This is a genomic window from Massilia solisilvae (assembly GCF_024753215.1).
Lineage (GTDB): Bacteria > Pseudomonadota > Gammaproteobacteria > Burkholderiales > Burkholderiaceae_D > Telluria > Telluria solisilvae.
Genome location: NZ_JANUGV010000005.1, coordinates 226,051 through 282,415, shown reverse-complemented (window position 1 = coordinate 282,415; position 56,365 = coordinate 226,051). Strand labels below are relative to the sequence as shown.

Here is a 56,365-nt window from a genome sequence, read left to right as displayed (position 1 = left end):
ATAAGTCGATGCAAATGCTTCGCCGATACACGCATCTGCGTGCAGAGGACCTGGTAACGAAGCTCGACGGCTTGGCGAAGGTTCGAGCTGTGGTTTTCGATGTGTACGGTACGATCGCCGCCATCAACGACAAGCGCAGCCCATTCGCTCGGTTACTGCAGATAGGCGCGGCGAAAGGGCGCGCCAGGACTAAGGGTGATTCCAGAACGCTTATGACGCATCCTTGGAGCTTGCGCGGAGCGGCGGAGTTCCTTGGCATTGAACTGACGCCGGCCGAATTGGAAGAACTGGAACACGATCTCGAAGCAGAGCTGGATTCGATCACGCTGTACCCTGACGCAGTTCCTACTATGCGGGCGTTGCAGCGCAGGGGCATCAAAATCGCCCTGTGTTCTAACCTGGCTGAACCTACGCTGAGCCAATCACGCGCCTCCTTCCAATGCAATTAGATGCCTATGCCTGGAGCTTCGCCCATCAAGCAATCAAGCCTGATCGCAGTTTCTATGACAACGTGTGCGGGATGCTGATGTGCGCCTCGAACCAAGCTCTAATGGTTGGCGATACCCCATCTGCTGACGTTGACGGGCCACGTCTCGCGGGTATGCAATCAGTGTTATTGGACCGAACACAGGTTTACAACACTGAACAAAATATTTCCTCTTTGGCGAGTCTCCTGAACATGCTTTGATCGTCTGAGGTTGCGTCCATTCGGCATTTTCGCCACAGGTGAAAAATATTTTCCAGGCTTCAATTGGCTAATATTGGGGAGTTTTAACAATAATTGGCGCTATAATTGTTTTTATAATAATAAGACCCGTAACCCGTTGATTCTGCAGCGGTTTTATATTTCCAAAACTGAGCTTTTGGTATCCCGCCTTTGCGAATTCGGGTTTTCCTAAATTAGCCCCGTTTGGACTAAATTTCCTCAAAATTGTGTAATTTCGCTTAGTTGACGCAACATTTTGGTCAATTTATCTTGGCTCCACCAAATAGGAGCCAATTATGACCACTGAAGAAATTCTGATTCAACGATACGGCGTATTACTTTCTCTCCGCGACTGCGCAGAACTCTTTTGCCGCAGTGCAGAAGGGCTGCGTGTCACGCTCGCCGGCAACAACGAGTTTGCAAACCGCATTCGCCCCGCAAAGGTCAAGATCGGGCGCCGCGTCCTGTTCAAAGCCAGCGTAATCAGCCAGATATTGGATGACGCGCAAGGCCAATGAGTATCCGCGCCATGAACTGGGCCTGGGCACAAGAACTCCCACCGACGCCAAAGTTGATCTTAATGGCGTTAGCCGATGCGGCTAACGACAGGGACGAATGTTGGCCAGGAATTCCGTTCATCGCTCGCAAATGCTGCGTGTCCGAGCGCACGGTTCAGCGGGTGCTACAAGATTTCGACGCCACCAAGCTGATGTCGATTGAACCTCAGTTCGACCGAAGGAACGGCCGGCGCACCTCCAATAAATACCGCCTCAATATCACCCCAGAGGCCTACCCCGACAATTTGTCACCCCTTCGCCAAAGCAAAGAAACAGCTGGTGGAGGTTTGTCAGGCTCGATGGTGTCAGGTCCTGTCACCTACGTAGGTGACATAGCTGTGTCACCGCCAGAACCACAACATGAATCTGAACAACAACCACTACACATTCCGAACGCCTTATCCAAGCTAGAACGACAAGGGGTTACGTCGCTCGCTCGCGCGCTACCACGCGAAGACGCGCAAGCCTTGCTCGATGAGTTAGCTGATGCTTTGGAGACCGCAACCATCAGGACGAACGCCATGCGATGGTTCCGTGGCCTCGTCACGAAATATCGCAAGGGCCAATTCGTAGCCACGGGAGGGGTTCGAGTCGCTGCCCGACGAGCACGCCAAGAAGAATCCTCGTCAGTCATTCCAGAGACTACTTCACGGCCGACAGACCCGGCCACGGCTAAGCAAGCGCTGGCCCAGATAAAAGGATTCATAGGTAGCCATCACCCAACTGCACATACGACATCCGTCAACCACACTAAAGAGTGAATCAATGAAACCGAAAGCCGTACTTCCATCTCTCGCTTTTGCCATCTCATCGATTGCCAGCGCTGGCAGCGTCGCCGGTTTTGGTGGCTCGACTGAGGTGACACAGATCCTCAACAACGTTGAGCTGGTCAACCAATCAGCCCAGATGTATCAGCAGGTCCAGAACACGCTGCAGCAGGTGATGATGGAAAAACAGCAGCTGCAGAACCTGATGGCCGCGCCGGCGCAAACCTGGGGCCAGGCCCAGCAGGAACTGGCGGCTTTAGCCGCCTTAGTGAATAAGACGGCTGCCCTGTCTTACGCGGGCGGGAACATCGACCAGATGTTCAAGCAGAAATTTCCGGGTTTCGCCAAGACAGCGGGCAATACGAACTTCGGCGGAAAGTTCCAGAGCCTGGTCCAGACGCAGCTGGACGGTCTTAATTCGGCCCTGCAGGCGGCCGGCCTGCAGTCTTCACAGTTTGCCAACGAGCGCTCCGCCATCCAGCAGATTCAGAACATGTCGGCCGGATCGCAAGGTGCTCTGGCTGCGATGCAAGCCGGAAACATGATAGCTAGTCAACAAATTGACCAGCTGCAGAAGCTGCGCCAGCTCTACATGTCGCAGATGCAGGCACAAAACTCTTACATGGCCGGCCAGGTGCAGGCACAGGCCGACCAGACCGACGCCGTACAGACGTTTATGAACCAAGGTAACGGCAAAGTCCGCAAGTGGGGTGAATCGGGCTTCGTCGGGTTCGGTACTTCTGTAAAGAATTAATTCTGTAAAGGGCACAAAATGACTAGCACGCAAAAGAAATGGATTTCCCTGGCTCTGGCTGTGGGCCTGGTCGCCCTGGTGTCGATCCTGACCGGCTGCGGCAGAAAGGAAGCCGAGCAAGTCGAGGCAAAGAACAAGGCCGCGGCTGCGAGCGCATTTATGCACCAGGGGAACGGCAAGGTGCGCAAGTGGGGTGAATCGGGCTTCGTCGGGTTCAGCAGCAAGGACTTGAAACCGGCCGGCAGCGCGAGAGCAGCGGCCGAAAGCAGCGAGGCCAGCAATGCGAAAAAGTAACTTGATCCTCGTGTTGTTCCTTGGCCTGGCGCTCTGCTCCACGGCTGCGATGGCTGCCCCTGGCACGCAGGCCGACATGGGCCAGTTCCTGTCGCAGTATCAGGCCGCGTCTGCCAAGTTCAGCGACAAAATCCTGACGGCGGCCAAATGGATCGCCGTCACGCTCGGAACCATCGACCTGACGTTGTTGTTGACGATGAAGATGCTCAACGGGGAAGGGCCGCAGGAAATGCTGGTTGCGATCATCGGCCGCGTGATGTGGTACGGCTTCCTGTCCTTCCTGATGAACATTTCGACGATGACGGCCCTCATCACTGGCTTTCAGACCTTGGGCGAACAGTCCAGCGGAATCAGTGTCTTGAGTCCGTCCGACATCTTCTGGCAAGGCGTCGATATGGTGTCCCTGCTCATGCAGAAATTTTCCGACAGCGCCAACATCGGCGGCGTGCCGGTCCCGGCCGGCGTGGCGGCGGCCGCTAACCCAATGGTGGCCTTCCTCATCGCCATCGTCATCATCCTGATCGTGGGTGCCTTCTTGGTGCTGACAGCACAGTACGCCGTGATCCTGGTCCAGATGTACTTCTACCTGGCGTGCTACCCGCTCATCATCGCGATGGGCAGCATCAAGCATGGCCGCGACATGACCACCAAGGCCATTTCTGGCGCCATCGTGATCGGCGTTCGCTTCCTGGCGATCTACTTCGTGCTGTTCGCCGCGCAACAGCTGACAAGCGCGATGGAAAGCCAGCTTCAGAACTTCTCCATCATCGACCTGACGCCCATGTGGGCGGTATTCGGCAGTTCGGCTTTGCTCGCCTTCATCGCCTTGAAAGCGCCGCAGATGGCGGCTGACCTGATCGGCGGCACGGCGTCCCTGTCAGGCGGCGATGCGGTGGGTGCGGCGACCGTCGCCGGTGGCGCGGTCGGCGCGCTGGCTGGCGGGGCGGCCGGCCTGGCGATGAATACAGGCAGCAGCGTCACCAGCGCCATCAAGGCCGGGGGCGCGGCTATCGACCAGGCGCGGGCCAGTGGCGCAAGCAATTTCGGCAGTCTGGCGCTCGGCGCGGCGGGCGCGCTCGCCAGTGCGGGCGCTGGGGCTGCAGCTGAAGGCATCCGGGGCTTCGGTGGCCCATCCTCTGGCACGAGCCTCGCGGATCGGATCAGCAGCAAGACCGCCAGCATTACCGAGGCCAAGGCCGCCGGCAGCCCTGCGCCGTCCGTGCCAGGTGGCCAACCGCCGGCGCCTCCCAGGGCGGACACGCCAGCAGCAGGTCAGAAGACGGTGGCTCCAGTTGCGCTTGGGACAGCTGGCGCACCTAGCGCGAATGCCGGCCCCACAGCAGTCCGAGACACGCCACGTGCGCCAGCCGCACCTGTAGCAACTACCCAAACACTGGCGCCGCCCGGACCTACAAATCAGCCCGCGCAAAGCAGCGCACCTCGCCAACCTAGTGTCGGGCAGGACTTCGCTAACAACCTAGTCAACGAGCTGAAACAGGCTGACCAGGCCGGCGGCGCGGCCGTCAATATTCAGGCCCCAAATCATGAATAACGACATGAACCACTGGGGCAGACGATGAAAGAGATAAAGCAGATCGAGGGATTCAAGGTCGAAGTGCTGGAATCGGTGCGGAGCGGGAAAGTCTGGTTCACCGTCCGCTTTATGGATTACTCAAGCGCCAAAGCGGAAGCGAGCTCATTACCCGACGCCGTAGCCGAACTGGGCAAGCAGTGGGAGGACATCAAAGCAGCATATCGCGAGGCGGGCCTCAAGCCGCCGAAGCCGCCGCGCAGCCGTGGCAACCAACGAACTCTAAAAACGATTCGCTGGCTAGCTTCCCGTCCGCCACTATCTCCCGATGTGCTTTGAAATTCATGGCGTCCACACATCTAGTTGGGGGCAGGATGGCCCATGAAGTTGCCGACGGAGCGATGTAAGTTTTTTGTTGAGTATCTGTAGATTTTTTGTTGAGCGATGTAAGTTTTTTGTGGAGATTTCGTTGAATCGCCTCGCTGGCGTGTAAGTTTTTCGTTGAGTCGATGCATCCTTACTGCGTCCACTGAGCACAGATGTCGCAGCGAGAACCTGCCAATTCTGCCAGCCATCCTGATAACCAACGAAATGCAGGGCACGTCCAACCCGCAAATGAGGTAGTGGAACATAAAGGGGGCAATACGCTCCGCTGGTGTTTTCAATGGTTTAGCCAGACAGCATGCCCGCTTTGGCGTGTTGCATTTTCTAAAAACGCATTGCGAACGCAATACCACTTCGCAATACTGACTTGGAGGACTTGATGGGAACAAAACGGACATACTCCGTCCGACTGGAAGATGACCAGCGTCAGAAGCTTGACGCGCGAGCCGCAAAGATCGGTCTGCCCACAGGCCATCTGATCCATGCCGCCATTGATGACTTCCTGAGGCAGCAGGAAGAAAAGGACTACTTGGGTGAGGTCCAAGCGGCAATCAGCACCTCGTTCACCAAACTCGCGCGCCAAGTGGAGAAGGACCGCGCCGAACAGCAACTCGTTGTAGGTGTGTTAGATCACTTGTGCGACTGGCTGGCATTTGTCCTTCCCTCGCCTGGGGACAAAACTGAGGCCGAGCAGCTGCGACGCGAGCGCCGTGAGGTCTTCTATCGGGACCTTCCTGCAAAGTTCGTCTCCCAAAGTCGGGCACAGCTGACCAAGTTCATGGACGATAAGCACGCCAAGCAAATCTCTTGTCCCGCATGCGGTAGTGGGCAGTTACGGTCGAAGGAGGACAAGAAGGGACGCCTATTCTGGTACTGCAGCAATTGGAATGCGGCTTCAAATCAGTGTGGAGCAACATTTCCCGACGAGTTCGGCTTGCCTGCATTGCCCGAGCATTCGATTGACTGAAACAACAGCGAAGGAACGAGCATGAACGAAAGGCGAGAGATTCGCGATGCAATGTTACGGCTATCTTGCATCGCGCGTACCCAGTACCACTACGATCCGACGGGCCAAATAATCGGTGAAGGACCGATTCACTACCTGGTCGAGTTGAGTGACCTGTTTTTCATCGCGTGGGAGAACAACGACATTGGCGCTATGGTCGTGAACCCGATCACGCGCTTTACCCTGGACGAACTCGACGAGCTAGGTGCCGCGGAGGCATGGACGGTCTTGCGCGTGCCGGCCGAAGTGAGCGAAGGTATTCAGTTTCGGGAAATCGACAATGCCGAGCTGAACGAAGCGTACCTCCAGATGGCGAGACGGGCGATTGCGGCGCCCGTCCCGCCTGCCATGTATGCCCCTTGAGAGAGCAGCAAGACAAACAGAAGATACATGATGTCGGCCCAGTTGGCGAGCCTGCCACCTGGGCCGCCGATGCGGATTAACAGGTCGCGCCGGAGATGCTTGCCCCGGTGCGGAGATTGAACCCGAAATGACAGGTGTACCCATCTGGGTCACGGACGCACGACACGTTACCCTTGTACCGCTCGTGGTGCCCCTTATCGTTACTGCACGCCTCCTTGGCATCTGGGTACATCGAATCAAACATTTCCTTGGCAACCGGGCCACTGACCGCAAACGAGATTTTGCGGTCGCTCGCGGTCGGCGGCTGCTCTTCGCCCAGATCGCCTGAGTAGATGAGGTACGAACCCTTGATGGGCTTGTACTGCCACCAGTCGCCTTTCTCTGCAGCCAATACCAAGGAAAGTGAGGTCGTCACGCCGAGCGCGAGTGCAAGGAATCGCTTCATGGTCGCAGGTGCACGTGGAAGTGGTGGTCGTGGTCCTTGAAGGGATGCACGAAGGGGATAGAGGTGTCATTGAAGAGAATCGTTCGTACACCTGGGTAGGCGTGGAACAGTGCGATCAACTTGGCGGTTCCGTCGTGGTCGTACAGGTCGTGCTGGTACCAGAACACCTTTTCCTCACGGCCGTCTTTTCGCAGCGGCCGTATGTCCACTTCCAGCCCGTCCCTGTGCGTATTGTGCTTCTCGTATGTTGGTCCACCCGCGAGGCTGATGTTCCCGACGCCAAATCTGCGCCGGTCGACCGCCGCCCACTCACGCTCCACGAACAGCAACATCGTCATCATCGCGGGATGCGCATACTGCCCCTCCCCGTCAGGCGGCGTGCCGTAGACGTAGTACCCGGCGTCCTCCGGCGCCTGGGGCAAAATGAAGTAGTGCCGCTCGTCCTGAGGTTGGATCGGGATTCCGTTTCTGGCCATTCGAAGCCCCCTCACAGGACCTTATTGGCCGAAAGGTCCCAGCCGCCGGCTGTGCTGCCCGCGACACCCCCGCCGACCTTCTGCTGCGTGTACTTCCACTTTACCTTGGCGTAGCGCAGGCCAATAGAGTCGCGCAGGATGCTGCCTTCGTGTACGGTCTGCGTGATGGATGAGATCATTACGTTTTCCAGCTCAACCTCGTAATACCTCACTGGGTTACCTTGGCCGTCGGCGCGCATGACTTCCAGCTTCACCTTGGGGATCGTCTTGCCCATCGAGCAATGCTGCATCAAAATCGGCGAGGCCAGGTCCGCAAGCTTCGTCACCGTCAGCGCTTGATGCTCACAGCGTTCAGACGTGTGGCCGCCCCCGGTCGACAGCGTGACACTTCTCGGCTGAATAACTCCCCAGAGCGCCGATGTAAGTTCAATCCATCCCTGATGCGCTGAGTCGGCCGACTCACCCTTGATGCCGTCAATCTGCAGGTATGCATCGATTGCCATGTTGTGCTTCTCCAAAGATGAAGGCGACGAACGGTTTAGCCGGAACGGCAAACGGCATGCCGCACGCTGGACAAGGCATGTCGTTCAGTTGTTTGCGCTGGTTACTTGGAAAGGCGTGCCAGCCGCCCCGATCATTGTTGCCCGCCGTTGTCGGCCATGAGTTGGCTGGCGTCAAAGTGGGGAAGGAAACAATGCCCAACGCGATGAGGGCGAAGTTAGTTCAGATTCTGTTGCGGCTCGAGCACGCGACTTCGGCCGGCCACGCGAAGTTCACTGCTCTGCGTTTGCGCTTTGTGAGGACAAATGTATACTGGCCAGCTAAATTTGAAGCGGTGCTACCATTGCTTCCTAGACACCTTGAAGCGAGACAGTTGTGCTAAACGAAGGCGACATCAAAGCAGCAGTAATTGACAAGTTGTTCGCTTCGGCGGCACTGTCGGATGCCGTCTTGATAAACGAGATGGTTATTGCGAATTGGAGCCGGCGAGCAGATCTCGTCGTTGCGAACGGCAAGTTGCACGCCTTCGAAATAAAGAGCGATTTCGACAGTCTACGACGCCTTCAAGGCCAAGTAGAAACGTATCTCTCTCGTTTCGACAAGGTGACGGTAGTCTGTACACCGAAGTTCGCGCAGCTTGTGCGGGACTGTACTGAGTCCCGTGTTGAAATATGGTGCGCTACAAGCCAAGACGATGGTGTTAGGTTATCGGTTTATCGACGAGGGCATGCAACCCCCGTGTCGAATAAACGTGTCCTCTACGGTTTCCTTCACAAATCGGAACTTGTCGCGCTGTTGAAGAGCGAGGACAGAGATGCTAACGCCGATATGTCCAGAAGTCAGTTGGAGGAGCAAGCAGATGTGCTATCGACGCGTCGAATCAAAGAATTCGTTTTAGACGCGTTAAAGAAACGCTACCGCGAATCCTTTGAACGGTTCTGTGATATCCGTCGCGGCCGAACCCAACCTGTCGACTTGATGAAGCTGAGCAAGTTCAAGGCATGGCAGAAGCCTATTGAGTTTCAAGCAGCACAGTTGGGCGATTGCGCGTCCCTAAACGCCAAGACACTTGATCTAAAGGCACTTGCTGGCAAGTATGGTCCCTTACCAGCAGACATGCCTACGTTCGTGCGACGGCGTACTTAAAATCAATCTTCCTCCCCTGCCGCAACTTGCTGCGAGAGTTCAAATTGCCGGGTCAGATGGAGATTTACACGCACAGCAATCCAATGTGCGCGACTTTTCATGCCTTCCACATCCCCCGTCGCGGCCTTGCGAATCATTTCCGCGCCCCAGGTGTCATCGGTTCTTCCCTCATTCCACTGAGTTAGGATAGAGCGCGCAGCATCAATATATCCCTCACCATCAGCGTTTGGTCTGCGCTCAAATATCCAGGCGTCGTAAAGTGCACAATCGATCTGAGGCGTGTATTTCCCGCCGGTTGCAGCCTTGGCCCGAGCGTGTATTGACCCGTGGTCGCCGTAGATCACAGCGTCCGCACCGATTGCCTCAAAAAGGTCTCGCTCAAGAATGTTGATGACACCCGATGTTGCCTGGCCAGGAGGTTGCAGAAACGAGGTTACCGATGCTGGATAGCTCGTCGATATGACAGCAATCTCAGCGTCAGGAATTTCGTCTCGGATATCGTTAACGGACGAGACGCAAGCTGCGATACTCGCCGCCATGGTCTCCCGAATATAGCCGGCGTCGATGACGATCAATGCGTTCTTAGGATCGTCCATCGCAGACATTGCTGTGATCACCTTTGATGTGTCGGCCTGAAAATCAGACACACGAAATGCGATGCGACGCTCCCAAGCCTCAAGTTGTCGCGTCTGCCGGATGATCTGCGGGAGTCGCGCGGTTTGGGAAAACTGTACGGTCGGGATCGCTTGGTCGAATGAGTAAGCAAAGTCGCGCCAGGCTTTAAAATCGTCACTCGGGTCTAGTAGCTTGTGGACGGCGTCATTTTGGTACATCACTTCTCGGGTGACGTCCAAAATAAACGGGTTCCCTTCTGCTGCCGTAACCAGCTGGTGCATCGATTCCGATAAGTCGTCACACCTAGGCCAAGCTCCGACGCGCATTACGGGTACTAACCCTCTCTTGACCTCTGGCCGCAGCTTTGCGTATCCAGTGATTTCGGCCGGGCGCGTGCGAAGGCTTGGATAGTAAGGATAATCAGCAAATTTGATCGCCATTGGTTACTCCTGAGTAGATTTCTCTTCCTTGACCGGGGACTGCTTGCGTCTAGTGTTGCGCGTCGCCTGAGCCGCTACGTACTCGCTAATTGCCACAACGCGATCCTTTTCGGCTTTTAACTCGACCACTTCTGCCGACAAGTTTGCAACGCGATTTGAAAGCGTCGCGGCCAAGGAAACCAGCCTTTTTCCCACCCAGCCGCACGTCAAAGAAGTTAGAAGCGCGGCGACCCAACCAGAAGCCGTGAGTACAACAACGTCCGGACTGGCGCGATAGAACGAATACAGGGTCAACCCAATTCCTGCAAAGCCGAGCAGGAAGCTCGCAATCCCTACCCACAGCCCCACAACAGTAGCAGTATCAGTCTCCAATCGATCCATACATTCCCTAACAAAGGAAGCGCTGCCGAAGTTAAATTGACATTTTAGCATGAACATTCAAACAAAATTCGATGGGGCAACGTTAATTGCCAGCCGGAGCAGCCGACCTCCAGGGCTGTTATTTGGCCAGTAGTTGCGGCTCGAAAGTCAACAGGGTGCGACCAGGCCGCCCAGCAAACGAGCCAAATGTTCAGAAAACGGTGTTTTTCTGAACACCGCTGGGCCTCTGCTGACTGCCGCTGGAAAACATTCGCATCTGTTAAAATTCCCATCCACATTTCAACGTCCAGCAACTGTCAATGAATCAACGGATCGGCTATGCCCGTTTCTCGACGGATGACCAGAACCTGGACCTGCAGCGCGACGCCCTGCGCCTAGCTGGGGTTTGTTCTATTTACGAAGAAGCGGCGAGCGGCAAGACTGCTGTTCGACAGGAGCTCGACCAGTGCCTGAAAGCGCTACAAGCGGGGGACACCCTCGTGGTGTGGAGGCTCGATAGGCTCGGGCGTAGCCTGCCGGACCTTGTGCAGATCATCGCGGGCTTGGAGGAAAAACGGATTGGCTTCGAGAGCATTAGCGAGAAGATCGAGACCACTAACGCGGCTGGGAAGCTAGTCTTCCATGTGTTCGCGGCGTTGGCAGAGTTCGAGCGCAACCTGCTTCGGGAGCGAACACAGGCCGGATTGGTCGCTGCACGGGCACGTGGCCGCTCTGGCGGGCGCAAGCCGAAGCTAGATGCACGACAAATCAGCGAGATCAAGCGACTGATGTCTGACCCGACCATTCCCGTCGGCCAGATCGCAGAACGCTACAGAGTCTCGCGGACAACCATTTATAAGGTGGCTCCTCGTAATGGTGTTTTGGCTGGTCATTCCCAGCCGAACACAAACGGGAAGAAGTCACATAGACACGATGCCACATGAACGCAGTTGAAATCGAACAGGCCATCTCTGACCTGGCCCTCCAGCCCTTCGACACGGCTGAGTTCCCCTATGCCTTGCTGGCCGCCTTCGGCAACAAGGAAGTCACGCTCAAGCGCCTGCGCAGCGGCAACAACAACACATCTGACATACCGGATGGTGTCATGTTGCGCAATAACATTCATATTGCGACCTGCGAGTCCGGTAACGTCAGCGAGACCTTCACAGCACTGCTGGCGAGCGCTGCCACCGCCAAGGGCAAGGCCAAGTTCGTCCTGGCCACCGATGGGCAGACCCTGGAAGCCCAAGAACTCGCCAGCGGTGAAACCATCGCCTGCGCCTTTGAAGACTTCCCCAATCACTTCGGCTTCCTGCTGCCGCTGGCCGGCATCTCCACGATCAAGGAGATCAAGGACAACCCCATCGACGTACGCGCCACAGGGCGCCTAAACAAGCTGTACGTCGAACTGCTGCGACAGAACCCGGCCTGGGCCAAGGACGACCGCCGCAGCGACATGAACCACTTCATGGCGCGCCTAGTGTTTTGCTTCTTTGCGGAAGACACCGGAATTTTTTGCGATACAGGCCTATTCACCCAGACGGTGGATCGCTGGAGCGAGCGCAGCGCAAGCAACACCCACGAAGTGCTGTCCGAAATCTTCCGGGCCATGAACCTTAAGCCCTCGGAACGAGCCGCTGCCACGCCCCGCTTGCCGGCCTGGGCAAATGCCTTCCCTTACGTCAACGGTGGCCTGTTCTCGGGCAGCACCGAGGCGCCGCGCTTCACCCAGATGGCGCGCACCTACCTGCTGCACGCCGGCGCGCTGAACTGGCGCGAGATCAACCCCGACATCTTCGGAAGCATGATCCAAGCGGTTGCCGACGACGAAGAGCGTGGCGCCCTGGGTATGCACTACACCAGTGTGCCCAACATCTTGAAGGTGTTGAACCCACTCTTTCTTGACGATCTACGCGCCGCGCTGGCGGACGCTGGCGACAACGAGCGCAAGCTGCTGAACCTGCGCAAGCGCATGGCGCGCATCCGGGTGTTTGACCCGGCCTGCGGATCAGGCAACTTTTTGGTAATCGCCTACAAGCAAATGCGCGAGATCGAGGCGGAAATCAATCGCCGCCGAAACGAGGCGCACCTGGGCAGCATCATCCCGCTAACCAACTTCCGCGGCATCGAGCTGCGCACCTTTCCAGCCGAGATTGCCAGGCTGGCGCTGATTATTGCCGAGTTCCAGTGCGACGTGCTGTATCGGGGACAGAAGGATGCTCTAGCGGAGTTCTTACCGCTGGATGCGCAGAACTGGATCGTGTGTGGGAATGCACTGCGTCTGGATTGGCTGAGCATATGCCCACCAACTGGGATTGGGGTGAAGTTGCTTGCAGATGACTTGTTTGGAATTCCGCTGGAACAAGCTCAGATTGATTTTGAAAATGAAGGGGGAGAAACATATATATGTGGGAATCCACCCTACAAAGGTAACGCCAAAAAGACTGCCGACCAGAAGCAGGAAATGAAGGACCTGCTCGATGGAAAAATTGAAAGCTGGGGACTATTGGATTATGTCTGTGGATGGTTCTTCAAAGCCCACGAATATTCTAAGACGACCCCTGCCAAGTTTGCATTTGTCGCAACAAATAGCATTTCTCAGGGACAGCACGTTACCGGCTTCTGGAAGCCGCTTTTCGATGATGGGCTGAAGTTCAATTTCGCAGTTCGTTCCTTTAAGTGGACCAATCTGGCGGCAAATGATGCGGGCGTTACTGTCGTTTGCATTGGCGCCGGGGCGTCGGTATCGACAGCAGATATATACGACGAAGACAAGCGGCTGACGACAAAAAATATCAACGCGTACTTGATGCCTTCGGATGACTATTGGGTTACCCCAATAACTCGTCCACTTTCAGCCATTCAGCCCATGCTCAAGGGGAACTACTATGGCATGTCCGAACATCTAATATTTGACAATGAAAAGCGCAAGGCCTATCTAAAGGCTGGACTGAATCCCGCGTTTATTCGAAAATTTTATGGATCATCGGAGATCATTAAAGCAAAGCCGCGCTTTTGTTTTTGGTTTCCAAATGATCCGCCAGCGGACGTTCTTGCAATCTCAGATATCGAGGAGCTCTTAAGACAAGGTACTGCCGCTCGTGAGAAGTCAAAAGATGCCGTCTCCAACGGCATGGTCAAGAGATCGCACCAGTTTCGCGAAATGCGAAGCTGCGATAAGTATTTCTTTGCGATTCCTGTTGTTTCGTCGGAGAACAGAAACTATCTTCCGATTGACTTGCTCGATAACGAATCAATTATCTCAAACAAGTGCTTTGCTCTATACGACGCGCCCATATGGACCATGGCGCTAATTGCGTCTAGATTGCACTGGGTCTGGATTGGCGCAGTATGTGTGCGCCTTGAAATGCGCTTTTCCTACTCCAACACCCTCGGCTGGAACACCTTTCCGCTGCCACTGCTGACGGAGCAAAACAAGGCTGACCTAACCGCTTGCGCAGAGAGCATTCTGCTGGCCCGGGAATCGCACTTTCCAGCTTCTATCGCCGAGTTGTACGACCCGGAAAAGATGCCCGAGAACTTGCGTCAAGCCCACGAGCGAAACGACGAGGTGCTGGAGCGCATCTACATCGGCCGTCGCTTCAAGAACGACACTGAGCGTCTGGAAAAGCTGTTTGAGCTGTATGCGAAGATGACAGCCGCAGAGAAGAACAAGCCTGACATGAAGGCTGCCAAGGGGAGAAAGAAGACATCATGAGCAATCACGACAGCAACCCAACCAACGCTTACACCGTGCCGTCGGTATCCATCACCACGGCACGCACTGGCGCATCCAGCAAGGCCAATGAGCTGGGCATGCGCGCTATGCAAGAGCGGGCATATGCCAAGCGGGGCGAGCAGTACCTGCTAATCAAGTCGCCGCCAGCCTCAGGAAAGAGTCGAGCGCTGATGTTCATCGCGCTGGACAAACTGAACAACCAGGGCTTACAACAGGCCATCGTGGTGGTACCAGAACGATCCATCGGCGGCAGCTTTGCCGATGAACCCTTGAGCCGCTCCGGCTTCTACTGGGACTGGCACGTTGCCCCACAGTGGAACCTGTGCAATGCGCCTGGCGGAGACGAGCCGCGCGCCGCCAAGTCCAAAGTGGATGCAGTGCGTCAGTTTCTGGCCAGCAGCGACAAAGCCTTAGTCTGCACGCACGCTACATTCCGCTTCGCGGTGGAAGAGCTGGGCATCGCGGCTTTCGACAACCGCCTAATCGCAATCGACGAATTCCACCACGTCTCCAGCAATCCGGACAACGTGCTGGGCAGCCAGTTGGGCGCATTCATCGCCCGCGACAAGGTGCACCTTGTGGCCATGACGGGCTCATACTTCAGGGGGGACAGCGAAGCTGTTCTGGGCCCGGCCGACGAGTCGAGATTCGAGACAGTAACCTACACCTACTACGAGCAGCTAAATGGATATCAATGGCTCAAGTCGCTCGACATCGGCTACTTCTTTTACACCGGCCCCTATGTGGAGGCCGTCACCAAGGTGCTCGACCCGGCCCTGAAGACCATCGTCCACATCCCGAACGTGAATGCACGCGAAAGCCTGAAGGACAAGCAGCGCGAGGTAGACGAGATCATGCACGGCCTTGGCGAGTGGAAGGGCGTAGACCCGAACACTGGCTTCCACTTGGTGGCAACCAAGGACGGCAGAACATTGAAGGTCGCGGACCTGGTGGACGACAGTGACCCCGCTCGGCGCACCCGCGTACTGGGCGCATTGAAGGACCCCGCGCACAAGGACAGCCGCGACCACGTGGACGTGATCATCGCGTTGGGCATGGCCAAGGAAGGCTTTGACTGGATCTGGTGCGAACACGCGCTAACCATCGGATACCGTAGCAGCCTGACCGAAATCGTGCAGATCATCGGCCGCGCCACGCGCGATGCCAAAGGCAAGGAACGGTCACGCTTCACCAACCTGATCGCCGAACCAACTGCCGAACAGTCCGCCGTCACTGAGGCCGTAAATGACATGCTCAAAGCTATCTCGGCCAGCCTGCTGATGGAGCAGGTGTTGGCGCCGCGCTATGAATTTACACCCAAAAATGCCGGCGCCCAGGAGGGCTTTGTCTACAACGGCGGCGAAGGCTACCAGGAAGGTGGCATCAACGTCGGCGTGAACGAAGCCACCGGCCAGTACCACGTCGAAATCAACGGCCTGGCCAAACCAGAAACGCCCGAAGCCACCCGCATCTGCAAGGAAGACCTGAACGAGGTAGTCACCAGCTTTTTGCAAGACAAGACGGCGCTGGAGCGTGGCTTGTTCGACAAGGAAAACACCTTGCCCGAAGAGCTAACGCAGCTGCGAATGGGCAAGATCGTGCGTGAGCGTTACCCAGAGCTAAGCGAGAGCGATCAGGAAGCTGTTCGTCAGCACGCCATCGCCGCGATGAACATCACCCAGCAAGCGAAGCTGGCCTTGGCCCAGATAGACGCCGCAGGTGGTGGCTCGGCGCAAGGCAGCACGGCGCTGCTGGACGGCGTGCGCAAATTCGTCAATGTGCGGGACTTAGACATTGACTTGATCGACCGCATCAACCCCTTCGACGCTGCCTATGCGGTACTGGCCAAAGCGATGGACGAGAAGTCATTGCGCCAGGTGCAGGCCGCTATCGCGGCCAAGAAGGTGAGCATCCCCGAAGAGGAAGCCCGCGAACTGTCGAAGCGCGCCTTGCAATTCAAGAACGAGCGAGGCCGCCTGCCTGACATCAATTCGGCCGACGCGTGGGAGAAGCGCATGGCCGAGGGCGTGGCCGCCTTCGCGCGATACCGCGCGCAGGCCAAGGCGGCGCAAGCACAGGGGGGCGCCGCAAATGGTTGACATGGACGACGACGAACTTCTCGACGCGCTGGGCGTTGAGGTTGTCCCGCTCAAGGCTTCGAGCCGTACTCCGCGAGAGGAACGGATCATCGCAGGCTTTGAAGACATCCTGCGGTTTTACCAGGCTCACGGACGGGCACCACAGCACGGTGAAGACGGGGATATCTTCGAGCGCCTGTATGCAGTTAGGCTGGACCAACTACGAAAGCTTCCAGAGGCGCATACCCTGGTCGCGGCACTGGACGAGCCAGGCTTGCTTGCTGGCGCCCCTAGTGCTGCGGCCGATGTCGACGCTCTGGACGAAGACGCGTTACTGGCTGAGTTGGGTGTGGGCGATGTTGCGCCCACCGAAGACGACATCACTGTGCTTCGACACGTGCGATCTAGCGTGGAGAAGCGAGCAGCTGAAGAGGTGGCAGACCGTGCGCCATGCCGAGATTTCGAGCGCTTCCAACCGCTATTTGTGCGTGTGGAGCAGGAGCTAAAGGCTGGCGTGCGCAAAGCGCTGCGCTTTGGTCGCGACGCTAGCGTGGCCGATGGCAACTTCTTCATCGTCGGCGGCCAGCTCGCGTACGTGGCCGAAGTGGGCGAAATCTTCAAAGCACCGAATGGAGAGAGCGACGCGCGCTTGCGCGTCATTTACGCCAACGGCACAGAGAGCAACTTGCTACGTCGCTCCCTGCAACGCGCCCTCTATAAGGACGACACTGGTCGGCGCCTATCTGAGCCGTACATGGGTCCACTGTTCGGCGAGGAGGCTGAACCCGACGACATCGAATCAGGAACCATTTATGTACTGCGCAGCTTGTCCAGCCACCCTTTCGTCACTGAGCACCGGGAACTGATTCACAAGATTGGTGTAACGGGGGAAAGTGTGGAGACCCGGATCGCGGGTGCTGAAAAGGACGCTACCTACCTCTTGGCGGGCGTGGAGGTGGTGGCCACCTATAAGCTCCACAATCTGAATCGCGTCAGACTGGAAGGCATCTTCCATCACTTGTTCGGTGCGGCCCAGCTCAACTTGACCATTGAGGATCGCTTCGGGCATCCCGTCAAGCCAAGAGAATGGTTCCTGGTGCCACTCAATGTGATCGACGAAGCGGTTCAGCGGATTCGAGATGGCTCGATTACTGAGGTAATCTACGACCCGAAGTCGGCTCGACTAATTGATTATGCACAGACTCACTACAAGGACGAACCATAATGGACAGTCTGCCGCAAAAGCAATCTGGAGCTCGGTCCACTTTCTTCAGCGAAGGGGCACAGTGGATACGCGCGGACTTTCATCTGCATACACGAGCAGACCGCGAATTCAAGTACACAGGCGATGGCAACTTCTACAACAGTAACTATGTGGATGCGTTGGAGAAGGCGGGCATCCGGCTTGGCGTCATCACCAATCACAATAAGTTCGACTTCGAAGAGTTCAAAGGACTGCGCAAGACGGCCCAGAAGAAGGGTATAGCGCTGCTGCCAGGCGTCGAGTTGTCGGTCAACGACGGGGCTAACGGCATTCACACGCTTGTTGTGTTTTCGGACGAATGGATTGATGAACACAACTACATCAATCCCTTTCTGACCAGCGCATTTGAAGGCAAAACGCCTGCTCAGTACGAGCAGGAGAATGGCCGCACCTCTTGGTCTCTTCTGGAGACGATCAAGAAGCTCGAAAGCTATCACCGGGATTTTTTCCTTGTTTTTGCCCATGTTGAAGCACCTAGTGGCTTGTGGGCGGAGCTGGATGGCGGCCGACTCGCTGAGTTGGGGCAGAGCGAATTCTTCCGGCGCAGAACGCTGGCTTTTCAGAAGGTCCGAACACACGATGGCGCAGGCAAAGATAAGCCTTGTCGCACGAAGATTCAACAATGGCTGCAGAGCTGGTACCCGGCAGAACTGGAAGGCAGTGACCCAAAGTGCATCGATGAAATCGGCCGGGGCAAAAACAGCTACCTGAAGCTGGGCGAGCTGTCATTTGAGGCAGTCAAGTTTGCCTTGAGCGATCCGGCGTCGCGGGTAGCCGTGGAGCCGCCCAAGCATCAGGCGTCGCACATCCGCAGCATCCAATTTGATGGAGGCATCCTCGACGGGCAGACGCTGCATTTCTCTTCTGAACTCAACACACTGATCGGTATTCGGGGGAGCGGCAAGTCATCCATTTTAGAGGCGGTGCGCTACGCCCTCGATATTCCAAGGGGCGAGAAGGCGCAGGACACGAAATACAAGGATGAGTTGATCCGCCATACCCTAGGCAGTGGCGGCAAGGTGACGCTGACGGCTTGCGATGTGTATGGGCAGGAGTTCACTATTTCCCGCATCTTCCGCGAAGCGCCGAATGTCTACTTGGGCGGCAAGTTGCAGCCTGGCGTGTCAATCCGGGAGACCGTACTGCGCCGCCCGATCTACTTTGGCCAGAAGGACCTCTCCAGCACCGGCGAAGGCTTCGAGACTGATCTGGTGGAAAAGCTGGTTGGCGAGAAACTGGGAGTGTTGCGTGACGAAATCGAGGCCCAACGCCAGCGCGTGCGCGAGGCTGCTCAGCGCTGGCTAAAGCTCAGCAACACGGCGGAACTCAAACGCGACTTCGAGACACAACTCAACGACGCCAAGTTCCGCCTGACTAAGTTCGCGGAGCACGGCGTTGCTGACAAGCTCCAAAAGCGCGTTGGCTTTCAGCAGGATGCTGCCGCGCTGGCACGCGTGAAGGAGCGGGCAGACAGCTTCATCCTCGATCTCGGCAGTCTGATCGCTGAGCATGAGGACGAGCTGCGCAACGCGACGAGTTATGTTTCCAAGCAGAACCCGGATTTCTTCGCTGCCTACTTCGCCGAGTTCTCCAACCTCGTTGCCAAGGTCGATCAGCTCAAGCAGATCGAGCAGGAAGCGCGCACAATTGCGGATCGTCTGAAGATCAAACAGGGTGAATTTGAAGGCGCAAGCAAAAGCCTCCAGGAAGAGTTCGCACAAGTCGAGCGCCAATTGGCTCAGGAACTTAAGCAAACCGGCATGACTGCCATCCAGCCGGACGACTTTCTGGCCCAGCAGCAGCGCAAAACCAAGGCGGAGCAAATGCTTCAAGCGCTGGCAAAGCAGGAGTCACAGCAGACCAGCATCCGCGATGCGCTGTTTGCCGAAATCGATAAGCTCAACGAACTTTGGCTGCGCGAGTTCAACACAATCAAGGCCGAGCTGGACCGAGTGAATGCCGGCCATACAGCCCTTCAGATCGAAGCCGAGTTCAAGGGCGACAAGGAAGCCGTCATCAGCTTCATGCAGCAGCTCTTCAAGGGGAGCAACATTCGGGAGACCACGCTGCGCGCGGTCATGGAGGAATACGCTGATTTCGGCGGACTGTTGCGCGCCCTGCCGAGGGCCATGGCCAAGGCCGGTAGCAGTCCCGAGATCTTCGCGAAGACCTTCATGCAGAACTTGGCTGAGTTCGTCACCTGGCAGGTGCCTAACCGCTTCGTCATCAAGTATCGCGGCAAGGAGCTGAAGCACCACTCGCTCGGACAGCGCGCCTCGGCACTGCTGTTGTACGTTCTCAGCCAACGACAAAACGATGTGATCATCATCGACCAGCCGGAAGACGATCTGGACAACCAGACTATCTACGACGATGTGATCAAGCTGCTGCGTGACATGAAACCTTACGCCCAATTCATCTTCGCCACCCATAACGCCAATTTCCCGGTGCTCGGGGACGCGGAACAAGTGCACGCCTGCCACTTCCAGGATGAAAGGGTCAACGTGCAAAGCGGCAGCATCGACGCCCGTCCGGTACAAGAGGCCATCATCAACATTATGGAAGGGGGCCAGGAAGCCTTCAACCGTCGCAAAGAGGTCTACAACCTATGGAAACCACAGAGCTGATTGACCTACTCAGCCGGGGCGAGGACAGCCGGCAGCAGTTCAAGGCAGACATGACCAATGCCGATGCCTTAGCGGCGGAGATCGTCGCCTTCTGCAACACCGCTGGCGGCCGCATCTTCATCGGCGTAAACGACGATGGTTCGGTGCGGGGTCTATCCAATGCCGACGTTGCCCGTCTGAACCAACTCATCGCCAACGCAGCCTCACAGATTGTGCGCCCCGCCGTGAACCCGCTCACGGAGAACGTACCCCACCCGGCCGGTACGGTACTGGCGGTCTCCATCGCCGAGGGGGTAAACAAGCCCTACATGGACAAGAACGGCGCGATTTGGGTGAAGAGCGGCTCGGACAAGCGCCGCGCCACCTCGCGTGAGGAAATCCAACGCCTGTTCCAACAGGCGGGCTTGCTGCATGCCGACGAAACGCCCGTGGCGGGCTTGAGTGCGGGCGATCTGGACATGCCCTACTTCGAAGCATTCTTCGCGCAGCAGTTCGGCGAGCCTCTTGCCCAGCATCACCAGCCGCTGCCACAGTTGCTTACCAATATGAACCTGATGAACCAAGGGCAGCTCAACGTGGCGGGCAGCCTGTTGTTCGCCAAAGCAGCGCAGTACGCGCTGCCCGCGTTCATCGTCAAAGCCGTCGCCTTTGTCGGCACCCAGATCGAGGACGAACGCTACATCGACAGCCGGGACATCACCGGCAAGCTGGCCGATGTTTTCCAGCAGACGCTGGGTTTCATCGTTGCGAACACGCGCGCCACGCAGGGCGAGCAGGGTTTCAACTCGCAAGGACAGCCCGAGATTCCTCGCATCGTCTGGGAAGAGTTGGTGGCCAACGCCCTCATCCACCGCGACTATTTCATCAGCGCCCCGGTACGCGTGCTGGTCTTTGCTGATCGGGTCGAGATCATCAGCCCCGGCCATTTGCCCAACAACCTGACCATCGAAAACATCAAGGCCGGCAATTCCAATATGCGCAACCCGATTCTGGCGTCCTTTGCCGCCAAGCTCTTGCCTTATCGCGGACTGGGGAGCGGCCTGCTGCGCGCACTGCGAGCTTGGCCGCAGATCGAACTCATCGATGATCGTGCCGGAAATCTGTTCAAGGTCATCGTGGCGCGCCCCATTCCATAGAAGTGTATAAGGTTTTGGGGTGAGTTCGAGCGGTTTAAAGGTGTCAGTGCGGGTACAGATTCGGTACACCAACCAGCTTTTGCTGACTTCGCAAACTTACGCTAAGTTACTGATGCAAAAGTGCTTTCTCCTTCGCCCAATTACGGTACAATTCTTCTAATAATCAAAGACATACTGTCTTCGTAGCTAATTTGTAATCATCAGGTGACCCGTTCGATTCGGGTAGCCGGCACCAGAAATTAGCTTTGAAAACAGTGCCTTAGACTTGCCCGGTCTAAGGCATTTGTTTTTGTGGCTCTGGTTTGGAGCAAGCTCATGAGTAAAGCTCGGCGTGAGTTCCGCCAGGCACGAACACCACCGATCCGCTCTTGCCCGTGTCGTCGAGTGTGTAAATGAGAAGGAACTCGCCGCCGATATGGCACTCCCGATGGCCTGCCCAGCCACCCGTCAGCGCGTGATCGAGCGATTCAGGCGGTAGCGGCCCGTCGTTGAGGATAAGCAGCGTAATTGCCTCTTTCAGCCGGTTCATGTCATATCGGCCGGAATGAGACAGGCTCTGCCAGTCCTTGAGAAATTCCTCAGTGTAGTCAGAGGCCCGTGGCAAGCTCGCCCGCTTACTTGCGGCTGGCTTCTTCGAGGTCATGCATCAGCGCGTCAGCGGTTGCAAAACGAGCTCGACGGTTCTGGACGATCTCGTTGGCCTCACTGATGGCCGCGCGGCTGGTAGCGTTCGGCGCTTTGAGCGCGAACGGCAGCTCCTTGTCGGTGACAACGCGGGTCAGGAACACGCGGATCGCATCGGAGAGGGTCAGGCCCATCGAAGCCAAGGTTTCCGCAGCCTGCGCCTTGATGTTCTCGTCCACGCGGACGTGAACCATAGTGGTGGTGGCAGCCATGATGACCTCCTATTGCAATCGCTTGAGATACATTGTATCGCACCCACCAACAATCGCAAGGCGATTGACGTAAGCGAAGAGGCACAATTGCGGTACATCTTCAGCCCATTTGACTCCGGATTCAAGAACAATGCCTTGGATCCCGATGGTCTAAAGCATTTGTCTTTGTGAATCTGAAATCTGTACACTTGGGACAGTCACGGTTCACGAACGCAAGGGAGATGTGATGAGCAAAGCAGTGGAAGAGCTGATACTTGGCGCCGGCTTTCAGGAGGGGGCTCGCCAGGCCGTTGACGAAGCTGTGGCTCGCGCGGACTCTGCAGGATTGCCGCCGGCCTATGAACCGCAGTTCTCAATGGAGCGGCGCCGCAACGATGTCATGCAGATGAATGCGATCTTCGAACTGTCCGGTTTCACGCCGGATGGACAGGATTTGGAGAATCAACGTCGCTACATTCTGGGCGAGCTGACCTTGAACGATTTGCTGGCCCACGCGCAAGCGTTTGCTCGCGCACATCAGCCGACGAATAGCGACGATCAACCTGTCACCCGTTGAAAGATCAGGAGAGCGAATTGAAACAGGTCGTGATCGTCACAGGTTCAGGGCGCGGCATCGGCGCTGCGGTAGCGCGCCAGCTTGCCGCCGGAGGTCACGCCGTAGCCGTGAACTTTCGCAGCGACCGCCAGGCCGCGGAGGAACTGGTGCGCACCGTCCGGGCGGCCGGCGGCGTCGCGCTTGCCGTGCAGGCTGATGTCGCTGACGAGGCTCAGGTGACGCAAATGTTCGACATGGTCGAACAGGAACTCGGCCCGGTTTCTGCCCTCGTGAACAATGCCGGCGTCACGAGCCGGATGGCCAGCTTCATGCAGACGTCTTCCACGACGATCGAAAATGTCTTCCGCACCAACGTGTACGGAACCATGCATTGCTGCCGCGCCGCGATCGACTCGTTCCGCCGCTCAGGCACCAAGGGCGTGATCGTGAACGTCTCGTCCGTGGCCGCCGCGACTGGCAGCCCGAACGAATACGTGCACTATGCCGCCAGCAAGGCGGCCGTGGAGACGTTCACGCTCGGCCTGGCAAAGGAGCTCGCGCCCGAAGGAATCAGGGTCTGCGCCGTCGCGCCCGGGCTGACGCTCACCGACATCCACGCCGTTTCCGGCGAACCGGACCGCCCCGCCCGCCTCGCGCCGAAAATCCCGCTGCAGCGGCCTGCCACGCCCGAGGAAATTGCCGAGCCCATCGTCTGGCTGCTCTCGCCGGCCGCGTCCTACATCACCGGCACTACGCTGCGCTGCGGTGGAGGACTCTGACAGGCTGAATGTCCCGGCTTTTTGCCGTTCAGCCCGCAATCCGTGCAATTCATCGCAATTGCCGATCCGCGCCAACCGGGCGCGACTATAGTTCTCCCATCGAAACCGCCTTCGGGAGAACACGAAATGAACAAACTGCTCGGTACCGCCCTCGTCGCCACCACGCTGTCGCTGGCCACCCATTCCGCTTTCGCTGAAGAGCAGGTGCGCGAGTCGCGCGCCGTCGACGCGAAGGTGACGAAGATTAAGCTCGGTGGCGTGGTGAGCCTGAACGTGCACCAGGGTGCGACGCCGTCTCTGGTGATTTCCGGCGACAAGTCGGCCGTGGCGCGCGTGACCACCAGCCAGCATGGGGACACGCTCGACATCGACACCGAAAGCCACACCAACTTCCACTGGCGCAGCGAGAAGCTGCAGGCCGACCTGACCGTGCCGAACCTGGACGAGTTCGTGTCGCAAGGCGTGGGCAGCAGCTCGATCACGGGCTTCTCCGGCGACAAGATGCGCGTCTCGCTCGACGGCGCCGGCTCGCTCACGATGAGCACCCGTTATCGCTACCTCGATGCCACCTTGGGCGGCGTCGGCAGCTTTACGCTGGACAATCGCGGCGCGGAGCGGATGGAACTGGGGATGCGCGGCGCCGGCCGCATGACCGTCACGGGCGACGTGAAGCAGCTTTACGGCCGCCTGTCCGGCGTGGGCAGCCTGGACGCGAACAATCTGCGCGCCGACAGCGTGGACCTGCAGATGTCGGGTATGGGCAGCGCGACCGTGTTTGCCAAGACGTCTGCGAGCATGAGCCTGTCTGGCCTGGGTTCGGCGACGGTGTATGGCAACCCGGCCACGCGCAATGCCACCACCAGCGGGCTGGGCAAGGTCAGCTGGAAGTGATCGACAACTGGCCAGCTCAGGCAAGCGGGCTGGCTAAAGCTGGTTGAACGCGTGGGCAGCAAGCTGCCCACCCTACGTGAACCGCCGCTAGTGGGCTGCGGACTTGACGACGGTGTCGTCCTTCACCGCCTTCACGCCCTTCACCTCACGCGCCAGCTGGACGGCGCGCTCGGCGCTCTGGCGCGAGACCACAAAGCCGCTGAGCTGAACCGTGCCCTTGAAGGTCTCGACCTTCACCTCGGTCGCCTTGACTTGCGGGTCTTCCGCGAACGCGGCCTTGACCTTGGTGGTGATGACGCTGTCGTCGATGTATTCGCCCGTGCCCTCGTGCGTGCGGGTCGGGGCACAAGCGGCAAGCGCCGCCATCAGGACGGCGGCGCAGGCGGCTGACAGGCGCTGTTTGGTTTTCATGACATCGCTCCCGAAAAACGGACACTCAATCTACGCCGTTTAGCGTGAGCCCGCCGCACAACTCATACACATTGTGGCGCGCGCGGCACACCGTTTATTTACGGCAGTGCACCGCCCTCCACCACCGCCACCGTATTGGTGACCGCCGGCATCGGCCGCAGCGCGAACCTGGGCGTGGCCAGGTCGCGCCCGAGCACCAGGCGCATATCGGTCTTCTTGCAGTTGCTTACCTCGACCACCGAGGCGTTCTCAAAGCGCTGCGCGAGCCGTTCGGCGGCGGCGCGAAAGCCGAACTGGTATTCCACGCGCGTTTGCTTGACGCCGAAGCCTTTCTCGTTGGTCAGGCGCACCACCTTCAGGTCCGGATCGCCCATCTGGCGCGATAGCGTGCGCGCCATTCCGTTGACGCCGTTGCCGTTGCGGATCTCGAGCAGCGCCGATTGCGCCGGGGCAGCCAGGGCAGGCAGCGGCGCCACGGCGGGCTGCGCGGCAGGCGCTGGCTCCGGCTTCTGCGGCGCTGCAGCCGGCTCCACAGGCGGCACCGCAGCGGCCGTGGCCACGCGCCGCAGTTCCAGCATGCCGTTCTGCGCCTGCAGCACGTCCGCGGCCGGCCATTCGGGGCCGCGTTCGCGGGTCTTGACCGCATCGTCGATCGCGGCCACGGTGGTGCCGCCGCTGACCCTGGTGTCCTCGCGCAGGTCGTGCTGCTGCAGCGCTTGCGCCTGGCGGAACATCTGCTGCGCGCGCTCTTCCTGGCCGAGCTTTTGCAGGCTTTCGCCCAGGTGGTGCCAGGCGCGGTAGCTGAGCGGGTCGAGCAGGCACGCCTTTTCCAGCGCGGTCACCGCGCTGGCGTAGTCGCCGTTGAGGAAGTAGGCATAGCCCAGGTTGCTGAACAGGTAGGCGCTGCCGGGGCCGGAGGCCAGCGTCAGCTTTTCGGTCAGGCCGCGCCAGATCGGGATCGCCTGCGCAAACGCGCGCCGCTCGGCATAGATCGTGGCCAGGCCGTTGCGCGCGTTCACATGCTGCGGGTCGGCCCGCAGCGCCTCGCGGTAGGCCTTGACCGCGTCTTCGTATTTGTGCGCGAGATGGTAGTTGCGCCCGAGCGCGTAGGCGTCGTCGGCGCGGCGCAGCGCGGCCTGCTCGGGCAGCGAGAAGTTCCCGGACAGGTCGGCGCAGGCCCACAGCATCGTGCCCGCGCACAGCACGGTCAGGCGTTTGAGCGTGGTCACAGTTTGCATGGCAGTTTTCCTTTCACATCATTGGCGCACCGCGCTCAGTGCCGGCAGCAGCGTGTGCGCAATCTGAATGACGGCCGGGCCCATCAGCACGATCAGCAGGGTCGGGAAGATGAAGAAGATCAGCGGGAACATCAGCTTCAGGCCGATCTTTGCGGCCGTCTCTTCGGCCAGCATGCGGCGCCGCGTGCGCAGGTTTTCGGAGTGCACGCGCAGTGCGTCGCCAACGCTGGTGCCGAAACGCTCGGACTGGATCAGCATCGCCACCAGCGTATCGACGTCATCCACGCCGGTGCGCAGGGCCAGGTTGCGCAGCGCCTTCTCTTTGGTGAAGCCGGCGCGCATTTCCATCAGCACGATCTGCAGCTCCTGCGCCAGCACCGGGCTCTTGATGCCGATTTCGGCGGCCACCTTGACCAGCGCGCGCTCCAGCGACAGGCCGGCCTCGACGCAGACGGTCAGCAGGTCGAGCGCGTCGGGAATGGTTTCGAAGATGTCGCGCTGGCGCCGCTCGACGATGCGGGTCAGGACGATGTTGGGCAGGTAGTAGCCCAGCGTGGCGAAAAAAAACAGCAGCAACAGCAGGTTGCGCCCTTCGACTCGTCCGGTGGCGGCGAGCGCCGTACCCACGATGGCGGGCAGCAGCAGCGACAGCACGGTCTTGGCCGCGAAGTACAGGGTGGGCGCCACCGGGTTACGCCAGCCGGCGTTCATGAAGCGCGTACGCAGCGCCGATTTTTCCCAGCCCTCTTCCGGCACCGACAGCTTGGTCAGCGGCTTGACCACGCGCGCCACGCGCTCGATCCAGCCGCGCTTTTCCAGGCCACTCTCGGCCGACTCGGTCATGAAATGGCCCAGCCGCGCGCGCAGCGCGGCCGGTGCGAACAGCAGCGCACCTAGCCAGGCCAGGCTGCCGACGATCGCAAACACGATCAGCAGGAACAATAACTGTGCGCCGTTCATCGCGCCCCCTCAGATATGGATGTGAATGATCTTGCGCATCCAGGCGATGCCGGCGACGAGCATGATGGCGGCCGCCCACAGCATCCTGGTGCCGATCGGGTCGGTCCACAGCAGGCTGATGTACTGCGGGTTGAGCACCAGCGTGGTCAGGCCGACCGCAAACGGCAGCAGCCCGAGGATCCAGGCCGACATGCGGCCCTCGGCCGACAGCACGCGCACCTGCGCGGCCAGCTTCAGGCGGCCGCGGATGATCTGGCTGATGTTGCCCAGGATTTCGGCCAGGTTGCCGCCCGACTCGCGCTGGATCAGCACGGCGATGATCAGGTAGCGCAAATCGGTGAGCGGAATGCGGTCGGCCATGGCGTGCAGGGCCTCGCTCATCGGCACGCCGTAGTTGATCTCCTCGCGCGCGATGCGGAATTCGCCCGACAGCGGCTCGGACAGCTCGTTGCCGACGATTTGCAGCACGTTGGTGAACGAGTGGCCGGCGCGCAGCGCGCGCGCGATGAAGTCGGCCGCTTCGGGCAGCTGCTGTTCGATGCGCACCAGCCGGCGCACGCGCGCGCGGCGCGCCAGCACGTACGGAATCACGATGAACCCCAGGGCCAGCGCCAGCCGCATTCCGAGCGGAAGCGGCCAGTGCAGCACCAGCGCCAGGCCCATCGCCAGCGACGCCAGCGAGGCCAGGAAGAACTGGTCGACCGACCACTTGCCGCCGGCCTGTACCAGCAGCTGGTCGATGCGGTGCGCCAGCGACCATTGGTGCAGGATCCGGTCCACGCTGTCGCGCTTGCTGTAGCGGCGCTGCTTGAGGATCGAGATCCGCTCGCTGCGTCCGCCGGTGCCGGACATGATCTGCAGGCGGCGCGCGATGCGCTGCGCGGCCGCGCCGTGGGTGCTGATCCACCACAGGTACACGCCCTCGATGCCGAGGATGACCGCGGCGAACAGGAAGACCGCGAAACCGTAGAAGAGGAAGTTCATGCGCGCGCCCTCAGAAGATGCGGTCGGGGTCGAAGGTATCCTCCGGCAGCGGCACGCCGAACATCTTGAGGCGGTCGGCAAAGCGCGGCCGCACGCCGCTGGCGCAGAAGTGGCCCTGCACCTTGCCGTCGCCGTCCACGCCGGTCTGCTCGAAGCGGAAGATCTCCTGCGACGAGATGATCTCGCCTTCCATGCCGGTGATCTCCTGCATGCTGACCAGCTTGCGGCAGCCGTCGGTCAGGCGCGACACCTGCAGCACCACCGTGATGGCCGAGCAGATCTGCTGGCGGATGCCGCGCGTGGTCAGGTTCACGCCGGACATGCTGACCATGTTCTCGAGCCGCGACAGCGCGTCGCGCGGGGTGTTGGAGTGGATGGTGGCGAGCGAGCCTTCGTGGCCGGTGTTCATCGCCTGCAGCATGTCGAGCGCTTCGGCGCCGCGCACCTCGCCCAGGATGATGCGGTCGGGGCGCATGCGCAGCGCGTTTTTCACCAGCTGGCGTTGCGTCACCTCGCCCTTGCCTTCGATGTTGGCCGGGCGCGTCTCGAGCCGCACCACGTGCGGCTGGCGCAGCTGCAGCTCGGCCGCGTCCTCGATCGTGACGATGCGCTCGTTGCCGGGGATGAAGCCGGACAGCAGGTTGAGCAGCGTGGTCTTGCCGCTGCCGGTGCCGCCCGAGATCAGGATGTTGACCTTGGCCACGCCGAGCGCCTCGAGCACCTTGATCATCGGCGGCGTCAGGCTCTTCAGGTCGAGCAGGTCCTGCACCGTCAGCGGGTTGGCGCCGAAGCGGCGAATCGACAGCAGCGGCCCGTCCACCGCCAGCGGCGGGATGATCGCGTTCACGCGCGAGCCGTCGGGCAGGCGCGCGTCCACCATCGGGCTCGATTCGTCCACCCGGCGCCCCACGCGCGAGACGATCTTCTCGATGATCTTCATCAGGTGCGCGTTGTCGTGGAAGGTGACGTCGGTGAGCTCGAGACGCCCCTTGCGCTCGACGTACACCTTGCTGGCGGTGTTGACCAGGATGTCGGAGACCGACGGGTCGGTGAGCAGCGGTTCGAGCGGGCCGAAGCCGAGCATCTCGTGCTGGATGTCGAGCACCAGGTTGTGGCGCTCGGTCTGGTTGAGCACGATGCGCTCTTCCTCGATGATGCGGGCGATGAGCAGCGCCAGCTCGTGCTTGAACTGCTCGGGCGTCAGGCGCTTCAGGCGCTCCAGGTCGATCCGGTCGAGGATCATCTGGTGCATCGTCTTCTTCAGCTCCTGGTAGGCGTGGTTGGCCACCTCGGGCACCGCGGGCAAGGCGCGCTCGTCGTCCGATCCGGCCAGCCGTTCACGTAGGGACATGGTGTGCTCCTGTCAGGTTCAGTAGTCGCTGTCGCCGCGGCCGAACAGGCGGTCGAACAGGCCCTTGCTTTCGGGGACGCGGCGCGCCGTCACCATCTCGACCAGCTCGGCCAGGCTGCGCGCGGCGGCGCTGGTGCGCGCCAGCTGCAGCACCGGCACGCCCTGGTTGACCGAGTCGGTGACGGCGATGTAGTCGTTGGGGACGGTGTGCACCACTTCCGCGCCCAGCGCCGAGTGCAGGTCCTGCAGGCGCAGCTTGCCGCCCTTCTCGTAGCGGTTGACCACCAGCCGGATGTTCTCCAGCGAGTAGCCGAGCGAGCGGAAGATGTCGAGCAGGCGGCGGGCATCGCGAATGTCCGGCAGCGCCAGCTGCAGCACCGGGTAGATGGTATCGGTGGTGTCGAGCGCGCGCAGCGACACCGCGTCGATCTGGCGGCCGACGTCGAGCAAGATGAAATCGTAATGCTGGCGCGCCACGCGCAGGATGGTGTCGATGTGCTCGGGCTTGGCCTCGCGTGACTGGGCCGGGTCGTCGGCGGCGGCCAGCACGCCAAAGCCGGGCGCCACGTGCACCAGGCACGATTCGAGGAAGGGGCCGTCGATGCGGGCGATCTGGCTGCACACGTCCGACAGCGTCATCTGCGGCTTCTGGTCCGACACGTACAGCGCGGCGTCGCCGAACTGGCCGTGCAGGTCGATCAGCAGCACCTTCTTGTCGGCCAGGGTGGCCAGGGCGTAGCCGAAATTGGTCGAGATGAAGGTGGCGCCGCTGCCGCCCTTGCAGGCGATGAAGGCGAGCACCTTGCCGTCGCGCAGGGCGGCCTTGCCGGCAGTGGCGGCAATGCGGTCCATCGCCTCGTGGAAGGCGCGGTGCACCAGCGGCAGCGGCAGCACCTCGCGCACGCCGGCGCGCATCGCGCGGATCAGCAAGTCCGGCTGCTGCTGGCCGCCCAGCAGCATCATGCTGGCGCTCGGGTAGGTGCGGGCCAGGCGCTCGAGCAGGTCAACGTCGCCGGCGGTGGCGTCGCTGGCGTCGATGATCAGCAGTTCCGGCGGCTCGGCGACCGGCCGGTCGAGCGCGTCGCGCATGCTGGCGCGGTTGGCCGCCATCTTCAGCGGCGGCACGCGCGCCGCGCCCTGCGAGGCAAGCTCGGCGTACAGCTGGCTGTCGTGGCTGATCAATAAGGCTTTCATCGGCTGTCCTTGTTGGCTTGCGCGGTTATCAAGGGGAACTGGCCAGGCGGCGCCTGCGCTGCCGGCGGCCCGATGGCGTTCATTGCCCGGTGCCGAGCGGGATGATGGACGGCGCGGCCTGCTGCTCGCTCTGCTCGAACGACTTCTCGTAGCGCTGCTGCGCCGCGCGCGCGGCGCGGCCGTCCACGCCAGCGGCCGGGTTGGTGTTGCCGGACGCTTCCGGCCGCAGCGCCTGGGCCGCCAGGTTGGCGCGCACCGCCTCGCCGAAATGGTCGTCGATGCGCGGGCTGGTGCGGCAGCCCGAAAGCAGCAGCGCGAGCAGTGCGATGCCGGTTGGGATCAATCTGGTTGCCATCGCCGTTCTCCTCATTTGAGTTCGAATCCGCCCGCGCTCTGGGCGGTCGGTGCGCTGGCCGGCGGGGTCGAGGCCGCGGCCGTGGTGGTGTCCGGGGCCGGGCCTTCCAGGCGCCCGCCGAGCAGGACGGCGCCGCGCGAGGGCACGCCGACTTTATCGGTGGGCAGCACGTAGGCGGTCGAGGCCTGCGGCTTGACCAGGCGCGCGGTGATCACGAACACCAGCTCGGTGCGGTCCTGCTGGTAGTCGGCGCTGCGAAACAGCGCGCCCAGCACCGGCATCTCGCCCAGCAGCGGCAGGCCCTTCATGCTGGTGGTGAGGTTGTTCTTGATGAGGCCACCGATGGCGAAGCTCTGGCCGTCGTACAGCTGCACGGTGGTGCTGGCCTTGCGGGTGGTGAGCGCGGGCAGGATCGCCACGCCATTGGTGCCGGCCGCCGACACCGCAATGCCTTCGCGCGACAGCTCGGACACTTCGGGCGCGACGCGCAGGTTGATGCGCCCGCCCGCCAGCACGGTCGGCGTGAAGCGCAGGCCGACGCCGAACTCCTTCTCTTCCATCGAGATCTTGCCGTTGTCCTGGGGGACCGGGATGTAGAACTTGCCGCCGGCCAGGAACGAGCCCTCCTGGCCGCTGATCGCCATCACATTCGGCTCGGCGAGCACGCGCACGACGCCATCCTGCTTGTCGGCTTCGAGCGTGAACTGCTGCTTGCCGTTGCTGCGGCGCGCGTCCAGCAGGCCGTTGGCGCTGCCGCTGATGAAATTCGACAGCAGCGTGGCGGCCCAGCTGCCGGAGCCGAAGCGCAGGGTGGCGCCCGCTTCCAGCCGGTCGAGCAGGGTCTTGGAGACCTCGGCGATCTTGACCTCGAGCTGCACCTGCTGCGGCGCGCTCACGGCCAGCATGTTGACCACGCGGCCGCTGTTATTGTTGTTGCCGGCCTGGCTTTGCGCGTTATTGTCCAGCTTCTGGGCGCCGGCGACCGGCCGCAGCGGGCGGCGCACGTAGGCGGTGGCCAGCTCGACGGCACGGGCGACGGCCGCCGCGTCGGACACGGTGCCAGTCAGCACCAGCGCGTCGGCGGCGGCTAGCACCTTGATGTCCTTCTCCTCCGGCATCACGCTGGCGAGCGTGGCCTGCAGCGCGGCCGGATCCATCGCCACCGTGATGTCGACCACGCTGCAGGTGCCGCTCTTGCCCTGCACGATCATGTTGGTGGTGCCGACGTCCACCCCGGCGATGTACAGCGTGTCCGGCGCGACCAGCATGGCCTGCACCACGCCGGGGTTGCCGACCGCGCGGTTCTGCACCGCCTCGGGCAGGCGCAGCATGGTCGAGCGGCCCATCTGCAGCGCCAGCTGGGCCGGCGTGGCGGGCGCGCCGCTGCAGCGGGTCGGCTCGATCCGGTCGACCACCTCGGGCGCCGCCGCCGCGGCCGGCTGGGCGGGCGCTTGCGCAAGGCGCGCGGCGGCGGCCGCGTTGGTGCTCGCGGCCACCAGGGCCGCCAGCAGGCCGGCACGCAACACGGCCGCTTTCGTGAGGCTACTGTTCATGGCATTCACCCCCAGCTAGATGTTGGAATTCAGAAGCACTCTTTCGACGACTGCAGGCCGTTAATGACGCCCACGCAGTCGCGCTTGACCGGCAGCGCCACCTTGTGCACGGGCGGTGCGGCAGGGGCCGGGGCGGCCGGGCGCGGCGCCGGTTTCGGCGGCTCGGCCCCCGGCAGCAAGGTCAGCTTGGTGGCGCCGCGGGTATCCACCGGCTGCGGGTCGACCTGGTTGCGCAGCGCCAGCGACAGCGTGCCCACGCTGCGCGCCAGGTCGAGCTTTTCGGCCTGCTCGGGGGTGACTTCGAGGGTGACGGCGTTGACCACCTTGGGCTTGGTCTCGTCGCGGTTGACCTCCTGCGCGACCGCCAGCACCAAGATGCGCTCGAGCACGATCTTGGAGATGTTCTGCTCGCGGCCGTGGCCGTCGGCGTCCTGCTGGGTGCTGACGATGATGTCGACGTAGGTGCCGGGCAGCGCGAAGCCGGCCACGCCGATCACGTCGTTCACACGCACCGTGATGGCGCGCTTGCCTTCGGCGATCAGGGCCGCCAGGCCGCCCACGGTGCCGCTCGGGGCCAGCTTGGCCTCGCTGACCGGCTCGCCCGCCAGCACGCTGCTTCTGAGCACCCGGCCGGCCAGCTTTTGGGGGTCGGCAAACGCGCCCTTGGGCACGCTTTCGGCCGGCCAGTCGATCAGCTTGAGCATTTCCGGCGCCAGGCGCTGGCCGAGGTTGATGTCGGAAACCGCCACCACGATGCGGCCGGCGTTGGCCGACGGCTGCTGCAGCAGCCAGCGCGAGGCCAGCACGACGGCGGTGACCCCGAACAGGATCGCCATCGCCATCACGGCAAGGGCACGTTTGTTTTTCATGATGGTTCCCCCGTAGTGGTCGGCGCGGCGCAGGCCGCAAACATGCTGTTCCAGGCCTGCTCGACGGCGGCGGCGGACAACCGCGGCGTGGCGCCGGCGAAGCTGGCGAACTCGCTGATGCGCTCGAGCAGCTCATGCGGATAGGCCGGCAGCAGCGGGCGCCTGCTGGCCGCGTGCAGCGCGAGCAGGCGGCTGGCGGCGTCCTCGTCCGGTTCGATGCCGGCCTGGCGGCAGGCGCGCCGCAGCAGCGTGCGGTAAGCCGCCTCGGGCAGCGGGCCGAGCCCGACCTTGTAGCCGATGCGGCGCAGGAAGGACTCGTCGAGCAGCGCGTCCGGCGCCAGGCTGGTGGCGAACACCACGGTCGCGTCGAACGGCACGGTTTCGCTGTGGCCGCCAGGCAGCGCGAGCGCGTCCCAGCCCTGGTCGAGCGCGCCGAGCCAGCGGCCGAGCAGGTCGGCCAGCGGCAAGCGCTGGCGGCCGAGGTCGTCCACGACCAGCATGCCGTTGTTGGCCAGCACGTGCGGCGGGGCGCGCAGCACGCCGCTGGCGGCGTCCTCGCGCAGGTCGAGCATGTCGGCAGCGAGCGCCGCGCCCACGTGCACCAGCGGGCGCTGGCAGATGGCCCAGCGCGCGTCCCAGCTGCGGCGCTCTTCCTGCTGGCGCGGCAGCGGCGGCGCCGGCTGGTGCAGCAGCGGGTCGTAGAACTGGATGATCTGGCGCTCCACCAGCAGCGCGTAGGGCAGCGCCACCGCGCCCTGCTGCAGCCGAGCGAGCTGGTGCGCGAGCAGGGTCTTGCCGGTCCCGGACGGGCCGTACAGCAGCAGCGCGCGGCGCGAATGCAGGGCGGCGCCGAGCACGTCGCGCAGCGCCGGGTCGAAGCCGTGCTCGGCCAGCGCGGCGGCCAGCTGGGCGCGCTCGGGACGCGGCGCGCCGGGCCGGCGCAGCGACTGGCGCTCGACCACCTCGCGGTAGCTGGCCAGCGGCACCGGCGCCGGGCCGGCGTAGCGCGACTGCGCCAGGTACTCGGTGGCGGCGCGCTGGCCGGGCGCGGTCAGCTGGTACTGGACGTCGATGTCGGAGTCGCCGGTCCAGGCCACCTCGACCTGCTGCTCGGCCATCAGCTGGTTGAGGATCTCGCGCAGCACGTTGACCGACAGCTTGAGCCTGGCCGAGAGCGCCGGCAGCGGGGTCTTGCCGCTGCCGTGCAGCACCTTGACCACCAGCTCGGTCACGAGGCGCGGCGGCAGGCCGGTGCCCTGCACGGTCTTGGCCTGGCGCGGCAGGATATCGGCAAACTCGGGCGCGGCCGGCGGCGGCGCCGCGCGGGCCCCGTGCAGCTCGGCCGCTGCGGATAGCGCATTCATCATCGGAAGTCCTTTCGTGGGAACATCTTTCCGACCAACATGAATCGATTCTAGCGACGGGCCTACCGGCAACTTTTGAGTTTGAGCAAGAAAGAACGCTCAGCCGTGGCGCGCCCACAGCCAGCCCACGGTGGCCAGCGCGACCGCCAGGCCATAGGGCATCGTGCCCACGCTCGGGCGTGGCAGCGGGGTGGCCGCCAGCGGCATGCCGGCCGCGCGCAGCAGCATCGGACGCAGCAAGTCGCGCAGGTTGGCGCAGGCGGCGCGCAGGCGGCGCTGGAAGGCCACCAGCACCAGCGCCATCACGCCGCCGGCGCACCAGGCCAACAGCGCGATGTGCAGCGCAGCGGCGGGGCCGGCGAAGGCGCCGACGGTGGCCATCAGCTTGACGTCGCCGGCGGCCATGCCGCGCAGCAGGTACAGCGGCAGGAACAGCAGCAGGCCGGCCAGCGCGCCCAGCAGGCAGTCGGCAGGCGCGCCGGCGGCCAGCTGCAGCGGCAGCGCCACCAGCCAGGCCAGCAGCAGCAAGACGTTGGGGATGCGGCGGGTCGCCAGGTCGCTGGCGGCGGCCGCGAGCACGAGCACGAGCAGGGCCAGCTCGAGGCAAGTCTGGACAGGCATGGCAGCTCCCGGGAAGAAAAACCGCCGCCCGGGCGGGCGGCGGCTGAGCACGGCGTTACGGTGCGGCCGGCACGTTGGTCTGGACGATGCCGCCAATGGCCGAGAAGGCGTTGCTCAGGTCGGTGCCGAGAACCTTGGCGCCGACCAGCATGACACAGCCAACCAGTGCGGCGATCAGGCCATACTCGATCGCGGTCACACCGTTCTCGTCAGCAATGAAAGCTTTGACTGCGGAGGTGAACTTGTTCATGACAAACTCCATATGGTGGTTGATGAAAACCTGGCCCGGCCCGACCCCGTCGGCCGCCGGGTTCGCTGGCGGCTTGGATTGCCTGCCGCCAGTGCCGAACCAGTGAATCCACTATAGGAGATGATTCCAGGGGGCAACTTGACTCGAAGCAAGATTTCCCACCGGCACCAATTTTGCCCGAGAGCAAGAGAAAACCCCGGTCATTGCAGGCGAAACACCACAACCAGGGCAAAAATTTCTCGGGCATAATTGAACAATTCCGCAAAAGCCGATATTCTTTGCCGCTTGCAATTTAAACAATGCGCGAAGCGTGCCGCGGGCCAGCCTTCGATCGAGAGCGACATGGATTCGTTACTGAAGCACATGGTGGACATGACCGGCCATCGCGACCATGCGATGCTCGATCTGTCGGCGGTGGCGGCGGTGCAGGAGCTGGCCGGTGCCCAGCACACCCGGGTGCTGTCGCTGGCCGCGGTCGGGCCGGCACGCTACCTGCGCGCGCGCGCCAGCGTGGACGACGGCGGCGCGCCGCGGCTGGAAGACGAGGCCGGTCCCGGCGAGACGCTCGAAGCCTACCCGGAGCTGGCCGCGTGCCTGGCGGCGCAGGGCGCGCGCGCCGAAGCCGAGCAGGCGGGACGGCACACGATGTGGGTGCCGATCTGGCGCGGCGAGCTGGCCGCCACCATCCTCGAGATCGCGCGCGCGGCGCCGTTCACGGCGGCCGAGATCCACACCATCGACGGCATCGTCGGCGTCTACCGCAATTTCCGCAACCTGCTCGAATACAGCGAGCGCGACTCGCTCACGGGCCTGCTCAACCGCAAGACCTTCGACGACCAGCTGGCGCGCATGCTGCAATGCGCCGCCGAGCAGGAGTCGCCGCTGCCGGGCCAGCCGGAGCGGCGCCAGAAAGGCACCGGCCACGAGCAGTGGCTGGCGGTGGTCGATGTCGATCACTTCAAGCTGGTCAACGACCGCTTCGGCCACCTGTACGGCGACGAGGTGCTGATCCTGATCGCCAACATGCTGCAGTCCTCGTTCCGCGCGCACGACCGCGTGTTCCGCTTCGGCGGCGAGGAGTTCGTGGTGCTGCTGCGCTCGACCACGCTGGAGAACGCGCGCCGCATCATCGAGCGCTTCCGCGCCGGTGTCGAGAACCACCACTTCCCGCAGGTGGGCACGGTCACGGTCAGCGTTGGTTTCACCTGTATCAAGCCGTACGATTCGCCGGTGGTCACGCTCGGCCACGCCGACCAGGCGCTGTACTTCGCCAAGACCCACGGCCGCAACCAGGTCTGCCACTACGACCAGCTGGTCGCCGATGGCCTGCTGGCCACCGTCGCCTCCAACGACACCGCCGAATTTTTCTAGGCCGCGGCCATGAACTTGACCGGGTCCACCTGCCACTTCTCGGGCAGCTCGTGGCGCACGATCTTGTCGGCGCCGCCGTGCCCGAGCGGGCGCGCCAGGTCCACCGTCTGCGGTTGGATGAAGGACTTCTTGGTGGTGTCGTAGAACACGTTGACCTTGGGCGTGAGCAGGCTGCTCTCGTGCGGCTCGACCACCACCGCCAGGCGCCCGGATTCGAGCAGCACCAGGGTGCCGACCGGGTAGATGCCGACGCAGCGCACGAACTCCTGCGCGTACACCGGGTTGAAGTGGAACTTGCTCCACTCGTAGATCTTGCGCAGCGCCTCGGCCGCCGGCAGCCCCTTGTGGTAGCAGCGGTCGGCGGTGATGGCATCGTACACGTCGACGATCGCCGCCATCTGGGCCAGCTCGCTGATGTCGTCGCCGCCCTGCCGGTCCGGGTAGCCGCTGCCGTCGCGCCGCTCGTGGTGGTGCAGCGTGATGTCGAGCGGGATCGGGCCGATCGCGGGAGTGCGCAGCAGGATCTCGTAGCCGTCCTGCGGGTGCTTGCGGATGATGTTGAACTCGTCGTCGGACAGCCGCCCCGGCTTGTTCAGGATATGGTCGGGCACCAGCGCCTTGCCGGTGTCGTGCAGCAGGCCACCCAGCCCGGCCTGGTAGGTGGTTTCCTCGTTCATGTTGCGCGAGCGGCAAAACGCCACCAGCAGGGTGCACACCGAGACCGAATGCAGGAAGGTGTAGTCGTCCTTGCTCTTGATCCGCAGCAGGCCCAGCAGCGCGCCGGGGTTGCGCAGGATCGAGGCCGTAATGTTCTCGACCATCGGGCTGACCCGGTCCAGTTCGATCGCCTTGCCCAGCCGCGCATCCTGCATCACCTCGCGCACCAGGCCGGCCGCCTGGCGCCGGATGTTGGCAGCGCGCTGCAGTTCCTCGGCAATCGAGGTGCGCGGCGGCGGCGCCGGCGCCGCGGTCGGCTTGGACATCAGTTCCTGCAGCTCGGACTCGGTCTGGGCGCGCGCCTCGGCCACCGTGGGGGCGTCCTCGACGTCGATGCCCTTGTTGCAGTCGATGACCACGTTGCGGATGTTGGCGCCGACGATCTTGCGGATTTCGTCCTCCGAGCTCAGCACAAAACGGCTGCGCACGAAGGGGTGCTCGATCCAGCTGCAATCAAGGTCCTGGACGTACATCCCGACCCGTAGCTGCGACGCATCCACCTTCTTCAGCATCCCTCTTCCCCTGGCTATGTTAATCTGACGCAACAGACACGCACAGAGTATAACAATAGTCGTTGTCAGAAGTTAACTTACTGGCAGTAATCGTCGTCGAGACGCAGAATAGCAACACATGGAACTCCGCCAGCTCCGCTACTTCGTGGCGATCGTCGATCACGGTTCGCTGTCGCGCGCCGCGCTCGTGCTGCACGTGGCGCAGCCGGCGCTGACCCAGCAGCTGCGCCAGCTCGAGGACGAACTGGGCGCCCGGCTGCTGCACCGCTCGGCCCAGGGCGTGACCTCGACCGATGCCGGCAAGCTGTTCTACCAGCACGCCCAGGCCATCCTCAAGCAGGTGGCCGATGCCCGCGCCGCCGTGGCGCAATCGACCGAGCGGCCGTCCGGCAGCGTCACGCTGGGCCTGCCGCACAGCATTTCCGGCGCGCTGGCCCTGCCGCTGCTGACCGCGGCCCGCGCGCGCTACCCCGAGATCACGCTGCAGCTGACCGAGGAGATTTCGGGCAGCCTGACCGAGCAGCTCAAGTCGGGCCGGCTCAACCTGGCGGTATTGTTCGATGACGGCCAGCTGGGCCAGTTCAACAGCGTGCCGCTGGTGGAAGAGGACCTGATGTTCATCTGCCGCCCCGGTTCGGCCTTCGCGCCGGCCGGCCCCGCGATCAGCCTGGCCGACGCGCTGGCCAGCACGCTGATCCTGCCGGCCCAGCAGCATGGCGTGCGCCCGCGCATCGAACAGACCGCACGCGGCGCCGGGCTGGCGCTCGACAAGGTGATCGAGATCAACTCGATTGCCATTCTGCGCTCGGCCCTGCTGGCCGACATCGGCGCGACCTTGCTGCCTGTCGCACCGGTGCGCGCCGATATCGAGGCCGGCACGCTCGCCGCCTGGCCGGTGGAACACCCGGCGATCACGCGCAGCGTCACCCTCTGTTCATCCCGCAACATTCCGCTCACCAACGCCGCCGCCGCGATCGGCCGCCTCGTGCGCCAGGTGACCGAGGAGCTGTGCGCCAGCGGCCACTGGCCCGGCGCCGCCCTGGCCGGCTGACGAATCGTTACCAAAAAGCACTCCCCCGACCGCGAGGTGGGGCGCCGTCCGGCGGCGCATGGCGCTTTTGTTCTCTTTTGTGCTGCGCGTTTTGTCTCTTTCCGTCGCTTTTTGTCTCATCGAGGGCGCGAGACAGAATTCGACAGAAAGAGACAAAACGCGCAGGCCAAAAGAGCATGAAAGCGCCACTCGCTTGCCAGGGCATCCCCCACCCGCGCCTGGCCGGGCCACGCGCCTTTGGCCTTGCCATCAGTTTTTCTTATACCCCCATCCGGAAACGGTATTTCCCCGCATTTAGCGAAACTTCTACACTCGCGCGCTGGACGTTTTTCCTGAAAAAGCGCCACAAGACAGTCGCCCACACCCGCGACGCCTTTCCCGCCCCGGCCGCGCCTACCCGGCGCCTTTCCTGGGCGGGACCACACCAAATCACGATTTTGGAGACCGCCATGCCCGATACCACGGCCATCGTTCCTGCCGCGCCGCACGCCCCTGCCCTCGCCGACGTCAGCCTCGACGACAAATACACCGCCAGGACCGGCAAGATTTTCCTGTCCGGCATCCAGGCACTGGTGCGCCTGCCGATGATCCAGCGCGAACGCGACCTTGCGGCGGGCATGAACACGGCCGGTTTCGTGTCCGGCTACCGTGGCTCGCCGCTGGGCGGGCTGGACGAGAACCTGTGGAAGGCCAAGGGCCATCTCGAAGCGAACAGCATCCAGTTCGTGCCGGGCGTGAACGAGGACCTGGCCGCCACCGCCGTGTGGGGCACCCAGACCGTCGGCCTGATCGGCCCGACCAAATACGACGGCGTGTTCGCCATGTGGTACGGCAAAGGCCCGGGCGTGGACCGTTGCGGCGACGTCTTCAAGCACATGAACCACGCCGGCACCTCTGCCACCGGCGGCGTGCTGCTGGTGGCCGGCGACGACCACGGCGCCTACTCCTCCACGCTGCCGCACCAGTCCGACCACATCTTCTCGGCCTGCATGATCCCGGTACTGTACCCGTGCAACGTGCAGGAGTACCTGGATCTGGGCGTGCACGGCTGGGCGATGTCGCGCTTTTCCGGCTGCGCGGTGGCGTTCAAGGCGCTGGCCGACACGGTCGAATCGAGCGCCTCGGTCGATGCCGACCCGTTCCGCGTGCAGGTGAAGATTCCGCAGGACTTCGCCATGCCGGAGGGCGGCCTGAACACGCGGCTGTCGTCGGACCCGCTGGGCCTGCAGGCGCGCAAGCAGGAAGCGCTGATGCAGGACTACAAGATCTACGCCGCACTGGCCTATGCGCGCGAAAACAAGCTCAACCGCGTCACGATCGACAGCCCGAGCGCCAGGCTGGGCATCATCGCCTCGGGCAAATCCTACCTCGACGTGCTGGAAGCGCTGGAAGAACTGGGCATCGACGAAGCGATGGCCGCGAAGATCGGCCTGCGCCTGTTCAAGGTCGCGATGATCTGGCCGCTCGAACCGGACGGCGTACGCGAGTTCGCGCAAGGACTGGACGAGATCCTGGTGGTCGAGGAAAAGCGCCAGGTGGTCGAATACCAGCTCAAGGAACAGCTGTACAACTGGCGCGACGACGTGCGCCCGCACGTGGTCGGCAAGTTCGACGACAAGGGCGAATGGGTGGCTCCGCGCGGCGAGTGGCTGCTGCCGCCCAAGGCCGACTTCTCGGTGGCGCAAGTGGCCCGCGTGATCGCCGGCCGCGTCAAGCGCCTGAATCTCGACGACGTGACGCGTGACCTCATCAAGGCGCGCCTGGCGTTCCTGGAAGCGAAGGACGCGGTGCTGCAAAAGGCGATCCACACCCCGTTCCGCCCCGCGTTCTACTGCTCCGGCTGCCCGCACAACACCTCGACCAAGGTGCCCGAAGGCTCGTTCGCGCTGGCCGGCATCGGCTGCCACGTGATGGCCACCTCGATCTACCCGGAGATGAACAAGCTCACCACCCACATGGGCGGCGAAGGCGCGCCGTGGATCGGCCAGGCCGCGTTCTCCAAGGTGCCGCACGTGTTCCAGAACCTGGGCGATGGCACCTACTTCCACTCCGGTTACCTGGCGATCCGCGCGGCGGTGGCGGCCAAGGTCAACATCACCTACAAGATCCTGTACAACGACGCGGTGGCGATGACCGGCGGCCAGCCGGTGGACGGCACCACCTCGGTGCCGCTGATCGCGCAGCAGATGGCGGCCGAAGGCGTCAAGCGCATCGCGCTCGTCACCGAGGACCTGTCGCGCTACGCCGACCGCGCGAACCTGCCGGAACTGGTCACCCTCCACGACCGCAAATTCATGGACGACGTGCAGCGCGAGCTGCGCGAGATCCCCGGCACCACCGTCCTGATCTACGACCAGACCTGCGCCGCGGAGAAGCGCCGCCGCCGCAAGAAGAACCAGTTCCCCGATCCGGCCAGGCGCATGGTGATCAACGAGGCCGTGTGCGAAGGCTGCGGCGACTGCGGCATCCAGTCCAACTGCGTCTCGATCCTGCCCAAGGAAACGGAATTCGGCCGCAAGCGCGCGATCGACCAGTCCTCGTGCAACAAGGACTTCTCGTGCGTGAAGGGCTTCTGCCCGAGCTTCGTGACGGTGGAAGGCGGCGCGCTCAAGAAGAGCCGCGCCGGCGCCGGCGCCGACGTCGATGCCTGGGGCGAGCTGCCCCACCCGCTGCTGCCGCAGGTGGACACGCCATACAACATCCTCATCAACGGCATCGGCGGCACCGGAGTGATCACCGTCGGCGCGCTGATGGGCATGGCCGCGCACCTCGAGGGCAAGGGCGCCTCGGTGCTGGACATGACCGGCATGAGCCAGAAGAACGGCTCGGTCACCTCGCACGTGAAGATTGCCGCTTCGCCCGAGCGCCTGCGCGCGCAGCGCATCGCCACCGGCGAAGCAGACCTGGTGCTGGGCTGCGACATGCTCACCGCCGGCGCGCCGGACGCGATCTCGAAGATGCGCCCGGGCCGCACCCGGGTGGTGGTCAACCTGCACGAGCAGCCGACCGGCACGTTCGCGCAGCAGCCCGACTGGCAGTTCCCGGCCGCGCAGGTGCGCGCGCTGATCGACGAGGCGGCCGGCGCACAGGAACACGCGAGCGCCGACTTCATCGACGCGACCAGACTGGCGACCGCGCTGATGGGCGACTCGATCGCCGCCAACCTGTTCATGATGGGCTATGCCTGGCAAAAGGGCCTGATCCCGCTGTCGGAAGCGGCGCTCCTGCGCGCCATCGAACTGAACGGCGTGGCGGTTGCGGCCAACAAGAAGAGCTTCCTGTGGGGCCGCCGCGCCGCCGTGGACCTGGCGCGCGTCGAGAAGACCGCCACCCCGGCGCAGGCCATCGTGGTGCAGATGCCGCAGTCGCTGGACACGCTCATCAAGAAGCGCGTCGCCTACCTGACCGGCTACCAGGACAGCGCCTACGCCGCCGTGTACGAAGACCTGGTCGCGCAGGTGCGCGCCGCCGAGAGCGAGCAAGGCCTGGGCAACAAGCTCTCCACCGCGGTGGCCAAGTACTACTTCAAGCTGATGGCCTACAAGGACGAGTACGAAGTGGCGCGGCTGTACACCGACGGCCGTTTCGTGGAGCAGCTCAAGAGCCAGTTCGAAGGCGACTTCACGCTCAAGTTCAACATGGCGCCGCCGCTGTTCGCCAAAAAGGACGGACAGGGCCGCCTGATGAAAGCCGAATTCGGCTCGTGGATGTGGACGGCGATGAAGCTGCTGGCCAGGCTCAAGGGCCTGCGCGGCGGGCTGCTCGACGTGTTCGGCTACACCGCCGAGCGCAAGATGGAGCGCGCGCTGATTGGCGAGTACCGCCAGATGGTGCAAGCGCTGCTGGCTGGGCTGAATGCGTCGAACCACGCCGTGGCGGTGGAACTGGCCAGCCTGCCGGAGCAGATCCGCGGTTTCGGCCACGTCAAGGAAAAGGCCGTGGCCCTGTTCCGCGTGAGGAAGGCCGAGCTGCTGTCTTCTCTTTCCCAGCAACAAAAAGCCGCCTGACGCCAGCCACCACCCTCCAAACCGTCGTTCCGGCGCAGGCCGGAACCCATAGACCGCCTGCGCCGTCGAGCACCAACCGAGCGCCGCAGGCGGAGCCACCTCAGCATGGGTCCCGGCCTGCGCCGGGACGACGGAGCTGAGTGCGGTGGCAACGCTTGACGCACCCACTGTCGCGCTGTTGACGTTTACGTTAACGTCATATAATACGCAAACGACCCTGTCCGCTTCCGCCCACAAGGAACACCATGAACGACATCACTCCCGCCGCCAAGCTCGACCTGCCGGAGCAGTTCAAGCTGGCCAACAAGGTGCGCTTCGTCACCGCCGCCTCGCTGTTCGACGGCCACGACGCCTCGATCAACATCATGCGCCGCATCCTGCAGAGTAACGGCGCCGAAGTGATCCACCTGGGCCACAACCGCTCGGTGGACGAAGTGGTCACCGCGGCGCTGGCCGAAGACGCGCAAGGCATCGCCGTCTCCAGCTACCAGGGCGGCCACGTCGAATACTTCAAATACATGATCGACCTGCTGCGCCAGCGCGGCGGCGCGCACATCAAGGTGTTCGGCGGCGGCGGCGGCGTGATCGTCCCGCACGAGATCGAGGAACTGCATGCCTACGGCGTGACGCGCATCTTCAGCCCCGAGGACGGCCAGCGCATGGGCCTGGTGGGCATGATCCGCTCGATGCTGGCCGCCTGCGACGTCGACCTGTCGCCGTACGCCCCGACCTCGATCGCGCCGCTGCAGGAAGGCGACATCGCCGCGCACCACCGCCCGCTGGCCCAGCTGATCACCGCGCTGGAAAACGGCAAGGCCGATAGCGCGCTGGTCAAGCAGCTGCACGACGCGGCCGAGGGCCTGAAGGTGCCCGTGCTGGGCATCACCGGCACCGGCGGCGCCGGCAAATCCTCGCTCACCGATGAACTGATCCGCCGGATTCGCCTGGACCAGGGCGACCGCCTGAACATTGCGGTGATCTCGATCGACCCGTCGCGCCGCAAGTCGGGCGGCGCGCTCCTGGGCGACCGCATCCGCATGAACGCCATCGGCCCGTGGAATGGCGAGCGCCGCGTGTTCATGCGCTCGCTGGCCACGCGCGAAGCCGGCTCCGAGATCTCGCACGCGCTGCCGGACGTGGTCGCGGCCTGCAAGGTGGCCGGCTTCGACCTGGTCATCGTCGAGACCTCCGGCATCGGCCAGGGCGACGCCGCCATCGTGCCGCACGTGGACCTGTCGATGTACGTGATGACCCCGGAATTCGGCGCCGCCTCGCAGCTGGAAAAAATCGACATGCTCGATTTCGCCGACGTGGTCGCCATCAACAAGTTCGACCGCAAGGGCGCGCAGGACGCGCTGCGCGACGTGGCCAAGCAGTACCAGCGCAACCGCGAGCTGTTCGGCCAGAGCCCGGATCAGATGCCGGTGTACGGCACCCAGGCTTCGCGCTTCAACGACGACGGCGTGACCGCGCTGTACCACGGCCTGTTGCCGCGCCTGGCCGGGCTGGGCCTGCCGGTCGAGCCGTCCAGGCTGCCGGTGCCGGAGCAGAAGTACTCGAGCGGCAAGCACGTGATCGTGCCGCCCGCACGCACGCGCTACCTGGCCGAGATCGCCGACACCGTGCGCGGCTACCACAAGAACGTGAACAAGCAGGTCAGGCTCGCGCGCGAGCGCCAGCAGCTGGTCGAGGCCAAGCGCATGCTGGCCGCAGCCAACAAGGGCGCCGACTTCGACGACCTGATCGTCGAGCGCGACAACCTGCTTGACGCCGGCGCCAAAAAGCTCCTGGCCATGTGGCCCGACATGCAGGCCGCCTACGCGGGCGACGAGTACGTGGTCAAGATCCGCGACAAGGAAATCCGCACGAAGCTGGTGCAGAAAACCCTGTCCGGCAACCCGATCCGCAAGGTCGCGCTGCCGAAATACGAAGACCACGGCGAAGTGCTGCGCTTCCTGATGCTGGAAAACGTGCCCGGCTCGTTCCCGTACACCGCCGGCGTGTTCGCCTTCAAGCGCGAGAACGAAGACCCGACCCGCATGTTCGCCGGCGAAGGCGACGCCTTCCGCACCAACCGCCGCTTCAAGCTGGTCTCGGAGGGCATGGACGCCAAGCGCCTGTCCACCGCGTTCGACTCGGTCACGCTGTACGGCGCCGACCCGGCGCTGCGCCCGGACATCTACGGCAAGGTCGGCAACTCGGGCGTGTCGATCGCCACGCTGGACGACATGAAGGTGCTGTACGACGGCTTCGACCTGTGCAGCCCGAACACCAGCGTCTCGATGACCATCAACGGCCCGGCGCCGACGATCCTGGCGATGTTCATGAACACCGCGATCGACCAGCAGGTCGACAAGTTCGTGCAGGACAACGGCCGCCAGCCGACCGACGACGAAGCCGCCAAGATCCGCGAGTGGGTGCTGGCCAACGTGCGCGGCACGGTGCAGGCCGACATCCTGAAGGAAGACCAGGGCCAGAACACCTGCATCTTCTCGACCGAGTTCTCGCTCAAGGTGATGGGCGACATCCAGGAGTACTTCGTGCACCACCAGGTGCGCAACTTCTACTCGGTGTCGATCTCGGGCTACCACATTGCCGAAGCGGGCGCGAACCCGATCTCGCAGCTCGCCTTCACGCTGTCGAACGGCTTCACCTTCGTGGAAGCGTATCTTGCGCGCGGCATGCACATCGACGACTTCGCACCCAACCTGTCGTTCTTCTTCTCCAACGGCATGGACCCCGAGTACACGGTGCTGGGCCGGGTGGCACGCCGCATCTGGGCGGTGGCGATGCGCGACAAGTACGGCGCCAACGAGCGCTCGCAAAAGCTCAAGTACCACATCCAGACTTCGGGCCGCTCGCTGCACGCGCAGGAGATCGACTTCAACGACATCCGCACCACGCTGCAGGCACTGATCGCGATCTACGACAACTGCAACTCGCTGCACACCAACGCCTACGACGAAGCGATCACCACCCCGACCGACGAATCGGTGCGGCGCGCACTGGCGATCCAGCTGATCATCAACCGCGAGTGGGGCCTGGCCAAGAACGAAAACCCGAACCAGGGCTCGTTCATCATGGAAGAGCTCACCGACCTGGTCGAGGAAGCGGTGCTGCAGGAATTCGAGCGCATCGCCGAGCGCGGCGGCGTGCTGGGCGCGATGGAGACCGGCTACCAGCGCGGCAAGATCCAGGAAGAGTCGATGCTGTACGAGCACAAGAAGCACGACGGCTCGCTGCCGATCATCGGCGTGAACACCTTCCGCAACCCGAAGGGCGCGGCGGCCCCAGGCACCATCGAGCTGGCGCGCTCGACGGACGACGAAAAGCAGTCGCAGCTCACGCGCCTGGAAGCCTTCCACCAGCGCCACGCGGCGGAAAGCCCGGCCGCGCTGGCCGCGCTGCAGCAGGCCGCGATCGACAACGCCAACGTGTTCGACAAGCTGATGGACGCGGTGCGCGTGTGCTCGCTGGGCCAGATCACCACCGCCCTGTTCGAGGTGGGCGGGCAATATCGCCGCAACATGTAAGCCGATCCGTAGGGTGGGCGGGTCTCCCGCCCACGCGTTCAACCAGCGCATGCGTGGCTGAAGCGCTGGCAAGCCCTACGCGTGCAGCCCACCCTACCCGAAACACACCGCATACACCGGCGGCAGCGTCAGCGACACCGTCTGCCAGCTGTCGCCGCCGTTCTCGGACAGCCACACCCCGCCGCTCTCCGACCCCATCACCAGCGTATGACCGTCATCGGCCACCGCCAGCGCATGGCGGAACACCACGTCATAGCAGTGCTCCTGCGGCAGCCCGTCGCGCAGCACGTCGAAGCTCTTGCCGCCGTTGCGCGTGCGCGTGACCGCCATCGCGGCGCCCACCGGCACGCGCCGCATGTCCGACTCCAGCGGCACGAACCACGCCGTCTCGCCGTCGCGCGGATGCACCGCCACCGCAAAACCGAAGCGTGACACCGGCGCTTCGCGAATCTCGTCCCAGGTCCGCCCGCCATTGGTCGACCGCCAGATGCCGTTGTGATGCTGGCACCAGAGCTTGTCCGGCTCGCCCGCGCAACGCACGATCCGGTGCGGGTCCTGAATTGCCTCGTTCTCGTGCTGTTCCGGCGGCATGTAGTCGGCGCGCATGCCGGTGGAACTGACCACCCAGCTTTCGCCGCCGTTCTCGCTGCGCCACACGCCGCCGCAGGAAATGGCCACCGCCATCTTGTCGCTGTCGCGCGGGTCCAGGCTGATGCTATGGATGATCGGCGCATCGGCGCCGCCGCCGAACCATTCCAGCCGCTGCGGCACGTCCCACAGCGAGCGCGCCAGTTCCCACGACTGGCCGCGGTCGCGCGAACGGAACAGCCCGCCCGGCTGGGTCCCGCACCACAGCACGCCGTCCTGCCCGGGCGCGCCGGGCGCCAGTGCCCAGATCAGCTTGGTCGTCCACTCCGCCGGGTCGGCGCTGTCCTCCGGCTTGGCCGGGTAGCTGGGGGTGGCGATCTCGTGCCACACCTGGCTGTCGGCGCCGCGCCGGTGCAGCTTGACGCCGAAGTGGCCCAGGTTCAGCGCCGCGTACAGGCTGCCGTCGCGGCGGTCCGGCAGCGCCAGCGTCACCGGCTCACCCAAAAAGTGCACCGGGCCGATGTCCCAGCCGTGGCCGGTCTTGACCAGTTCGAACAGGCCCTTGCGGGTGGAAAGGTATGCGCGGTCGCTCATGTCAGCCTCCGGAAAGTGCTTGCAGCACGTACACCTTGCTGTCGGGTTGGAGTGGATCGTCCAGCCGCCTGCGGTCCAGGCAACGGCGGCCGTCGATGAAGATCACCACGTTCTGGCGCAGATGGCCCTGGTCGTCCAGCACGTAGCCGCGCAGGCGCGGGTTGGCGTCAAAGGCACACTCCAGGGCCGCGCGCAGCTCCCCGGCGCCGGTCTCGACCTGCGGAACGTGGGTGAAGCGGGCGAGCTGCTGGGTGAAGAAGACGTGCGCCATGCCTTGCTCCTGCAACAGGTGATGCACGGATTCTAGACGCGTCGTTGTCGTTTGACTATCTGTTTGCTTGTCCAGTCCCGTGGGCAGAACGCGCACCGCTGGCCTAGAATGAAATCGTGTCCACCAGTGGAGCCGCCGCATGCCGATCCAGCCCGAACAACTCGCCGCGCTCATGCACGAAGTCGAACAGGAAGACCCGATCGACTTCGCCGACCTGCCGTTTCCCGAGGACGAACTGCGCCAGCTCGTGGCCAGCCACCTGTGCGAGATGGCCGCGTCGATGGAGAACTTCAGCACCGAAGACCGCTTGACGACCCTGCTCGCGGTGTCGGCCAAGCTGGTGCTCGAAAACCTGGTGCTGCACGTGCAGCTGCTGCGGCGCCACGGCCTGCCGGTGAGCGAGAACGTCGAGGCCCTGCTGAACAAGCTGCGCAAGCGCGACGGATAGGCCGCGCGCACTCATCGCGCCAGCCCCGTGCGGCGCCTGGCACGCGCCGCGCGGATATCCAGCGCGATTACGCCCGCGGCCACCAGCGCGAACGCGGCAAGGCGCCCGCGGTCGGCCTTGCGGTCCAGCGCCGCCGCACCGATGAGGCCGGTGTCGAGCACATCGGACAGCACGCGCGTGTTGCGCCAGCCATGCGACGCCGGTTGGGCCAGCATGCCGGCGCCCACCACCATGTCGCGCGCGCCGGCCGCGCGCAGCAGCCAGCTCGGGTAGCGCATGCCAACGATGTGCGCGAACATGCGCGGCGCAAACACCTGCCACGCCCCGAACGTGAAGCTGATCCATCCGGCTGCCGCCACCACCCGCAGCGGCCCGCTGGACGTGGGCACCGCCCTGGCGCCGCCCGCGCCTGCGGTGGCGATCGCGCCACCTTCCCCGGGCGCAAATGGTACGGCCACCGCCGGTGATTGCTTGAGACTGGTTTCCATGCGCACTCCCTGATACTTCGACAACGCCGTCCACCATTAGTGTGGCCGCATGTTCCGCTTGTTCCCGCCGGTGCGTGCCGTCCCTTGAGCTGACGCTATGCACAGCGGTTTCAGTTGTGCGACGTGCAATCAATTTCTTTTGTACTCTTGTCCGAAAGGAAATTTAGCCATAGGTAATTCACCACTGGCAGCCACACCCGGACAAAGAGGGAATGAAACCATGCCGCAACGATTCGCACAGGGAAAACTCAGAGCCGCCGTGATGTGCGCGGTGGTGCTGCTGGGCGCAGGCCTAAGTGGATGTAATGACAACAAATCAACCGGCCAATTGTTGCAGGAGGCGCAACAATATCAGCAGAAAGGCGACCGCAAGGCCGCGCTGATCCAGCTGAAGAACGCGGTGGCGCAAAGCCCCGGGGATAGCCAGGCCCGCCTGCGCCTGGGCGAACTGCACCTGGACATGGGCGACAGCGCCTCGGCAGAGAAGGAATTGCGCAAGGCGGCCAGCCTCGGCGCGCCGCCACAGCGCACCCTTCCGCTGCTGGCGCGCCTGATGCTGTCGCAAGGCCAGTACAAGCAGCTGCTGGACGAGATTACACCACAAGCGGCGCAGGGCTCCGCACAGCTGCTGGCGATGCGCGGCGACGCCTTCGTGGCGCTGGGCGACCCGGTCCACGCGAAACAAGCCTACGAACAGGCGCTGGCGTTGGACCAACACGCCGGCGATGCGCTCACTGGCCTGGCGCGCAACGCCATCGCCCAGGGCGACCGCCAGGCAGGCGAACGCTACACCGCCGACGCCATCGCGCGCGACCCCAGGAACCCGGAAGTGTGGATGTTCAACGGCACCATGCTGCGCGCCGCCGGCAAGCCGGCCGAAGCGCTGGCCGCATTCGACAAGGCGCTTGCGCTCAAGCCCGAGCACCGCTCCGCGCACGTCGAAAAAGCCTACATCGAGATCGAGCAAGGCAAGTTCGAGGCGGCCAAGGCCGACCTGGACGCAGCCCGCAAGAACGCGCCCGGAAGCCTGCTGGTGACCTACACCCAGGCCATGCTCGACTTCAGCCAGGGCAAATTCGCCGCCTCGCAGGAGTCGCTGCAAAAAGTGCTCAAGAGCGCGCCGGAACACATGCCGAGCATCCTGCTGGCCGGCGCCGTCGAGCTGAACATGGGCGCCACCCAGCAGGCCGAACAGCACCTGCGCAAGTACCTCGAGATCAATCCCGACAACCTCTACGCCCGCAAGCTGCTGGCCCAGACCCTGCTCAAGAGCGCGCAACCGAACGAGGCCGTGACCGCGCTCGCGCCGGTCCTCAAGCAGGCGCCCCAGGACGCCCAGCTGCTCGCGCTGGCCGGCGAATCGTACATGCAGGTGCACGACTTCCGCCAGGCCAGCGCCTACTTCGAGAAAGCGGCCGCGCTGGCGCCGAAAGCGGCGGTCGTGCACACCTCGCTGGGCCTGGCGCGCCTGAACCAGGGCGAGCACGACAAGGCCATCAGCGAACTGCAACTGGCCACCGAGCTCGACCCGGCATCGGCCAGCGCCGGCTTTGCCTTGGTGCAGGCCCAGGTATCGGCGCGGCAGTACGAGAAGGCGCTGGCCACCGTGGACAAGCTGGCGCAGCGCCAGCCGGGCAACGCGGCGGTGCAGAACCTCAAGGGCGGCGTTTGCCTGGCCAAGGGCGACAAAGCCGCGGCCCGCGCCGCGTTCGACAAGGCGCTGTCGCTGCAGCCGAACTACTTCACCGCCGTGGCGAATCTGGCCCAGCTCGACCTGGCCGATAACAAACCCGACGCGGCGCGCGTGCGTTTCGAAGCCTTCCTGCAAAAGGAGCCGAAGAACTTCGGCGCGATGGCCGCCCTGGCCGAACTGTTGGCGGCGCAGAACAAGCCGGCCGAGGCCACCGCCTGGCTGGAAAAAGCCAGCAACGCCAACCCCGATGCGGTGGGACCGGCGCTCAAGCTCGGCGCGCAATACCTGCGCACGCGCCAGCCGCAAAAGGCGCTGACGCTGGCACGCCAGTTCCAGACTGCCAACCCGACCAACCCGGATGTGCTCGACCTGCTGGGCCAGTCGCAGCTGGCCAACAAGGACCAGGCGGGCGCGCTTGAAACCTACAGCAAGCTGGTCAACGTGCTGCCGAAATCGGCCATGGCGCAGATGCGCATGGCCAGCGTGCATGCGCTGATGAAGAACGACAGCGCCGCCGCCGAAGACCTGCGCCGCGCGGCCGAGCTGCAGCCGGACCTGGTCGATGTCCGCGTCGCCCAGGTCGAGCTGGCGATGCGCCGCGGCCGGGTGGACGAGGCGCTGGCGGCGGCGCGCCAGGTGCAACAGCGCCCGGCCCAGGCCACGCTCGGCTACATGCTCGAAGGCGACATCCAGCTGAGCCGGAACAAGGCGCCGCTCGCGCTGGCCGCCTACCAGAAAGCGTACGCCACCACGCCCACGCCGCAACTGCTGGTCAAAGTCGCGCAGGTGCTCAAGCTGACGGGCAAGGACAAGGAATCGGAGCAGCTGATCGGCCAGTGGCGCCGCGCCCATCCGGACGAACCGGTGGTGGCGCTGTACGTGGCCGAGTCGCAGCTGGCGAACAAACAATTCAAGCCGGCCATCGCCTTGCTCGAGCAGGTGGTGAAGAACGACCCGAAACACGCGGTCGCGCTGAACAACCTGGCCTGGGCCTACCAGCAGGAGAAAGACCCGCGCGCGCTCGCGACCGCCGAGCAGGCGCTCAGGCTCACCGGCGACAGCCCGGCCGTGATGGACACGCTCGGCTGGATGCTGGTCGAGCAGGGCAACACGCAGCGCGGCGTGCCGCTGCTGCAGAAGGCAGTGGCGCTGGCGCCGGCGGCGGCGGACATCCGCTACCACCTCGCGTTCGGCCTGTCCAAGGCCGGCGACAAGGACGGCGCGCGCAAGGAGCTCGACAAATTGCTCGGGGAAAATCGTCCTTTCGCACAACTCGACGAGGCGCGCTCGCTGCGCAAGATGCTGTGAACGGGATGCAAGGCAAAACGCGGCGCGCCGGAGCAAGCGGCGCGCGCCGCGGCCAGGCGCGGGGAGGCGGCGGCGATGGCGGACAAGGCACAAACTGACCAGCACCCGCTTACGGATGAGGCCGTATCGGGCGCTGCCGACCAGGGTGATCGGGCTAAGATTGCGGCCTCTGCACTAGAGGATGTAGTCGTGACCCAGGATTCCTATGGCATCCGTCTGACTGATACTGCGGAAGGCCGGAGCTCGGCCAGCTTGTTGATCAACAAGATGTATGCCTGGCGCGGCTATGCCGGCACCCACCAGATCGTCGACGACCCCAACCGCATCACCCTGACCGCGACCGACCACGGGCGCGTGGTGGGCACGCTCACCATCGGCATGGACGCGCCGGTCGGCCTGTCCGCGGACCAGATCTTCAAGGAAGAACTGGACGAGATGCGCGCACGCGGCGCGCGCCTGTGCGAGTTCACCAAGCTCGCGTTCGACCCATCGGTCAAGTCGAAGACCTCGCTGGCCAACCTGTTCCACCTGGCCGTGATTTACGCGCGCGACATCCACCACCGCACCGACATCGTGATCGAAGTGAACCCGCGCCACCGGCGCTTCTACGAGCAGATGCTGGGCTTTAAGCAGCTCGGCGAACTCAAGACCAACCCGCGCGTGAACGCGCCGGCCTACCTGCTGCGCGTGGAGCTCGACTTCGTGACCGAACAGATCAGGCAATACGGCGGCACCTTCAGTGAAAAGAGCACCGGCCGCTCGTTCTATCCGTATTTCTTCTCCCCGCGCGAAGAGCAGGGCATTATCAACCGGCTGCTGCGCATCGACGAGCAGCAGCTCGCATGAGCGCGAGGTATCACCGTGCACCACAGTCCCTTCGTCTACGAACACGCATTCGCGCGCAACATCGGCTGGGTCACGCCCGCCGAGCAGCAGACGCTGCGCACTAAGCGCGTGGCGATTGCCGGTGGCGGCGGAGTCGGCGGCGTGCACCTGCTCACGCTGGCGCGCCTTGGCGTCGGGCGCTTTCGCATCGCCGACTTCGACACCTTCGACATCGTCAACTTCAACCGCCAGGTGGGCGCGATGATGTCCACGCTGGGCGAACCGAAGGCCGAGGTGCTGGCGCGCATGGCACGCGACATCAACCCCGAGATCGAGATCGAGGTATTCGACCAGGGTGTCAATGCCGATAACCTGCACGCCTTCCTCGACGGCGCCGACCTGTATGTGGACGCGCTCGACTTCTTCGCGTTCGACATCCGCCAGCGCACTTTCGCGATGTGCTTTGAACTGGGCGTGCCCGCCACCACCGCCGCCCCGCTGGGCATGGGCGCCGCGCTGCTCACCTTCATGCCGGGGCAGATGAGCTTTGAAGAGTACTTCCAGTGGGGCGACCTGCCCGATGTGGAAAAAGCGGTCCGCTTCGTCGTGGGCCTGGCGCCGGCGGGCCTGCACCGGCCCTACCTGGTGGTGCCGGAAGCGGTGAATTTCGCCGAGCGGCGCGGGCCTTCCACCTTCATGGCCTGCCAGCTTTGCGCCGGCATCGCGGCCACCGAGGCGCTCAAGATCCTGCTCGGCCGCGGCCGCGTGCTGGCCGCGCCGTGGGGAGTGCAGTTCGACGCCTACCGCAACAAGCTGGCGCGCACCTGGCGCCCGGGCGGCAACCGCAACCCGCTGCACCGGCTGATGATCGCGATCGGCCGGCGCCAGCTGGCAAAGGCGGCACAGCCATGATGCCGACCGGCGCAATGCGCAAGATCCTCGACCTGGCGCGCTGGGCGCCGTCCGGCGACAACACGCAGGTGTGGCGCTTCGAGGTGCTGGGGCCAAGCCACGTGCTGGTGCATGCGTGGGACACGCGCGCCGACTGCGTGTACGACCTGGACGGGCACCCGAGCCAGATCTCGATCGGCACGCTGCTCGAGACGATCGCGATCGCCGCCAGCGCCCATGGCCTGCGCGCCGACGTGCGCCGCCGTTCCGACCGCCCGGTCGAATCGCCGCAGTTCGATGTCTGGCTGGTGGCCGACGCACGCATCCAACCCAGCCCGCTCATCGACGCCATCACGCGCCGCACGGTGCAGCGCCGGCCGATGCGCACACGCGCGCTCACCGCTCTTGAGAAAGAGGCGCTGGAACAGTCGCTCGGGCCAGGCTATGCGCTCACGTGGCTGGAGAGCTTTGGCGACCGCCTGCGCGCGGCGCGGCTGATGTACGCCAACGCCGCCCTGCGCCTGTCGATGCCCGAGGCATTCGATGTCCACCGCCGCATCATCCACTGGAACGCCTGGCGCAGCCCGGACAAGGTGCCCGACCGCGCGCTGGGCGTGGACCCGGGCACGCTGCGCCTGATGCAGTGGGCGATGGCGAGCTGGCGCCGCATGTCCGCTGTGAACCGCACGCTTGGCACCTGGGCGCCGCGCCTGCAGATGGACTTCGTTCCCGCGCTCGCGTGCGCCGCCCACTTCGTGCTCAAGGCGCGGCGCGCGCCGGCATCGATCGACGACTACATCGAAGCAGGCCGGGCGCTGCAGCGCTTCTGGCTAACGCTGACGAAGCTGGGCCTGTTCATGCAGCCCGAGATGACGCCGCTGATCTTCTCCAGGTACGTGCGCGAGGGCCTTCGCTTCACGCAAACCGAGCGCCTGCACGGCGTGGCCGCGCGCCTTGAGCGCGAGGCGCGCGCGCTCATCTTCACCGACGAACTGCATCCGGTGTACATGGGCCGCGTGGGCGCGGGACCGGCGCCAACGGCGCGCTCCGAGCGGCTGCCGCTCGAGCAGCTGCTCATCCCTTGAATCACACTACAGTTGGACGCGTGGGCAGGAAACCTGCCCACGCTACAAAACCACCACGACTTTCGTAGGGTGGGCAGATTCTGCCCACGCGTTCAAACAACGCGAGCAGGCCGAAAAAAAAGAGCGGGCCGCAGCCCGCTCCTTCATCCATTCGAACGTGATCCGGCAGATCAGGCCTTCTTGGCGCGCTTGCGGCTCACGACGCCGGCGCCCAGCATGGCGATGCCGAACAGGGCCAGCGAGCCCGGCTCCGGCACTTCGGCCAGCTTGAACTGGCCATTGGTGCCCAGGAAGAAGTACTGGCCAGCAGCGTTGGCATAAGCCGAGCCGTTGCAGCCGGCGCCGGTGAAGCCGGCGAACTGGCAGGCCACTTCCGACACCAGCATGCCATTGGCGTCCTGCAGCGGGTTGGCGTTGGTGAAGGCGAACGACAGCACGCTCTCCTTCGACAGGTCGTCGCCATTACCGCGGAAGAAGTAGCCCGCGGCCAGATCGCCGGCGCTGGCCTTGGCATTGACGGTCACCTGGCCGTTCGAGACCGGGTTGCCGAACTGGTCCACCTTGCCGCCGCCGCCAGCCAGCACGTCGAAGGTGGCGATCAGGTTGCCCAGGTTGGCGCCGTAAATGCCGGCGCTGGTACCGTACTGGCCGCTGGTCGGGTTCTGGTAAATCTTGATCAGGCCGCCGCCAAAGGTGAAGCTGCCGGACAGGGTGCCGGTGCCGTAGGCTTCGAAGGTCGCGGTGATGTTGCCGCCCGGGTAGGTCACCGGGAACAGCTTGAAGTTGCTGTCGGCCTGCGGGATGTTGAAGACCGAGTGCTCCTTGAAGCTGAAGCTCGAGGTCCCGGTCGGGCTCAGCTGGATGAACGAATTGCCGTTCACATCCAGGTATTCGTGGACCGTCTGGCCGCTTTCGAAGCCGCCGCCCACAGGATTGAAGACCCAGTCGTTCATGACCACGCCCGCATTCGCGGAACCAGCAAAGGCCAGGGCAACAGCAGCAGCGGTAGCAAGTTTGTTCAGCAGTTTCATGATGTATCGTCCTCGATGTGAATAATTAATTTCTCGCCAACACGCCCTACATTTAGCAATCGCCGTGCCAGCCCATCAAGTTCTTTTATTTTCAATGACTTAGTTGATGATGTCCTTGGCTCGGCGGCCGCGGTGTAAGGTTTTCCGACAGCCGCTTGGACCCGATCCAATGCGCACAAGAAAAACGCCGCCCGAAGGCGGCGCGGAGGAAGCCCGGCTTGTGGCCGGTCAGAAGAAGCTCTCGGGAATCACCAGCACGTCGCCGGGACGCATCGCCACGTTGGCCGACACATCGCCGTCGCGCACCAGGTCGTCCAGGCGCACGGCCAGCCGCTGCGGCTTGCCATCGACGTTGCGGATGATGGTGGCGCGGTTGCCGGCGGCAAAATCGGTCACGCCGCCGACGGCGATCAGCACATCCATCAGCGACATGTCGCGCTTGTAGGGCAGCGCCTGCGGCTTGGCGGCCTGCCCGATCACGCGGATCTGTTCGCTGTAATTGCCGATGAAGT

Annotated in this window: 54 protein-coding genes and 1 pseudogene (2 of these 55 running past the window's edge); 30 read left to right on the top strand and 25 right to left on the bottom strand. The window is 63.2% G+C overall.

All coding sequences use genetic code 11. The features are described 5' to 3' along the window. The 11 genes and pseudogenes from NX773_RS17995 to NX773_RS17955 all read left to right on the top strand — a co-directional run. Positions 1-80: pseudogene (locus NX773_RS17995) on the top strand (tyrosine-type recombinase/integrase); its annotated part reaches 958 nt to the left of the window's first position; the annotation flags it as partial. A gap of 9 nt (positions 81-89) precedes the next feature. Further along, positions 90-449 (top strand): HAD family hydrolase, encoded by a 360-nt coding sequence (locus tag NX773_RS23645; protein WP_370662264.1) that lies wholly within the window; start codon positions 90-92, stop codon positions 447-449. Beyond that, positions 440-688, top strand: coding sequence for an HAD family hydrolase (locus NX773_RS23640; protein WP_370662262.1), 249 nt, complete (start codon positions 440-442; stop codon positions 686-688). The genes NX773_RS23645 and NX773_RS23640 overlap by 10 nt, the downstream gene beginning before the upstream one ends. Positions 689-1,002: 314 nt before the next feature. Beyond that, a complete protein-coding gene (locus tag NX773_RS17990; RefSeq protein WP_258857677.1) occupies positions 1,003-1,224 on the top strand; it encodes a DNA-binding protein in 222 nt (73 codons plus the stop codon). Then, entirely contained in the window at positions 1,221-2,024 is an 804-nt protein-coding gene (locus tag NX773_RS17985; protein WP_258857676.1) for a helix-turn-helix domain-containing protein, read from the top strand. The genes NX773_RS17990 and NX773_RS17985 overlap by 4 nt, the downstream gene beginning before the upstream one ends. Positions 2,025-2,028: 4 nt before the next feature. After that, on the top strand, positions 2,029-2,784 hold the full coding sequence (trbJ, locus tag NX773_RS17980; protein WP_258857675.1) for a P-type conjugative transfer protein TrbJ: 756 nt from the start codon (positions 2,029-2,031) through the stop codon (positions 2,782-2,784). A gap of 18 nt (positions 2,785-2,802) precedes the next feature. Further along, positions 2,803-3,078, top strand: a complete 276-nt coding sequence (locus NX773_RS17975; RefSeq protein WP_258857674.1) for a hypothetical protein — start codon at positions 2,803-2,805, stop codon at positions 3,076-3,078. A gap of 1 nt (position 3,079) precedes the next feature. After that, the gene (locus NX773_RS17970; protein ID WP_258857673.1) at positions 3,080-4,630 is read left to right on the top strand and encodes a TrbL/VirB6 family protein; all 1,551 of its coding nucleotides are present in this window, start codon (positions 3,080-3,082) and stop codon (positions 4,628-4,630) included. 24 nt (positions 4,631-4,654) lie between these two features. Then, positions 4,655-4,948, top strand: a complete 294-nt coding sequence (locus NX773_RS17965; RefSeq protein WP_258857672.1) for a hypothetical protein — start codon at positions 4,655-4,657, stop codon at positions 4,946-4,948. A gap of 424 nt (positions 4,949-5,372) precedes the next feature. After that, the gene (locus tag NX773_RS17960; RefSeq protein WP_258857671.1) at positions 5,373-5,960 is read left to right on the top strand and encodes a ribbon-helix-helix domain-containing protein; all 588 of its coding nucleotides are present in this window, start codon (positions 5,373-5,375) and stop codon (positions 5,958-5,960) included. Between the two features lie 21 nt (positions 5,961-5,981). Next, complete coding sequence (locus NX773_RS17955) at positions 5,982-6,362, top strand: hypothetical protein (protein WP_258857670.1); 381 nt, start codon at positions 5,982-5,984, stop codon at positions 6,360-6,362. A gap of 76 nt (positions 6,363-6,438) precedes the next feature. On the opposite strand, the gene NX773_RS17950 is transcribed toward NX773_RS17955, so the two are convergent. Genes NX773_RS17950 through NX773_RS17940 form a run of 3 tightly spaced genes read right to left on the bottom strand, consistent with a single transcriptional unit; the run spans position 6,439 to position 7,786 of the window. Beyond that, a complete protein-coding gene (locus NX773_RS17950; protein ID WP_258857669.1) occupies positions 6,439-6,807 on the bottom strand; it encodes a hypothetical protein in 369 nt (122 codons plus the stop codon). Continuing rightward, complete coding sequence (locus NX773_RS17945) at positions 6,804-7,283, bottom strand: M74 family metallopeptidase (RefSeq protein ID WP_258857668.1); 480 nt, start codon at positions 7,281-7,283, stop codon at positions 6,804-6,806. Before NX773_RS17945 ends, NX773_RS17950 begins: the two co-directional genes overlap by 4 nt. A gap of 11 nt (positions 7,284-7,294) precedes the next feature. Next, positions 7,295-7,786, bottom strand: a complete 492-nt coding sequence (locus NX773_RS17940; protein WP_258857667.1) for an Hcp family type VI secretion system effector — start codon at positions 7,784-7,786, stop codon at positions 7,295-7,297. 373 nt (positions 7,787-8,159) lie between these two features. Between NX773_RS17940 and NX773_RS17935 the strand changes: the two genes are divergently transcribed. Next, complete coding sequence (locus tag NX773_RS17935) at positions 8,160-8,930, top strand: sce7726 family protein (protein WP_258857666.1); 771 nt, start codon at positions 8,160-8,162, stop codon at positions 8,928-8,930. 2 nt (positions 8,931-8,932) lie between these two features. On the opposite strand, the gene NX773_RS17930 is transcribed toward NX773_RS17935, so the two are convergent. After that, positions 8,933-9,985, bottom strand: a complete 1,053-nt coding sequence (locus NX773_RS17930) for a beta family protein (RefSeq protein WP_258857665.1) — start codon at positions 9,983-9,985, stop codon at positions 8,933-8,935. Positions 9,986-9,988: 3 nt separating this feature from the next. Further along, positions 9,989-10,366 (bottom strand): hypothetical protein, encoded by a 378-nt coding sequence (locus NX773_RS17925; RefSeq protein ID WP_258857664.1) that lies wholly within the window; start codon positions 10,364-10,366, stop codon positions 9,989-9,991. Positions 10,367-10,665: 299 nt separating this feature from the next. On the opposite strand from NX773_RS17925, the gene NX773_RS17920 reads away from it, so the two are divergent. The 6 genes from NX773_RS17920 to NX773_RS17895 are packed head-to-tail and all read left to right on the top strand — an operon-like array spanning position 10,666 to position 21,189. After that, the gene (locus NX773_RS17920; RefSeq protein WP_258857663.1) at positions 10,666-11,289 is read left to right on the top strand and encodes a recombinase family protein; all 624 of its coding nucleotides are present in this window, start codon (positions 10,666-10,668) and stop codon (positions 11,287-11,289) included. Continuing rightward, positions 11,286-14,063, top strand: coding sequence for a class I SAM-dependent DNA methyltransferase (locus NX773_RS17915; RefSeq protein ID WP_258857662.1), 2,778 nt, complete (start codon positions 11,286-11,288; stop codon positions 14,061-14,063). The genes NX773_RS17920 and NX773_RS17915 overlap by 4 nt, the downstream gene beginning before the upstream one ends. After that, on the top strand, positions 14,060-16,183 hold the full coding sequence (locus NX773_RS17910; protein ID WP_258857661.1) for a DEAD/DEAH box helicase: 2,124 nt from the start codon (positions 14,060-14,062) through the stop codon (positions 16,181-16,183). Before NX773_RS17915 ends, NX773_RS17910 begins: the two co-directional genes overlap by 4 nt. After that, complete coding sequence (locus NX773_RS17905) at positions 16,176-17,387, top strand: GIY-YIG nuclease family protein (RefSeq protein WP_258857660.1); 1,212 nt, start codon at positions 16,176-16,178, stop codon at positions 17,385-17,387. Before NX773_RS17910 ends, NX773_RS17905 begins: the two co-directional genes overlap by 8 nt. Further along, on the top strand, positions 17,387-20,053 hold the full coding sequence (locus NX773_RS17900; protein WP_258857659.1) for a TrlF family AAA-like ATPase: 2,667 nt from the start codon (positions 17,387-17,389) through the stop codon (positions 20,051-20,053). Before NX773_RS17905 ends, NX773_RS17900 begins: the two co-directional genes overlap by 1 nt. Beyond that, positions 20,035-21,189 carry an RNA/DNA-binding domain-containing protein gene (locus NX773_RS17895; protein WP_258857658.1) on the top strand — a complete coding sequence of 385 codons (1,155 nt, stop codon included), beginning with the start codon at positions 20,035-20,037 and terminating at the stop codon, positions 21,187-21,189. The genes NX773_RS17900 and NX773_RS17895 overlap by 19 nt, the downstream gene beginning before the upstream one ends. 313 nt (positions 21,190-21,502) lie before the next feature. On the opposite strand, the gene NX773_RS17890 is transcribed toward NX773_RS17895, so the two are convergent. Together NX773_RS17890 and NX773_RS17885 are read right to left on the bottom strand one after the other, a co-directional pair. Then, positions 21,503-21,832, bottom strand: a complete 330-nt coding sequence (locus tag NX773_RS17890; RefSeq protein ID WP_258857657.1) for a type II toxin-antitoxin system YafQ family toxin — start codon at positions 21,830-21,832, stop codon at positions 21,503-21,505. Beyond that, complete coding sequence (locus NX773_RS17885) at positions 21,804-22,085, bottom strand: type II toxin-antitoxin system RelB/DinJ family antitoxin (protein WP_258857656.1); 282 nt, start codon at positions 22,083-22,085, stop codon at positions 21,804-21,806. Before NX773_RS17885 ends, NX773_RS17890 begins: the two co-directional genes overlap by 29 nt. Positions 22,086-22,311: 226 nt before the next feature. Here NX773_RS17885 and NX773_RS17880 point away from each other — a divergent pair, with 226 nt between their 5' ends. From NX773_RS17880 to NX773_RS17870, 3 genes are all read left to right on the top strand, one after another. After that, positions 22,312-22,641, top strand: coding sequence for an antitoxin VbhA family protein (locus NX773_RS17880; RefSeq protein WP_258857655.1), 330 nt, complete (start codon positions 22,312-22,314; stop codon positions 22,639-22,641). Positions 22,642-22,658: 17 nt separating this feature from the next. After that, a complete protein-coding gene (locus NX773_RS17875; RefSeq protein WP_258857654.1) occupies positions 22,659-23,399 on the top strand; it encodes an SDR family oxidoreductase in 741 nt (246 codons plus the stop codon). Between the two features lie 126 nt (positions 23,400-23,525). After that, positions 23,526-24,290, top strand: a complete 765-nt coding sequence (locus NX773_RS17870; protein ID WP_258857653.1) for a GIN domain-containing protein — start codon at positions 23,526-23,528, stop codon at positions 24,288-24,290. An 87-nt stretch (positions 24,291-24,377) separates the two neighbouring features. Here NX773_RS17870 and NX773_RS17865 read toward each other — a convergent pair whose 3' ends face one another. From NX773_RS17865 to NX773_RS17810, 12 genes are all read right to left on the bottom strand, one after another. Next, complete coding sequence (locus NX773_RS17865) at positions 24,378-24,701, bottom strand: BON domain-containing protein (RefSeq protein ID WP_258857652.1); 324 nt, start codon at positions 24,699-24,701, stop codon at positions 24,378-24,380. Between the two features lie 98 nt (positions 24,702-24,799). Further along, positions 24,800-25,939, bottom strand: coding sequence for a tetratricopeptide repeat protein (locus tag NX773_RS17860; RefSeq protein WP_258857651.1), 1,140 nt, complete (start codon positions 25,937-25,939; stop codon positions 24,800-24,802). An 18-nt stretch (positions 25,940-25,957) separates the two neighbouring features. After that, positions 25,958-26,899 carry a type II secretion system F family protein gene (locus tag NX773_RS17855; protein ID WP_258857650.1) on the bottom strand — a complete coding sequence of 314 codons (942 nt, stop codon included), beginning with the start codon at positions 26,897-26,899 and terminating at the stop codon, positions 25,958-25,960. Positions 26,900-26,908: 9 nt separating this feature from the next. Further along, positions 26,909-27,883 carry a type II secretion system F family protein gene (locus NX773_RS17850; RefSeq protein ID WP_258857649.1) on the bottom strand — a complete coding sequence of 325 codons (975 nt, stop codon included), beginning with the start codon at positions 27,881-27,883 and terminating at the stop codon, positions 26,909-26,911. 10 nt (positions 27,884-27,893) lie between these two features. Continuing rightward, positions 27,894-29,234: a TadA family conjugal transfer-associated ATPase gene (locus tag NX773_RS17845; protein WP_258857648.1), complete on the bottom strand. Its 1,341-nt coding sequence runs from the start codon at positions 29,232-29,234 to the stop codon at positions 27,894-27,896. An 18-nt stretch (positions 29,235-29,252) separates the two neighbouring features. Continuing rightward, positions 29,253-30,428, bottom strand: coding sequence for a CpaE/TadZ family protein (locus NX773_RS17840; RefSeq protein ID WP_258857647.1), 1,176 nt, complete (start codon positions 30,426-30,428; stop codon positions 29,253-29,255). 79 nt (positions 30,429-30,507) lie between these two features. Then, positions 30,508-30,783, bottom strand: coding sequence for a hypothetical protein (locus tag NX773_RS17835; RefSeq protein WP_258857646.1), 276 nt, complete (start codon positions 30,781-30,783; stop codon positions 30,508-30,510). Between the two features lie 11 nt (positions 30,784-30,794). Further along, on the bottom strand, positions 30,795-32,336 hold the full coding sequence (locus NX773_RS17830) for a type II and III secretion system protein family protein (RefSeq protein ID WP_258857645.1): 1,542 nt from the start codon (positions 32,334-32,336) through the stop codon (positions 30,795-30,797). A gap of 29 nt (positions 32,337-32,365) precedes the next feature. Continuing rightward, positions 32,366-33,205, bottom strand: coding sequence for a Flp pilus assembly protein CpaB (gene cpaB, locus NX773_RS17825; protein WP_258857644.1), 840 nt, complete (start codon positions 33,203-33,205; stop codon positions 32,366-32,368). Next, complete coding sequence (locus NX773_RS17820) at positions 33,202-34,569, bottom strand: DUF8689 domain-containing protein (RefSeq protein WP_258857643.1); 1,368 nt, start codon at positions 34,567-34,569, stop codon at positions 33,202-33,204. Before NX773_RS17820 ends, cpaB begins: the two co-directional genes overlap by 4 nt. 99 nt (positions 34,570-34,668) lie before the next feature. Further along, positions 34,669-35,190: a prepilin peptidase gene (locus NX773_RS17815; RefSeq protein ID WP_258857642.1), complete on the bottom strand. Its 522-nt coding sequence runs from the start codon at positions 35,188-35,190 to the stop codon at positions 34,669-34,671. A 55-nt stretch (positions 35,191-35,245) separates the two neighbouring features. Continuing rightward, positions 35,246-35,440 carry a Flp family type IVb pilin gene (locus NX773_RS17810; RefSeq protein WP_258822990.1) on the bottom strand — a complete coding sequence of 65 codons (195 nt, stop codon included), beginning with the start codon at positions 35,438-35,440 and terminating at the stop codon, positions 35,246-35,248. A 342-nt stretch (positions 35,441-35,782) separates the two neighbouring features. Between NX773_RS17810 and NX773_RS17805 the strand changes: the two genes are divergently transcribed. Then, positions 35,783-36,811: a GGDEF domain-containing protein gene (locus tag NX773_RS17805; protein ID WP_258857641.1), complete on the top strand. Its 1,029-nt coding sequence runs from the start codon at positions 35,783-35,785 to the stop codon at positions 36,809-36,811. On the opposite strand, the gene NX773_RS17800 is transcribed toward NX773_RS17805, so the two are convergent. Further along, positions 36,808-38,040, bottom strand: a complete 1,233-nt coding sequence (locus tag NX773_RS17800) for a cyclic di-GMP phosphodiesterase (protein ID WP_258857640.1) — start codon at positions 38,038-38,040, stop codon at positions 36,808-36,810. The two genes, NX773_RS17805 and NX773_RS17800, sit on opposite strands and share 4 nt — an antisense overlap. A gap of 118 nt (positions 38,041-38,158) precedes the next feature. On the opposite strand from NX773_RS17800, the gene NX773_RS17795 reads away from it, so the two are divergent. The 3 genes from NX773_RS17795 (at position 38,159) to icmF (ending at position 46,631) form a co-directional block, all read left to right on the top strand. Next, positions 38,159-39,091: a LysR substrate-binding domain-containing protein gene (locus NX773_RS17795; RefSeq protein ID WP_258857639.1), complete on the top strand. Its 933-nt coding sequence runs from the start codon at positions 38,159-38,161 to the stop codon at positions 39,089-39,091. A gap of 449 nt (positions 39,092-39,540) precedes the next feature. Beyond that, the gene (locus tag NX773_RS17790; RefSeq protein ID WP_258857638.1) at positions 39,541-43,098 is read left to right on the top strand and encodes an indolepyruvate ferredoxin oxidoreductase family protein; all 3,558 of its coding nucleotides are present in this window, start codon (positions 39,541-39,543) and stop codon (positions 43,096-43,098) included. A gap of 245 nt (positions 43,099-43,343) precedes the next feature. After that, on the top strand, positions 43,344-46,631 hold the full coding sequence (gene icmF / locus NX773_RS17785) for a fused isobutyryl-CoA mutase/GTPase IcmF (RefSeq protein WP_258857637.1): 3,288 nt from the start codon (positions 43,344-43,346) through the stop codon (positions 46,629-46,631). A gap of 93 nt (positions 46,632-46,724) precedes the next feature. On the opposite strand, the gene NX773_RS17780 is transcribed toward icmF, so the two are convergent. Beyond that, positions 46,725-47,813, bottom strand: coding sequence for a WD40/YVTN/BNR-like repeat-containing protein (locus NX773_RS17780; protein ID WP_258857636.1), 1,089 nt, complete (start codon positions 47,811-47,813; stop codon positions 46,725-46,727). A 1-nt stretch (position 47,814) separates the two neighbouring features. Beyond that, positions 47,815-48,084 carry a ubiquitin family protein gene (locus NX773_RS17775; RefSeq protein WP_258822982.1) on the bottom strand — a complete coding sequence of 90 codons (270 nt, stop codon included), beginning with the start codon at positions 48,082-48,084 and terminating at the stop codon, positions 47,815-47,817. Positions 48,085-48,223: 139 nt separating this feature from the next. Here NX773_RS17775 and NX773_RS17770 point away from each other — a divergent pair, with 139 nt between their 5' ends. Continuing rightward, positions 48,224-48,532 carry a hypothetical protein gene (locus NX773_RS17770; RefSeq protein WP_258857635.1) on the top strand — a complete coding sequence of 103 codons (309 nt, stop codon included), beginning with the start codon at positions 48,224-48,226 and terminating at the stop codon, positions 48,530-48,532. A gap of 11 nt (positions 48,533-48,543) precedes the next feature. Here the strand turns inward: NX773_RS17770 and NX773_RS17765 are convergent, their stop codons facing one another. Next, positions 48,544-49,020, bottom strand: coding sequence for a hypothetical protein (locus tag NX773_RS17765; RefSeq protein WP_258857634.1), 477 nt, complete (start codon positions 49,018-49,020; stop codon positions 48,544-48,546). Between the two features lie 220 nt (positions 49,021-49,240). Between NX773_RS17765 and prsT the strand changes: the two genes are divergently transcribed. The 4 genes from prsT (at position 49,241) to NX773_RS17745 (ending at position 54,822) form a co-directional block, all read left to right on the top strand. Next, positions 49,241-52,021 carry an XrtA/PEP-CTERM system TPR-repeat protein PrsT gene (gene prsT / locus NX773_RS17760; protein WP_258857633.1) on the top strand — a complete coding sequence of 927 codons (2,781 nt, stop codon included), beginning with the start codon at positions 49,241-49,243 and terminating at the stop codon, positions 52,019-52,021. A 189-nt stretch (positions 52,022-52,210) separates the two neighbouring features. Beyond that, positions 52,211-52,867, top strand: a complete 657-nt coding sequence (locus NX773_RS17755; RefSeq protein ID WP_258857632.1) for an N-acyl amino acid synthase FeeM domain-containing protein — start codon at positions 52,211-52,213, stop codon at positions 52,865-52,867. A 15-nt stretch (positions 52,868-52,882) separates the two neighbouring features. Further along, a complete protein-coding gene (locus NX773_RS17750) occupies positions 52,883-53,758 on the top strand; it encodes a ThiF family adenylyltransferase (RefSeq protein ID WP_258857631.1) in 876 nt (291 codons plus the stop codon). After that, positions 53,755-54,822, top strand: a complete 1,068-nt coding sequence (locus NX773_RS17745) for a nitroreductase family protein (protein WP_258857630.1) — start codon at positions 53,755-53,757, stop codon at positions 54,820-54,822. The genes NX773_RS17750 and NX773_RS17745 overlap by 4 nt, the downstream gene beginning before the upstream one ends. 170 nt (positions 54,823-54,992) lie before the next feature. On the opposite strand, the gene pepA is transcribed toward NX773_RS17745, so the two are convergent. Together pepA and NX773_RS17735 are read right to left on the bottom strand one after the other, a co-directional pair. After that, complete coding sequence (gene pepA, locus NX773_RS17740) at positions 54,993-55,853, bottom strand: flocculation-associated PEP-CTERM protein PepA (protein WP_258857629.1); 861 nt, start codon at positions 55,851-55,853, stop codon at positions 54,993-54,995. 228 nt (positions 55,854-56,081) lie between these two features. Next, a protein-coding gene (locus NX773_RS17735; protein WP_258857628.1) for an XrtA/PEP-CTERM system exopolysaccharide export protein crosses the window boundary here: on the bottom strand, positions 56,082-56,365 show its 3' portion. It continues 340 nt past the right edge of the window; 284 of the gene's 624 nt are visible here — the last part of the coding sequence; the start codon falls outside the window, past its right edge — the gene reads right to left on this strand; it ends in the stop codon at positions 56,082-56,084.

Excerpts from the sequence above, each read along its gene's own strand:
- NX773_RS23640 (WP_370662262.1), top strand. The coding sequence starts at position 440 with ATGCAATTAGATGCCTATGCCTGGAGCTTCGCCCATCAAGCAATCAAG.
- NX773_RS17990 (WP_258857677.1), top strand. The coding sequence starts at position 1,003 with ATGACCACTGAAGAAATTCTGATTCAACGATACGGCGTATTACTTTCT.
- NX773_RS17985 (WP_258857676.1), top strand. The coding sequence starts at position 1,221 with ATGAGTATCCGCGCCATGAACTGGGCCTGGGCACAAGAACTCCCACCG.
- trbJ (WP_258857675.1), top strand. The coding sequence starts at position 2,029 with ATGAAACCGAAAGCCGTACTTCCATCTCTCGCTTTTGCCATCTCATCG.
- NX773_RS17975 (WP_258857674.1), top strand. The coding sequence starts at position 2,803 with ATGACTAGCACGCAAAAGAAATGGATTTCCCTGGCTCTGGCTGTGGGC.
- NX773_RS17965 (WP_258857672.1), top strand. The coding sequence starts at position 4,655 with ATGAAAGAGATAAAGCAGATCGAGGGATTCAAGGTCGAAGTGCTGGAA.
- NX773_RS17960 (WP_258857671.1), top strand. The coding sequence starts at position 5,373 with ATGGGAACAAAACGGACATACTCCGTCCGACTGGAAGATGACCAGCGT.
- NX773_RS17955 (WP_258857670.1), top strand. The coding sequence starts at position 5,982 with ATGAACGAAAGGCGAGAGATTCGCGATGCAATGTTACGGCTATCTTGC.
- NX773_RS17950 (WP_258857669.1), bottom strand. The coding sequence starts at position 6,807 with ATGAAGCGATTCCTTGCACTCGCGCTCGGCGTGACGACCTCACTTTCC.
- NX773_RS17945 (WP_258857668.1), bottom strand. The coding sequence starts at position 7,283 with ATGGCCAGAAACGGAATCCCGATCCAACCTCAGGACGAGCGGCACTAC.
- NX773_RS17940 (WP_258857667.1), bottom strand. The coding sequence starts at position 7,786 with ATGGCAATCGATGCATACCTGCAGATTGACGGCATCAAGGGTGAGTCG.
- NX773_RS17930 (WP_258857665.1), bottom strand. The coding sequence starts at position 9,985 with ATGGCGATCAAATTTGCTGATTATCCTTACTATCCAAGCCTTCGCACG.
- NX773_RS17925 (WP_258857664.1), bottom strand. The coding sequence starts at position 10,366 with ATGGATCGATTGGAGACTGATACTGCTACTGTTGTGGGGCTGTGGGTA.
- NX773_RS17920 (WP_258857663.1), top strand. The coding sequence starts at position 10,666 with ATGAATCAACGGATCGGCTATGCCCGTTTCTCGACGGATGACCAGAAC.
- NX773_RS17915 (WP_258857662.1), top strand. The coding sequence starts at position 11,286 with ATGAACGCAGTTGAAATCGAACAGGCCATCTCTGACCTGGCCCTCCAG.
- NX773_RS17910 (WP_258857661.1), top strand. The coding sequence starts at position 14,060 with ATGAGCAATCACGACAGCAACCCAACCAACGCTTACACCGTGCCGTCG.
- NX773_RS17905 (WP_258857660.1), top strand. The coding sequence starts at position 16,176 with ATGGTTGACATGGACGACGACGAACTTCTCGACGCGCTGGGCGTTGAG.
- NX773_RS17900 (WP_258857659.1), top strand. The coding sequence starts at position 17,387 with ATGGACAGTCTGCCGCAAAAGCAATCTGGAGCTCGGTCCACTTTCTTC.
- NX773_RS17895 (WP_258857658.1), top strand. The coding sequence starts at position 20,035 with ATGGAAACCACAGAGCTGATTGACCTACTCAGCCGGGGCGAGGACAGC.
- NX773_RS17890 (WP_258857657.1), bottom strand. The coding sequence starts at position 21,832 with ATGACCTCGAAGAAGCCAGCCGCAAGTAAGCGGGCGAGCTTGCCACGG.
- NX773_RS17885 (WP_258857656.1), bottom strand. The coding sequence starts at position 22,085 with ATGGCTGCCACCACCACTATGGTTCACGTCCGCGTGGACGAGAACATC.
- NX773_RS17880 (WP_258857655.1), top strand. The coding sequence starts at position 22,312 with ATGAGCAAAGCAGTGGAAGAGCTGATACTTGGCGCCGGCTTTCAGGAG.
- NX773_RS17870 (WP_258857653.1), top strand. The coding sequence starts at position 23,526 with ATGAACAAACTGCTCGGTACCGCCCTCGTCGCCACCACGCTGTCGCTG.
- NX773_RS17865 (WP_258857652.1), bottom strand. The coding sequence starts at position 24,701 with ATGAAAACCAAACAGCGCCTGTCAGCCGCCTGCGCCGCCGTCCTGATG.
- NX773_RS17860 (WP_258857651.1), bottom strand. The coding sequence starts at position 25,939 with ATGCAAACTGTGACCACGCTCAAACGCCTGACCGTGCTGTGCGCGGGC.
- NX773_RS17855 (WP_258857650.1), bottom strand. The coding sequence starts at position 26,899 with ATGAACGGCGCACAGTTATTGTTCCTGCTGATCGTGTTTGCGATCGTC.
- NX773_RS17850 (WP_258857649.1), bottom strand. The coding sequence starts at position 27,883 with ATGAACTTCCTCTTCTACGGTTTCGCGGTCTTCCTGTTCGCCGCGGTC.
- NX773_RS17845 (WP_258857648.1), bottom strand. The coding sequence starts at position 29,234 with ATGTCCCTACGTGAACGGCTGGCCGGATCGGACGACGAGCGCGCCTTG.
- NX773_RS17840 (WP_258857647.1), bottom strand. The coding sequence starts at position 30,428 with ATGAAAGCCTTATTGATCAGCCACGACAGCCAGCTGTACGCCGAGCTT.
- NX773_RS17835 (WP_258857646.1), bottom strand. The coding sequence starts at position 30,783 with ATGGCAACCAGATTGATCCCAACCGGCATCGCACTGCTCGCGCTGCTG.
- NX773_RS17830 (WP_258857645.1), bottom strand. The coding sequence starts at position 32,336 with ATGAACAGTAGCCTCACGAAAGCGGCCGTGTTGCGTGCCGGCCTGCTG.
- cpaB (WP_258857644.1), bottom strand. The coding sequence starts at position 33,205 with ATGAAAAACAAACGTGCCCTTGCCGTGATGGCGATGGCGATCCTGTTC.
- NX773_RS17820 (WP_258857643.1), bottom strand. The coding sequence starts at position 34,569 with ATGAATGCGCTATCCGCAGCGGCCGAGCTGCACGGGGCCCGCGCGGCG.
- NX773_RS17815 (WP_258857642.1), bottom strand. The coding sequence starts at position 35,190 with ATGCCTGTCCAGACTTGCCTCGAGCTGGCCCTGCTCGTGCTCGTGCTC.
- NX773_RS17810 (WP_258822990.1), bottom strand. The coding sequence starts at position 35,440 with ATGAACAAGTTCACCTCCGCAGTCAAAGCTTTCATTGCTGACGAGAAC.
- NX773_RS17805 (WP_258857641.1), top strand. The coding sequence starts at position 35,783 with ATGGATTCGTTACTGAAGCACATGGTGGACATGACCGGCCATCGCGAC.
- NX773_RS17800 (WP_258857640.1), bottom strand. The coding sequence starts at position 38,040 with ATGCTGAAGAAGGTGGATGCGTCGCAGCTACGGGTCGGGATGTACGTC.
- NX773_RS17795 (WP_258857639.1), top strand. The coding sequence starts at position 38,159 with ATGGAACTCCGCCAGCTCCGCTACTTCGTGGCGATCGTCGATCACGGT.
- NX773_RS17790 (WP_258857638.1), top strand. The coding sequence starts at position 39,541 with ATGCCCGATACCACGGCCATCGTTCCTGCCGCGCCGCACGCCCCTGCC.
- icmF (WP_258857637.1), top strand. The coding sequence starts at position 43,344 with ATGAACGACATCACTCCCGCCGCCAAGCTCGACCTGCCGGAGCAGTTC.
- NX773_RS17780 (WP_258857636.1), bottom strand. The coding sequence starts at position 47,813 with ATGAGCGACCGCGCATACCTTTCCACCCGCAAGGGCCTGTTCGAACTG.
- NX773_RS17775 (WP_258822982.1), bottom strand. The coding sequence starts at position 48,084 with ATGGCGCACGTCTTCTTCACCCAGCAGCTCGCCCGCTTCACCCACGTT.
- NX773_RS17770 (WP_258857635.1), top strand. The coding sequence starts at position 48,224 with ATGCCGATCCAGCCCGAACAACTCGCCGCGCTCATGCACGAAGTCGAA.
- NX773_RS17765 (WP_258857634.1), bottom strand. The coding sequence starts at position 49,020 with ATGGAAACCAGTCTCAAGCAATCACCGGCGGTGGCCGTACCATTTGCG.
- prsT (WP_258857633.1), top strand. The coding sequence starts at position 49,241 with ATGCCGCAACGATTCGCACAGGGAAAACTCAGAGCCGCCGTGATGTGC.
- NX773_RS17745 (WP_258857630.1), top strand. The coding sequence starts at position 53,755 with ATGATGCCGACCGGCGCAATGCGCAAGATCCTCGACCTGGCGCGCTGG.
- pepA (WP_258857629.1), bottom strand. The coding sequence starts at position 55,853 with ATGAAACTGCTGAACAAACTTGCTACCGCTGCTGCTGTTGCCCTGGCC.